Source organism: Demequina oxidasica (assembly GCF_000975115.1).
Lineage (GTDB): Bacteria > Actinomycetota > Actinomycetes > Actinomycetales > Demequinaceae > Demequina > Demequina oxidasica.
On sequence record NZ_BBRE01000002.1, the window covers coordinates 345,388 to 403,058 of the forward strand.

51 protein-coding genes and 4 tRNA genes (2 of these 55 only partly in view) are annotated in these 57,671 nt (G+C 63.4%); 37 read left to right on the top strand and 18 right to left on the bottom strand.

The features are described 5' to 3' along the window. Positions 1 to 480: the 5' portion of a LysM peptidoglycan-binding domain-containing protein gene (locus AOP77_RS08620; protein ID WP_152649838.1), read on the bottom strand. The gene continues 852 nt to the left of window position 1, outside the view; only the first 480 of its 1,332 coding nucleotides appear in the window; it begins with the start codon at positions 478 to 480; its stop codon lies beyond the left edge, outside the window. Between the two features lie 70 nt (positions 481 to 550). Here AOP77_RS08620 and AOP77_RS08625 point away from each other — a divergent pair, with 70 nt between their 5' ends. Continuing rightward, entirely contained in the window at positions 551 to 901 is a 351-nt protein-coding gene (locus AOP77_RS08625) for an Rv2175c family DNA-binding protein (RefSeq protein WP_062212414.1), read from the top strand. A 9-nt stretch (positions 902 to 910) separates the two neighbouring features. Here AOP77_RS08625 and AOP77_RS08630 read toward each other — a convergent pair whose 3' ends face one another. Beyond that, positions 911 to 1,987, bottom strand: a complete 1,077-nt coding sequence (locus AOP77_RS08630) for a polyprenyl synthetase family protein (protein ID WP_062212417.1) — start codon at positions 1,985 to 1,987, stop codon at positions 911 to 913. A 108-nt stretch (positions 1,988 to 2,095) separates the two neighbouring features. Here AOP77_RS08630 and AOP77_RS08635 point away from each other — a divergent pair, with 108 nt between their 5' ends. Both AOP77_RS08635 and AOP77_RS08640 read left to right on the top strand, forming a co-directional pair. After that, a complete protein-coding gene (locus AOP77_RS08635; RefSeq protein ID WP_062212420.1) occupies positions 2,096 to 3,157 on the top strand; it encodes a DUF4192 domain-containing protein in 1,062 nt (353 codons plus the stop codon). A gap of 323 nt (positions 3,158 to 3,480) precedes the next feature. Then, on the top strand, positions 3,481 to 4,872 hold the full coding sequence (locus AOP77_RS08640; protein ID WP_062212424.1) for an RNA polymerase sigma factor: 1,392 nt from the start codon (positions 3,481 to 3,483) through the stop codon (positions 4,870 to 4,872). Between the two features lie 103 nt (positions 4,873 to 4,975). Here AOP77_RS08640 and AOP77_RS08645 read toward each other — a convergent pair whose 3' ends face one another. Both AOP77_RS08645 and AOP77_RS08650 read right to left on the bottom strand, forming a co-directional pair. Further along, positions 4,976 to 5,830 carry a TspO-related membrane protein gene (locus tag AOP77_RS08645; RefSeq protein WP_062212652.1) on the bottom strand — a complete coding sequence of 285 codons (855 nt, stop codon included), beginning with the start codon at positions 5,828 to 5,830 and terminating at the stop codon, positions 4,976 to 4,978. 112 nt (positions 5,831 to 5,942) lie between these two features. Then, positions 5,943 to 6,953 carry an EamA family transporter gene (locus AOP77_RS08650; RefSeq protein ID WP_160300071.1) on the bottom strand — a complete coding sequence of 337 codons (1,011 nt, stop codon included), beginning with the start codon at positions 6,951 to 6,953 and terminating at the stop codon, positions 5,943 to 5,945. A 107-nt stretch (positions 6,954 to 7,060) separates the two neighbouring features. Here AOP77_RS08650 and AOP77_RS08655 point away from each other — a divergent pair, with 107 nt between their 5' ends. From AOP77_RS08655 to AOP77_RS08685, 7 genes are all read left to right on the top strand, one after another. Beyond that, positions 7,061 to 7,405 (top strand): hypothetical protein, encoded by a 345-nt coding sequence (locus AOP77_RS08655; protein ID WP_062212430.1) that lies wholly within the window; start codon positions 7,061 to 7,063, stop codon positions 7,403 to 7,405. 1 nt (position 7,406) lies between these two features. After that, positions 7,407 to 7,880, top strand: a complete 474-nt coding sequence (locus tag AOP77_RS08660) for a GNAT family N-acetyltransferase (RefSeq protein ID WP_062212433.1) — start codon at positions 7,407 to 7,409, stop codon at positions 7,878 to 7,880. Positions 7,881 to 7,948: 68 nt separating this feature from the next. After that, on the top strand, positions 7,949 to 10,048 hold the full coding sequence (locus AOP77_RS08665; protein WP_062212437.1) for a DNA gyrase/topoisomerase IV subunit B: 2,100 nt from the start codon (positions 7,949 to 7,951) through the stop codon (positions 10,046 to 10,048). 147 nt (positions 10,049 to 10,195) lie between these two features. Then, the gene (locus AOP77_RS08670; RefSeq protein ID WP_152649840.1) at positions 10,196 to 10,969 is read left to right on the top strand and encodes a hypothetical protein; all 774 of its coding nucleotides are present in this window, start codon (positions 10,196 to 10,198) and stop codon (positions 10,967 to 10,969) included. A 117-nt stretch (positions 10,970 to 11,086) separates the two neighbouring features. Continuing rightward, complete coding sequence (locus tag AOP77_RS08675) at positions 11,087 to 11,830, top strand: class F sortase (RefSeq protein WP_062212440.1); 744 nt, start codon at positions 11,087 to 11,089, stop codon at positions 11,828 to 11,830. Positions 11,831 to 11,866: 36 nt separating this feature from the next. Then, a complete protein-coding gene (locus AOP77_RS08680; protein WP_152649841.1) occupies positions 11,867 to 13,210 on the top strand; it encodes a threonine/serine exporter family protein in 1,344 nt (447 codons plus the stop codon). Continuing rightward, a complete protein-coding gene (locus AOP77_RS08685) occupies positions 13,183 to 13,542 on the top strand; it encodes a hypothetical protein (RefSeq protein WP_152649842.1) in 360 nt (119 codons plus the stop codon). The genes AOP77_RS08680 and AOP77_RS08685 overlap by 28 nt, the downstream gene beginning before the upstream one ends. A 17-nt stretch (positions 13,543 to 13,559) precedes the next feature. On the opposite strand, the gene AOP77_RS08690 is transcribed toward AOP77_RS08685, so the two are convergent. Further along, entirely contained in the window at positions 13,560 to 16,019 is a 2,460-nt protein-coding gene (locus AOP77_RS08690) for a DNA gyrase/topoisomerase IV subunit A (RefSeq protein ID WP_062212448.1), read from the bottom strand. Between the two features lie 142 nt (positions 16,020 to 16,161). On the opposite strand from AOP77_RS08690, the gene AOP77_RS08695 reads away from it, so the two are divergent. Together AOP77_RS08695 and AOP77_RS08700 are read left to right on the top strand one after the other, a co-directional pair. Next, positions 16,162 to 16,728: a DUF5998 family protein gene (locus AOP77_RS08695; RefSeq protein ID WP_062212450.1), complete on the top strand. Its 567-nt coding sequence runs from the start codon at positions 16,162 to 16,164 to the stop codon at positions 16,726 to 16,728. Further along, positions 16,725 to 17,894, top strand: coding sequence for an alkaline phosphatase family protein (locus AOP77_RS08700; protein WP_062212452.1), 1,170 nt, complete (start codon positions 16,725 to 16,727; stop codon positions 17,892 to 17,894). Before AOP77_RS08695 ends, AOP77_RS08700 begins: the two co-directional genes overlap by 4 nt. Positions 17,895 to 17,934: 40 nt before the next feature. Here the strand turns inward: AOP77_RS08700 and AOP77_RS08705 are convergent, their stop codons facing one another. Continuing rightward, entirely contained in the window at positions 17,935 to 18,738 is an 804-nt protein-coding gene (locus AOP77_RS08705; RefSeq protein WP_062212453.1) for an ABC transporter ATP-binding protein, read from the bottom strand. Between the two features lie 25 nt (positions 18,739 to 18,763). Continuing rightward, on the bottom strand, positions 18,764 to 19,897 hold the full coding sequence (sepH, locus tag AOP77_RS08710; protein ID WP_084622482.1) for a septation protein SepH: 1,134 nt from the start codon (positions 19,895 to 19,897) through the stop codon (positions 18,764 to 18,766). Positions 19,898 to 20,019: 122 nt separating this feature from the next. On the opposite strand from sepH, the gene AOP77_RS08715 reads away from it, so the two are divergent. The 5 genes from AOP77_RS08715 to AOP77_RS08735 all read left to right on the top strand — a co-directional run bounded on the left by AOP77_RS08715 (position 20,020) and on the right by AOP77_RS08735 (position 22,768). Continuing rightward, positions 20,020 to 20,847, top strand: a complete 828-nt coding sequence (locus tag AOP77_RS08715) for an inositol monophosphatase family protein (protein ID WP_152649843.1) — start codon at positions 20,020 to 20,022, stop codon at positions 20,845 to 20,847. Positions 20,848 to 20,968: 121 nt separating this feature from the next. Beyond that, positions 20,969 to 21,268: a DUF4193 domain-containing protein gene (locus tag AOP77_RS08720; RefSeq protein ID WP_061965573.1), complete on the top strand. Its 300-nt coding sequence runs from the start codon at positions 20,969 to 20,971 to the stop codon at positions 21,266 to 21,268. Positions 21,269 to 21,279: 11 nt separating this feature from the next. Further along, positions 21,280 to 21,768: a dUTP diphosphatase gene (gene dut, locus AOP77_RS08725; protein ID WP_062212462.1), complete on the top strand. Its 489-nt coding sequence runs from the start codon at positions 21,280 to 21,282 to the stop codon at positions 21,766 to 21,768. Positions 21,769 to 21,776: 8 nt separating this feature from the next. After that, entirely contained in the window at positions 21,777 to 22,067 is a 291-nt protein-coding gene (locus tag AOP77_RS12275; RefSeq protein ID WP_062212468.1) for an OB-fold nucleic acid binding domain-containing protein, read from the top strand. Beyond that, the gene (locus AOP77_RS08735; RefSeq protein WP_062212470.1) at positions 22,064 to 22,768 is read left to right on the top strand and encodes a DUF3159 domain-containing protein; all 705 of its coding nucleotides are present in this window, start codon (positions 22,064 to 22,066) and stop codon (positions 22,766 to 22,768) included. The genes AOP77_RS12275 and AOP77_RS08735 overlap by 4 nt, the downstream gene beginning before the upstream one ends. Here the strand turns inward: AOP77_RS08735 and AOP77_RS08740 are convergent. Together AOP77_RS08740 and AOP77_RS08745 are read right to left on the bottom strand one after the other, a co-directional pair. Beyond that, positions 22,689 to 23,375 carry a potassium channel family protein gene (locus AOP77_RS08740; protein ID WP_062212473.1) on the bottom strand — a complete coding sequence of 229 codons (687 nt, stop codon included), beginning with the start codon at positions 23,373 to 23,375 and terminating at the stop codon, positions 22,689 to 22,691. The two genes, AOP77_RS08735 and AOP77_RS08740, sit on opposite strands and share 80 nt — an antisense overlap. Further along, positions 23,372 to 24,037: a potassium channel family protein gene (locus AOP77_RS08745; protein WP_152649844.1), complete on the bottom strand. Its 666-nt coding sequence runs from the start codon at positions 24,035 to 24,037 to the stop codon at positions 23,372 to 23,374. The genes AOP77_RS08740 and AOP77_RS08745 overlap by 4 nt, the downstream gene beginning before the upstream one ends. 41 nt (positions 24,038 to 24,078) lie before the next feature. On the opposite strand from AOP77_RS08745, the gene AOP77_RS08750 reads away from it, so the two are divergent. From AOP77_RS08750 to dxs, 4 genes are all read left to right on the top strand, one after another. Further along, positions 24,079 to 25,956, top strand: a complete 1,878-nt coding sequence (locus AOP77_RS08750; RefSeq protein WP_062212479.1) for an APC family permease — start codon at positions 24,079 to 24,081, stop codon at positions 25,954 to 25,956. Positions 25,957 to 25,970: 14 nt separating this feature from the next. Continuing rightward, complete coding sequence (locus AOP77_RS08755) at positions 25,971 to 27,188, top strand: class I SAM-dependent RNA methyltransferase (protein WP_062212480.1); 1,218 nt, start codon at positions 25,971 to 25,973, stop codon at positions 27,186 to 27,188. Positions 27,189 to 27,264: 76 nt separating this feature from the next. Continuing rightward, complete coding sequence (locus tag AOP77_RS08760; protein WP_062212483.1) at positions 27,265 to 30,099, top strand: aconitate hydratase; 2,835 nt, start codon at positions 27,265 to 27,267, stop codon at positions 30,097 to 30,099. Positions 30,100 to 30,221: 122 nt separating this feature from the next. Beyond that, positions 30,222 to 32,099 carry a 1-deoxy-D-xylulose-5-phosphate synthase gene (dxs, locus tag AOP77_RS08765; RefSeq protein WP_062212486.1) on the top strand — a complete coding sequence of 626 codons (1,878 nt, stop codon included), beginning with the start codon at positions 30,222 to 30,224 and terminating at the stop codon, positions 32,097 to 32,099. A 146-nt stretch (positions 32,100 to 32,245) separates the two neighbouring features. Here dxs and AOP77_RS08770 read toward each other — a convergent pair whose 3' ends face one another. Beyond that, positions 32,246 to 33,553 carry an HRDC domain-containing protein gene (locus AOP77_RS08770; protein WP_062212488.1) on the bottom strand — a complete coding sequence of 436 codons (1,308 nt, stop codon included), beginning with the start codon at positions 33,551 to 33,553 and terminating at the stop codon, positions 32,246 to 32,248. Then, positions 33,550 to 34,110, bottom strand: a complete 561-nt coding sequence (locus tag AOP77_RS08775) for a DUF3000 domain-containing protein (protein WP_062212491.1) — start codon at positions 34,108 to 34,110, stop codon at positions 33,550 to 33,552. Before AOP77_RS08775 ends, AOP77_RS08770 begins: the two co-directional genes overlap by 4 nt. Before the next feature lie 104 nt (positions 34,111 to 34,214). On the opposite strand from AOP77_RS08775, the gene gnd reads away from it, so the two are divergent. Beyond that, positions 34,215 to 35,648 (top strand): NADP-dependent phosphogluconate dehydrogenase, encoded by a 1,434-nt coding sequence (gene gnd, locus AOP77_RS08780; protein WP_062212493.1) that lies wholly within the window; start codon positions 34,215 to 34,217, stop codon positions 35,646 to 35,648. 136 nt (positions 35,649 to 35,784) lie between these two features. Continuing rightward, positions 35,785 to 36,498, top strand: a complete 714-nt coding sequence (gene cuyB, locus AOP77_RS08785) for a cysteate racemase (protein WP_062212496.1) — start codon at positions 35,785 to 35,787, stop codon at positions 36,496 to 36,498. On the opposite strand, the gene AOP77_RS08790 is transcribed toward cuyB, so the two are convergent. Further along, positions 36,495 to 37,235, bottom strand: a complete 741-nt coding sequence (locus tag AOP77_RS08790; RefSeq protein ID WP_062212499.1) for a dihydrofolate reductase family protein — start codon at positions 37,233 to 37,235, stop codon at positions 36,495 to 36,497. The genes cuyB and AOP77_RS08790 overlap by 4 nt on opposite strands. A gap of 72 nt (positions 37,236 to 37,307) precedes the next feature. On the opposite strand from AOP77_RS08790, the gene zapE reads away from it, so the two are divergent. Next, on the top strand, positions 37,308 to 38,288 hold the full coding sequence (zapE, locus tag AOP77_RS08795; RefSeq protein ID WP_062212501.1) for a cell division protein ZapE: 981 nt from the start codon (positions 37,308 to 37,310) through the stop codon (positions 38,286 to 38,288). A 3-nt stretch (positions 38,289 to 38,291) separates the two neighbouring features. On the opposite strand, the gene AOP77_RS08800 is transcribed toward zapE, so the two are convergent. The 3 genes from AOP77_RS08800 to treY are packed head-to-tail and all read right to left on the bottom strand — an operon-like array spanning position 38,292 to position 43,484. Continuing rightward, on the bottom strand, positions 38,292 to 39,164 hold the full coding sequence (locus AOP77_RS08800; protein ID WP_062212504.1) for a PPK2 family polyphosphate kinase: 873 nt from the start codon (positions 39,162 to 39,164) through the stop codon (positions 38,292 to 38,294). Between the two features lie 25 nt (positions 39,165 to 39,189). Next, on the bottom strand, positions 39,190 to 40,971 hold the full coding sequence (gene treZ / locus AOP77_RS08805; protein ID WP_062212507.1) for a malto-oligosyltrehalose trehalohydrolase: 1,782 nt from the start codon (positions 40,969 to 40,971) through the stop codon (positions 39,190 to 39,192). Beyond that, positions 40,971 to 43,484: a malto-oligosyltrehalose synthase gene (treY, locus tag AOP77_RS08810; protein ID WP_062212509.1), complete on the bottom strand. Its 2,514-nt coding sequence runs from the start codon at positions 43,482 to 43,484 to the stop codon at positions 40,971 to 40,973. Before treY ends, treZ begins: the two co-directional genes overlap by 1 nt. A 149-nt stretch (positions 43,485 to 43,633) precedes the next feature. Here treY and AOP77_RS08815 point away from each other — a divergent pair, with 149 nt between their 5' ends. After that, entirely contained in the window at positions 43,634 to 44,233 is a 600-nt protein-coding gene (locus tag AOP77_RS08815; RefSeq protein WP_062212513.1) for a DUF1684 domain-containing protein, read from the top strand. Positions 44,234 to 44,402: 169 nt separating this feature from the next. Here the strand turns inward: AOP77_RS08815 and AOP77_RS08820 are convergent. From AOP77_RS08820 to AOP77_RS08830, 3 genes are all read right to left on the bottom strand, one after another. Next, positions 44,403 to 44,477: transfer RNA gene (locus AOP77_RS08820), tRNA-Val, on the bottom strand. Between the two features lie 6 nt (positions 44,478 to 44,483). Continuing rightward, positions 44,484 to 44,554 (bottom strand) — tRNA-Cys (locus tag AOP77_RS08825). 52 nt (positions 44,555 to 44,606) lie between these two features. After that, a tRNA-Gly gene (locus AOP77_RS08830) sits at positions 44,607 to 44,678 on the bottom strand. Positions 44,679 to 44,844: 166 nt separating this feature from the next. Here AOP77_RS08830 and AOP77_RS08835 point away from each other — a divergent pair. The 12 genes from AOP77_RS08835 to AOP77_RS08885 all read left to right on the top strand — a co-directional run. Next, on the top strand, positions 44,845 to 45,942 hold the full coding sequence (locus AOP77_RS08835) for a chorismate-binding protein (protein WP_062212518.1): 1,098 nt from the start codon (positions 44,845 to 44,847) through the stop codon (positions 45,940 to 45,942). Further along, on the top strand, positions 45,939 to 46,826 hold the full coding sequence (locus AOP77_RS08840) for an aminotransferase class IV (RefSeq protein WP_062212527.1): 888 nt from the start codon (positions 45,939 to 45,941) through the stop codon (positions 46,824 to 46,826). Before AOP77_RS08835 ends, AOP77_RS08840 begins: the two co-directional genes overlap by 4 nt. A 24-nt stretch (positions 46,827 to 46,850) precedes the next feature. Continuing rightward, a tRNA-Val gene (locus AOP77_RS08845) sits at positions 46,851 to 46,925 on the top strand. A 410-nt stretch (positions 46,926 to 47,335) separates the two neighbouring features. Next, a complete protein-coding gene (locus AOP77_RS08850; protein ID WP_062212529.1) occupies positions 47,336 to 49,777 on the top strand; it encodes a glycosyltransferase family 2 protein in 2,442 nt (813 codons plus the stop codon). A 76-nt stretch (positions 49,778 to 49,853) separates the two neighbouring features. Then, on the top strand, positions 49,854 to 51,434 hold the full coding sequence (locus AOP77_RS08855) for a glycosyl hydrolase family 18 protein (protein WP_084622483.1): 1,581 nt from the start codon (positions 49,854 to 49,856) through the stop codon (positions 51,432 to 51,434). A 97-nt stretch (positions 51,435 to 51,531) separates the two neighbouring features. Further along, positions 51,532 to 52,407, top strand: a complete 876-nt coding sequence (locus AOP77_RS08860) for a bile acid:sodium symporter family protein (RefSeq protein ID WP_062212535.1) — start codon at positions 51,532 to 51,534, stop codon at positions 52,405 to 52,407. Positions 52,408 to 52,494: 87 nt separating this feature from the next. After that, positions 52,495 to 52,656, top strand: coding sequence for a hypothetical protein (locus AOP77_RS12420; protein ID WP_169746472.1), 162 nt, complete (start codon positions 52,495 to 52,497; stop codon positions 52,654 to 52,656). A 127-nt stretch (positions 52,657 to 52,783) separates the two neighbouring features. Beyond that, on the top strand, positions 52,784 to 54,775 hold the full coding sequence (gene thrS, locus AOP77_RS08865) for a threonine--tRNA ligase (RefSeq protein ID WP_174435922.1): 1,992 nt from the start codon (positions 52,784 to 52,786) through the stop codon (positions 54,773 to 54,775). A 27-nt stretch (positions 54,776 to 54,802) separates the two neighbouring features. Beyond that, a complete protein-coding gene (locus tag AOP77_RS08870; RefSeq protein ID WP_062212662.1) occupies positions 54,803 to 55,330 on the top strand; it encodes an HIT family protein in 528 nt (175 codons plus the stop codon). 45 nt (positions 55,331 to 55,375) lie between these two features. Further along, complete coding sequence (pgsA, locus tag AOP77_RS08875; RefSeq protein ID WP_369345406.1) at positions 55,376 to 56,146, top strand: phosphatidylinositol phosphate synthase; 771 nt, start codon at positions 55,376 to 55,378, stop codon at positions 56,144 to 56,146. Then, positions 56,143 to 57,030 carry a phosphatidylinositol mannoside acyltransferase gene (locus AOP77_RS08880; protein ID WP_062212538.1) on the top strand — a complete coding sequence of 296 codons (888 nt, stop codon included), beginning with the start codon at positions 56,143 to 56,145 and terminating at the stop codon, positions 57,028 to 57,030. Before pgsA ends, AOP77_RS08880 begins: the two co-directional genes overlap by 4 nt. Continuing rightward, on the top strand, positions 57,027 to 57,671 hold the 5' portion of the coding sequence (locus tag AOP77_RS08885; RefSeq protein ID WP_084622485.1) for a glycosyltransferase family 4 protein. Its footprint extends 507 nt past the window's final position; 645 of the gene's 1,152 nt are visible here — the first part of the coding sequence; the start codon lies at positions 57,027 to 57,029; its stop codon lies off the right edge, out of view. Before AOP77_RS08880 ends, AOP77_RS08885 begins: the two co-directional genes overlap by 4 nt.

The window sequence follows — 57,671 nt, forward strand, 5'->3', positions numbered from 1 at the left end:
GCCGACGTGGATGATGGCTGACTTGTTGAGGCCGTTCGCGTTGATGATCGCGGTGATACTCGTGCCGTACTTGCGCGACAGGTCCCACACCGTGTCGCCGCTGAGGACCTTGTGAGTGCCGGCGGCAGTGCTCGTGGTCTTGGCGGCGGTCGTCGCCTTAGCTGGCGCCGATGCGGCGGTTGAAGTCCTGTGAGTGGGGATGGTAAGCGTGGTTCCCGTGTAAATCGTCGCGCGCGAGTTCAGGCGATTCGCCTCGATAATCGCGTTGATCGTGCTCCCGTAGCGGTGCGCAAGGGCGCCGACGGTGTCGCCGTTATGAACCTTGTGTTGTTCGTCTGCATTTGCAGCGGTAGCGCCAAAGGCGGTGAAGGCGATGGCCGCGGCAGTGCCGAGTGCGGCAATTCGCGTCGCTGGACGTGACGGACCAAGATTTCCCACGATGACCTCCTTGATGATGCGCATGTGTTGGATGTTACTCATGTTACAAAAGTGAATCTAACTCACTCCGTAGGTGTGCGCAAGGGGGTCAACGTGTTTGTACGCTTGCGCTATGACTCAATCGACGCAGTGGCTCACCATTCCCGAATTCGCAGCGGAACTGGGCCTGGAAGCAGGCGACGTCCGCGACAAAATCCGCGAAGGCAAGATCGTGGCGGTGCGCCGGGGGGAAAACAACACGTGGCAGTTGCCCGCGGGCTTCATCATTCCGGGCGCTGTGAGCCCGCACATCATCCCCACGCTGCGCGGCACGTTGACGCTACTCTCGGATGTCGGCCTGTCGGACGAGGAAGCTGTCGAGTGGCTATTGGAGCCCGCCAAGGAACTCGGAATGTCGCCGTTAGACGCGCTCCGTGAGGGACAGCGCGCCCCTGTGCGCAGGCTTGCGCAGGCCCTGCTCTAGAGAGCAGCGCTACGCGGCTCTGTCCGTCGCCGCGTTGAAGAGCCTCGTCAACAACTCCACTCCGCGTGGATCGAGTTCGAGAGCCGCGAGTTGAGTCGCGGCGTTGCTGGCGAGACTCGCAATTTCCTGCTCGACGAGGTCCACGGCATCGGTTGCGGCGATGATCGCGACGGTCTGGGCCACCTCTTCATCGCTCGCGTCTCGCCGCCCAAGTGTCGCCTTAAGTCGGGCCCGGCCCGATGCATCGGTGACTTGCCAGGCCCGCCATACCAGCATCGTCCGCTTGCCTTCGCGGATATCGTCGCCGGCGGGCTTGCCGGTGACGGCGGGGGAGCCCGTGAGGCCGAGCACGTCGTCTCTCAGCTGGAACGCGATTCCCAGCGGAACGCCGATGGCTCGTATCGCGGTGATCGATTCGGCAGAGGCGCCGGCACAGGCGGCGCCGAGGGCCAGAGGAAACTCGGCGGAGTACGACGCGGTCTTGGCGCGCATGACGTCGCGGATAGCGGACTCCTGGTCGCCGAGTGTTGCCAGTGGCTGGGCCGCCACCCGCATGTCAAGGTATTGCCCGACGGTGACGAGTTCGGCCATGTCCGCAAACAGGGCGGTCGCAGCAACTGACTCCCTGGAGCTGAGGGGCTGTACGGCGTCGAAGAGCGCACGGTGCGCGGCCATCAGGGTGAGGTCGCCCGCCAATATTCCGGCGGCCGCTCCAAAGTCATCTGCAGATCCGAGCCAGTCCTGGCGGCGATGCAGATCGGCGAGGACCCGGTGGGCGGCTGGCCGTCCGCGCCGGGTATCCGAGTCGTCAAGCACGTCGTCGTGTAGGAGTGCCGCGGTTTGAAAGAGTTCTACGGCGGCACCGACGCCGATGGCCGCCTCCAGCTGGTTGCCACGGTGGGCGTCGTGCGACGCTGCGATGAGTTGTGCGCGCAGGCGCTTGCCTCCGGTAGATGATGCGGAAATTTGGTCGGTGATCTCACTGGCTGCCACGCCCGCCGGGACTATCGCACCGGAGGTCTTGGCAAGGATGGCGGTGACTCGATCGTCGACGGCGCGGGCGCGTTCGGTTAGCAGGTTGTCCACGCGTCCAGCGTAGAGCGCTTATGTCCACAGGCCGACGCGGCGCGATGGTCATCCACATAACTCGCTCGCGCCTCGACGTGGGCGGCCGGCGGCGCCCACGGTTGACTCATGACTATTCCTACGCTTCGTGGTCCCGGCGAGCTTCTCGCCACTCTGCCTTCTATTATTGGCTTCACGCCTGTCGAGTCGGTCGTGATCGTTGGCATCCGCGATGGTGGTGAGATTGGCGCAATCATGCGCGTAGACCGCGAGGATTGCCTAGTACCTGAGGTGCTCGAGCCGATGTCGCGTGCAGTCGCCGCACATCTGGCCAGGGATGCTGCGATTGCTGCGATCCTGGTGTCCTATACCGAAGGTCCCGTGCGGCTCTGCTGCGAGGCGGCCGACGCGCTGCGGATGGCGGTGGCGGATGCGGTACCGAGGGTCGACACCTGGGCGGTCGCACGTGGCCGCTACTTCGCGCCAGGGTGCGCAGACGTGACGTGTTGCCCCCTCGACGGAACTGTCGTGCCGGAACAGCCCGCCTCCCCACTGCCGATGTCCGGCCTCGGTGCCATGCGCGCGACTGTGACCCACTCCAGGCCCCGCAGCCCATGGGGAACTGCGGGCGCCCTGGAGCGGCGCAGGTGCGCGCGGGCAGCCGTTCGCTGGGCGTCGAAGCGCGAGAGCGACGAGCGCGAATGGCGACGTCGGAGTCTAGGGCTATGGCAGCAGCACCTGACGAGCGGCGCGGACCCCGAGTTCACTCCTCGAGAGGCCGACCTCGGCAAGTTGGTGGCGGCCATGGCGGACGTGCGTGTCAGGGATGCCGTCATCGTGTGGCTGGTGCCAGGCTCGGATGAAGCAATCGACGACGTCCTCGCGGGGGTCCCGTCGGAGGCAGTATCGAGGGCACTGGACGCGCTGCTCGACCCCCGTGAGGCACTGATGCTCGGTGAGGTTCGGGCGGCGGTTCTCAGGCGCGTGACGGCCGCGTGTGTCGCTCATGGTCGGCGCAAGGATGCCGCCCCTCTCCTCGCGGTGCAGGCCCTCGTGGAGTGGTGGGTGGGAGAGCCGACTGTGGCGGTGTCTCTATGCGACGCCGCGACGGCGAGTTCACCCGGGTACCGGCTCGCCGAGCTTATCCGGGCTACCATTCGTGCGGGTATTGCGCCGGGCTGGCAAGCATAAGGCGGACATTTGGGGCACTCGGGTGCCACAGGCGAGAATGTTTCCTCGAAAGTGCCCCAAAACGCCGTTGCGGGGAACCATTCGGTTGACAGTCGCGTTACACTTTAATGGATTTGCGCGACGCGGCGAAGAGCCTTCTGAGCGTAGTTTCGCTACTAGTTCTACGTAGCACTGCTGCCGTCAGAGAGGATCCTCGTGTCGCCCCACAGCACTGACCTTTCCGGTCGTTGTGTTGCGGGGGCTCCTCGTGTCACCGCCGTTCGTTTTGCAAGTCCAGCCGTGCGAACCCCTTACCTGACGCCTCATGCGTCGCAAGCCCGTTAGTGTCCAAGTCCTCCGCCGCATCGGCGAAGGCAATGAAGAAGGAGAAGGCCACGACTACCGCAGCCTCGCCCAAGACCACCGCAACTAAGGCAAGCGCCAAGAGCGCCACCAAGAAGACGGCCGCTAAGAGCGCGCCAGAAGCAGTGGAGACCGAGAAGGACGCGAAGCCGGTAACGCGCAAGAAGGCCGCCGCGCCCAAGAAGGCGGCAGCTCCTAAGAAGGCAGCCGCGCCCAAGGCTTCGGCTGCTGCCGCAAAGAAGGCCGCAGCGCCCACTGCTGCAGCCAAGCGAGCTGCGGCTAAGCGTGCCAAGGAGGACGCGGAGGCCCAGGCCCGCAGCGTCGAGAACCAGGACGCACCCGTCGCTCAAATCGAGGATGAGCCCGTCGAGGCCAAGCCTAAGGTCGAGGATTCTGAAGAGCGGGGTTACGTCCTGCGTAGCGCCGACGACGACGCCCCCGTGCAGCAGGTCTTCACGGCAGGCGCCACCGCTGACCCCGTCAAGGACTACCTGAAGCAGATCGGTAAGGTCGCGCTGCTGAACGCCGAGCAGGAAGTTGACCTCGCCAAGCGCATTGAGGCCGGCCTGTTCGCGGAAGAGAAGCTTGGTTCCGGGGAGAAGATCGCCCCCAAGCTGCGCCGTCAGCTCGAGTGGATCGCAAACGACGGACGCCACGCCAAGAACCACCTGCTCGAAGCCAACTTGCGACTGGTGGTATCGCTGGCAAAGCGCTACACAGGCCGCGGCATGCTGTTCCTGGACTTGATCCAGGAGGGCAACCTCGGTCTGATCCGAGCCGTCGAGAAGTTCGACTACACCAAGGGCTACAAGTTCTCGACCTACGCCACGTGGTGGATCCGTCAGGCCATCACGCGCGCCATGGCCGACCAGGCCCGCACCATCCGTATCCCCGTCCACATGGTCGAGGTCATCAACAAGCTCGCGCGAGTCCAGCGCCAGATGCTTCAGGACCTGGGCCGCGAGCCCACTCCCGAGGAGCTTGCCGCCGAACTCGACATGACCCCCGAGAAGGTGGTCGAGGTTCAGAAGTACGGCCGCGAGCCCATTTCGCTCCACACCCCATTGGGCGAGGACGGCGACAGCGAGTTCGGTGACCTCATCGAGGACTCCGAGGCAGTCGTCCCGGCCGATGCCGTGGGCTTCACGCTGCTTCAGGAGGAGCTCAGCAAGGTCATGGACACGCTTAGCGAGCGCGAGGCTGGCGTGGTCGGCATGCGCTTTGGTCTCACCGATGGCCAGCCCAAGACGCTAGACGAGATTGGTCGGGTGTTCGGCGTGACCCGCGAGCGCATTCGCCAGATCGAGTCCAAGACCATGTCGAAGCTGCGCCACCCCAGTCGTTCACAGGTGCTGCGCGACTACCTGGACTAAGCCAAGACCTGAACGCCTCAACGCCCCCACACTCAGAGCGTGGGGGCGTTGTGGCGTGAACAATGGCCAGCCGTGACGCGAACGAGCACGGTACGCGAGCCGGCTATTGCGGCGCGAGGGGGTCCTTGCGGCCGATGTACGACCAGTCGCGAACCGCGAACGGAGTGGCCAGGGCGATGATGGCGGCAAGGCCCGCGGCCCAGCCCACTGCCACGCTCTCGGGGGAGTCGGTCAACCGGCCGCTGGCAATCCACCACAGTCCCCAGGCAATGGCGACCCCGGTGGCAATGCTCAGTGCTGCGGAGGCCCGCAGCCCCCGTACGATCGCGACCGCAAGCGCCGCTGCCACGACCAAGACGGCGATGGCGATGCCCACGCCGTCTCCCGGAGCGAACCCGTCGATTCCGCTCGCGATCGTGGCGGTGATGTCTGCGAGGGTCGCGACTACGACCCATCCGAGGTAGAGGCCCACCGGCACGTCGGTGGTCAGGCGCTCCGCCCAGGATGACGGGGGAGTCGTTGCCAGGCGCTTAGCCGCCACCGCGAGCACCGCGGCCAGCACAGCAATGACCACCACGGATGCCCACAGCCAGCCCGCCTGAATCACGCCGATCCATACGGCGTTCAGCAACATCGAGGCGAGGACCCACCATGACGTGGCGCGCAAACGAGGATCAGTCGCGTGGCTTGGTAGGAACTGGAAGATCGCGAAGACTACTAGCCCTAAGTAGATGACCGACCAGATGGAGAATGCTGTCGATGCTGGTGCGAGCAGCGTCGCATCGGCAGCGAGTGCGCCCCCTGCCGCGTCCTGGATGGGGGTGCCGCCAAAGGCGCCGGATCCCCATGCTGCGCCGGCGATCGCGACGATGGCGCCAATCAGTACAGTCCAGCGGCGCGCCGTGTCCGCACTGGTAAGTGTCGCTTCTGTGGAGCGTGTCGATGAGGTGGTGTTCATGTTGTCCATTATTTTTCCTCCTGCAAGGTCAAACCTTTGCCGCACGAAAAATCTTCCCAGCATCGGCCGATGGGGTGGCTGAGACATCGACTCCCGTCACCGTGGGGAACGGCTAAGGAACGGCCGGAGGAACCTCGACGATTGCCTCTTCGGCATCCGGCACAGTGTCATCGCCAGGGCGTGTGCGCGCTGTTTGAGCAATCACGATTCCTACCAGCACAAGTGTCGCGCCACCCACCTGGAGGGTCGACAGCGTCTCGCCCAACCACAACCACGCCACGACGAACGCGAAAAGCACTTCAGACGATGCAAGGATCCCTACGGCGGTGGCCGACAGGTGACCGAGGGCGGAGAAGATCAACACGAAAGGCGCGAAGGCACCAAGGGTGACCACAAAGAGCAAGGGAACCCAAACGGGGACGACGACCGATTCGAGCGCACCCGACAGCGACACATTGGCGGTCAGCGTCGCCGGATCGAGCGTCCACCACGAGGAGAACAGGCCCCAGAACGCGCTCGCAAACACGGAGGCCCAGAACGCGACCGCCATGGGTGCCATGGCGGCGACCACCCGCTCGCCCATGATGAAGTAGAAGGCGTACGTGATGGCGGCACCGAAAGCCGCGAGCACTCCTAGAAGCGCAAGGCTGCTGTCCCACACCTGGGCGACTATCGCGAGTCCCACCAGCACGGCGCCTATAGCGAACCAGAGCCGTGGTTGAACACGTTCGTTGAAAATGAGCCAAGCGGCGAGGGCAACAAATACCACCGCCGTGTACTCGATCAGCAGCGCGACTCCCACGGGCAGGATCGAGATGGCTATGGCGTACAGCCACTGGATCATCGCGAGACCGCCAATTCCGAGCGCGGCCAGGTTCAGAAGCTGACGCTTGGTGGGGCGGAATTGAGCGCGATCCGTGACCAGCAGGACCGCGCCGGCGATGATTACTGTTGACAGCACCCGGAAGAACGTCAACTGGGAGGGGCTGACGCCAGCGCCGATGACAACCTTCGCGACCGAGCCGTTAATGCCGAACAGTGCGGCTCCGGTGATCACGTACATCGCTCCACGCGCGGTGGACGTGAGCCGCCGGGCTGGAGCGTCGGGGGTCGGCACTGTCACGAGCGCCATCGTACGCCGCCACGACGGCCCGGCACCGCGTGTACTCGTGAAGTTCGGCGGGTAGCCGCGATAGCATCGGGCCAACGACTTCCTAAGGAAAGAACCACATGGACGCCCTGCGCTATATCCTCCTCATCCTGCACCTCATCGGCATGGCCGCAATCCTGGGGCCGTTCCTCGGCCAGTGGACCGCCAAGACCAAGAGCATCACCAAGACGATGGTGTGGGGAGCGCGCGCGCAGCTCATTACCGGTCTCGGCCTGGTCGGCGTCGCCTATGCCAGCGACCACGAACCTGACCACGTCAAGATTGCCGTGAAGCTGATCATTGCACTCGCAATCGTCGCGATTTGCGAGGCCACGAGTAAGAAGTCAGGGTCCGTCAAGACTGCATGGTGGCTGGTAGGCGGCCTCACCGTCGCCAACATCGTTGTCGCGGTGGTGTGGAACTAGCATGACGCTCGTGCGTGCCGCGACGTCGAGCGACGCTGCGGAGATCGTCCACCTCGGAGCCCTGATGTACAAGGCGGTCGGTGCCGCGCCCACCCCCATGTGGGCCGTTGACTCGACCAAACTTGTGGCCGAGCGTATTGGGGGCGACCTCATCGGCATGGTGATCGACGCTCCGGAGGGTGGCCTCGCGTGCTGTGGGCTCGTCAATGTCGCGCCGCGACTGCCGCGTCCGGGCATGCTTGCGCACCACATGGGTTATGTGCAGTGGGTCTCGACGTCCGCACAGCACCAGTACAAGGGCTATGCGCGCGCCGTCATGGATGCACTGCTTGAGGAGACAGACAAGCGCGGCATCGAGGTGGTCGAACTGCATGCCAGCCCGCAGGGTCGCCGGATGTACGAGGACCTGGGTTTCTTCGTCAAGGACGACAACATCGCGATGACCCAGTTGCGCAAGCGTAAGGGCCCTCAGTAGCGAGTCACAGCGGCCCAGTGCGGCGCGGCATGAAGGCGATGTCGCCCGTACAAACTACGCTGTAGTCCGTGGCTCAATCAGACTATTCAGCGCGTCATCTTTCCGTTCTCGAGGGACTCGAGGCGGTCCGCAAGCGTCCCGGCATGTACATCGGCACCACCGACTCGCGTGGGCTCATGCACTGCCTTTGGGAAATCATCGACAACTCTGTCGACGAGGCGCTCGGCGGCTTCGGCAATGAGATCGAGATCATCCTTCACCCGGATGACTCGGTGGAAGTGCGCGATAACGGGCGCGGCATTCCCGTCGACATCGAACCCAAGACCGGGCTAACCGGTCTCGAGGTCGTGATGACCAAGCTGCACGCGGGGGGAAAGTTTGGCGGTGGCTCGTACGCCGCGTCCGGTGGTCTGCACGGTGTGGGAGCCTCGGTCGTGAATGCGCTCAGCGAGCGCCTGGACGTGTGGGTGGACCGTGGGGGCAAGACGCACCACATGGGCTTCCGCCGCGGCGAGCCTGGCTACTTTCAGGATCCCGCTAGCGGTCCTACCCCCGATGCTGACTTCGAGCCGTTTGTTACGGGTTCCGAACTGCAAACCACGGGCAAAGTCGCCAAGGCAAAGACCGGGACTCGCATTCGTTACTGGTCTGACCGTCAAATTTTCAACAAGTCCGCGAGTTTCACTTACGAGGACCTCATTGTGCGAGCACGCCAAACGGCGTTCCTGGTCCCAGGGCTCACGCTCAGCGTGCGCGATCAGCGCAATCCCCTCGAGCCCAACGAGGAGAGCTTTCGCTACGAAGGTGGCCCGCGCGACTTTGTCGACTTCATCGCGCACGATGCCCCGGTCACCGACACCTGGGAGCTCACCGGAACCGGCACCTACGTGGAAACCGTGCCAGTCCTCAAGGCCAACGGACAGCTGATCTCCGAGGAGGTGCAACGCGACTGCCAGGTGGACGTCGCATTGCGATGGGGAAACGGCTATGAGACCGAGGTACGTTCCTTTGTCAACATCATCGCGACGCCCAAGGGCGGCACGCACCAGGCAGGCTTCGACGCCGGCCTCACCAAGGTACTTCGTTCCGCCATCTCCACCAACGCTCGTCGCCTCAAGCTGACTGGCAAGGATGGCGCGGAGAAGATCGAGAAGGACGACATCATGGCCGGTTTAACGGCAGTGGTGACCGTTCGGATCGCTGAACCTCAGTTCGAGGGTCAGACCAAGGAGGTCCTGGGTACGGGCCCCGTGCGGGGCATCGTTGCCAAGGTCGTGGAGAAGGAGTTGCACGCGCTGCTCACGTCTCCCAAGCGCGACCTCAAGACTCAATCGACGAACGTGATGGAAAAGATCATCTCCGAGATGCGTGCCCGCGTCGCCGCGCGTAAGCAGAAGGAGATATCACGCCGCAAGAACGCGCTCGAGACCTCATCGCTGCCCTCCAAGCTCGCGGACTGCCGCAGTAACGACGTGGAGACCAGCGAATTGTTCATCGTCGAGGGGGACTCCGCACTCGGCACGGCCAAGCTCGCGCGCCAGTCCGACTTCCAGGCGCTATTGCCCATCCGCGGCAAGATCCTCAACGTGCAGAAGGCTTCCGTCACCGACATGCTGCACAACGCTGAGTGTGCGTCGATCATCCAGGTCATTGGCGCTGGTTCGGGACGCACGTTCGACATCCCGGCGGCTCGCTACGGCAAGATCATCCTCATGACGGACGCCGACGTGGACGGTGCGCACATTCGGACGTTGCTGCTGACACTGTTCTTCCGCTACATGCGCCCCATGGTGGACGCCGGCCGCGTGTACGCCGCCGTGCCGCCGCTGCACCGCATTGAGGTCATGGGTAGCGCGCGGCGCGAGAAGGAGTACATCTACACGTATTCGGAGAAAGAACTCGTTGAGACTTTGAGCGATCTGCGCCGCAAGGGTCGCAAATTCAAGGAAGACATTCAGCGATACAAGGGTCTGGGTGAGATGGATGCGGACCAGCTGGCCGAGACCACTATGGACCCCCAGCACCGCATGCTGCGCAAGATCACGGCGCATGATGCTGAGGGCGCAGAACGGGTATTTGAGTTGCTCATGGGCAACGACGTCGCGCCTCGTAAGGACTTCATTGTTGCTGGGGCCGCGAACCTAGATACCAACCGCATCGACATGTAGTCCACAGTTCGACCAATCCAAACGTCTCTTCCGGGCGAACTCCTGGTGGAACCGCTTCACGGTGAATGCAGATCGCATTCGCGGGGAAGCAGTTCCGTGGCAGGACCGACAACGGTCATCCACCAGTAGTGCAACGGAAAGGCAATCATGAAGATTCTCCGCACCTCAATGCTCCTCGCCGCCACCGGTCTGCTCGTTGCAGGCCCGGCTTCGATGGCGATGGCAGCTGACGGAACATACGATGGCAGCATGTCCGAACTGAACGGCTCGGGCGCCTCCGGAACCGCGCAAGTCAAGGTTGAAGGCACGGAAGTGACCGTCAACATCTCGGGCACTGGCTTTACACCCAATGCCCCCCACGCCCAGCACCTCCACGGTGACGTGTCGGGTAAGGATTTTGTGTGCCCGACTGACGCCGACGTGAAGGAGCTAGACAAGGACGGCGACGGGCTGCTGAACACGCTCGAGGCAGCACCGCTCTACGGCGGCGTGCTTATCGCGCTGACCACGGAAGGCGACACCACCCCCGACTCGGCTCTTGCCGTGGATAGGTTCCCCACGGCGGATGCCGACGGCAACCTTGAGTACAACCGCACCTTTACGGTGACTCAAGATGTCGCGGACCAGATGGCCAACCTGCACATCGTTGACCACGGCATCGACCTCGATGGCTCGGGTACCTACGACGGTGACGTCAAGAGCTCGCTGTCCGAGGATCTTCCGCTCGAGGCAACCATCCCGGCCGCTTGTGGCGCACTCGGCGACGCACAGACCGAGGCTATGCCTGCCGGCGGTGTCGAGACCGGAAACGCCATGGGTGACACCTCGACGGCAGTGATCTACGGATCGGTCGCTCTCGCTTCGCTCGCGGCAGCCGGAGGACTTGTCCTCACCAACCGTCGCCGCGCGGCCACCAAGTAGCACCAGCGCAACGGGGAGGGCCACTCGTCTTCCTACACGCTCGCTAGCGCAGGGCCGGGCCGAGAAGTCGGTCCGGCCCTGCGCCAGTCTCACCACCAAGGAAGCGAGGCAGCACTCATGTCGAACACGAACGCCACTCCCATCAAGAACCACCTCCTGCAGAACGGTCGCACGTGGTGGATAGTCGCCGCATTCGTGGTGGTCGCACTAGTGTTCGGGCTTCTCGCGTGGAACTCCATGCGCCCCGTGGTGCCCGCATCGCTGGCGCAGGCAAGCTCTCAACCGACGCCCCCTACAAGCCAACCTGCCAGCACCCCATCAACGAGCGCTTCGGACCCTGCGTCAGCTACTTCACCAACGGCGACGCCCGTGCCTGTCGACCTCACCGGACGTGTCGAGCCCGCGATGACGCGGCCTCCTCAAGCACAGCCAGCAGAATTGACAGTGTCCTCAGTAGGAATCTCCACTGACCTGGAAACGCTGGGCCTGCTGGACGACGGTTCGTTGGCTACGCCGGTCGACACCGACCTAGCGGGTTGGTACAACGGCGGCCCCAAGCCAGGTGCAGTTGGTCCAGCGGTCATTGCAGGGCACGTCAGTTACGGAGGCGGCCCGTCGGTGTTCTTTCACCTGAGCGAGATCGTCGCAGGCGACAAGATCACCGTCACCCAAGAGGATGGGTCCGAAGTGAACTTTCGGGTGACGCGCGTCGAGCAGCATGCCAAGGATGACTTCCCAACACTTGAGGTCTACGGCAACACCGCCACACCAGAGTTGCGCTTGATCACGTGTGGTGGAGACGTCAACGAGTCGTCGGGCCACTTCTACGACAATGTGATCGTGTTCGCTCAGATGGAATAGCGGCAATGTTGCCGTGTGGTGCGACACAATGGGGGAGTGAGCGAACCAGGCGATGTCCCCAATGAAGAATCAGTCCGTCCGGTGAGCGCTGATGAGGAGGCCATGGAGCCAGTCCAGCTCATCGAGCAGTCAGGTGCAATCATGCGTACCGGCAGGCTCATGCTTGGGGCTGGCACCGCGAGCTATAGGGTCGCGCAGGCGATGCACGCCGTAGCACGTTCGTTGGGCGTGGATGCCCACAGTGCGCAGGTATCCCTCACTGACATCACCGCGACCTCCCGGCGCGGCCGCATCTTCCGCACCGAGATCGTCACCAACAGTGTCTTTTCCGTCAACACGGACCGCATTGTGGCACTTGACCGGATGCGCAGGACGATGCCGGAGCACACCACCCCGGAGGAAGTACACCGGACGCTAGATCAGATTGAGGCGAAGCGTCCGCGCTACCCACCGTTCGCCAACGCAGCCTTTGCAGGCGCAGCCTGTGGCGGCTTTGCCCTACTGAACCACGCTCTTTTACTCGAGATCGTCGCCGTGTTTCTTGCCGCCGGGGTCGGACAGTACGTGCGTCGACTCTTGATGATCCGCCACTTCAACATCTTTGGTGTGACGATGGTCGCCGCGGCCGTCGCGACAAGCATTTACATGGCGGGCATGGCGATCCTCAACGTGACGGGAGTGCAGGTTGCGACACATGCGGCGGGCTATATCTCTGCAGTCCTGTTTCTTTTGCCGGGATTCGCACTCATTACGGGCGCCCTCGACATGGCGAAGATGGACATCACCGCGGGGCTATCTCGGGTGGCGTTTGGCACCATGATCACGCTGGGCGCAACGGTGAGCGTCTTTGCTGTCTCGCTGCTCGGAACGCTACAGATTAGCGAGCGGGCGGTGAATGAGTTGCCAGTCGCGGCAGATATCGGAATGTGGGCCGGTGGTACAGCGGTAGGTGTCTTGGGGTTTGCTCTCATGTTCAATAGCCCCTGGCGGTTGGCATTCTCAGCCGCTGCGATTGGCATGGTCGCCAATGCCGGCCGCATGTATGCGATTGATCAGGGCATCGCCATTCAGACGGCAACGGCGGTCGCATGCATTGTGGTGGGCGTTCTAGCCGCCTTTGCGGCCCGTGGCGGGCGCTATCCGGTGATTACGCTCTCAGTCCCCGCCGTGCTCGTCATGGTGCCAGGAGTGACCGCCCACGAGGCAGTGGTAAGCCTCAATCGCGGAGACTACGCGACCTCAGTGGCTGGAATATTGTTGGTGAGCCTTGTCGTTCTTTCAATCATGGTGGGATTAGTCGTAGCCAAGTTGCTCACCGACCCCGAATGGGCATTTTCTAGAACGGAGCAGTCATGGCATCGCATCGATACCGCGAGATAGACCCCAGCCTTCCCGACGTTGGCAAGAGTTCGGGTGGACCGAAGGAGATGTCTCTCGACGATGCTCGAGTGATCATGGCCGCGACTGACCTTTTGGCGTTGGGGCTCATGCATGGGTACCTGCGTTCCTATGCTGCGACCGCAGGTGCGATTATGTTCGCGCCTGCCATCGCGGCGATCGCGTTGATCCTTGGCTGGACCGGCGTTGCAATCGTCTTCTTCGCGCTGTTCGGCATGGCAGCGTGGGTCGTCATGGAGGCCCGGCGCCGTGCGCGCAAATGGGAGTCCGTAGTCTTCACACGCATCGCGCAGTTGACCACCGCTCAATCTTGAGGCGACGAAGGCCAGGTTCAGCCGATGCCGTGAACCGGCGCGCTAATCCGGGTACCGGATCCATCGCGACGCCCAAACTCCTCGGGTAGGTCGATCGACTGGCCAGCGCCGGAACTCGCGCGAGCGGGGCCCGTTCCTACCCAGGCGGACAGCAACGCGTCCTCGCCGCGGACAAAGCGGTGCGCACGCACCCCGCCGGTGGCCCGTCCCTTAGAGGGGTACTCGGCAAACGGAGTGACCTTGGCCGTGCCAGGGGTGGTTCCAGGGAGGGCGGTGGATGGCCCGGCGATAGTAACGACCACTGGCGCCGTCGGATCGTCACCCTGGGCGGCATCGGCGGTAACGACCCCAAAGTAAGTGACCTTGGCTCCTGCACTCAGCTTGATGCCGGCCACGCCACCACCGGCACGCCCCTGTGGACGCACGAGCGAGGCAGCGAAGTGCAGGAGTTGAGCGTCATCAGTCACGAACACGAGCGAGTCGGCATCGGCCGCGAGTACCGCGCCCACGACCGTGTCTCCCTCCTTAAGCGAGATGACCTCCCATGAATCCTTGTGGGGAGCATCCCCTGGGGCGACGCGTTTGACGACACCCTGCGCGGTGCCAAGCGTGAGCGGCCGGTCGCCGGTCAGCGGAACGATGGACAGCGGTTCCTCTCCACGCTCTAGGGTGACAAGTTCCGCGAGCGGTACCCCTCCGCCCAGCGAAGGTGGCTCGGACGACGGCGCGAGTGCGGGCACATCGAGCAACGACAGGCGGACGATGCGACCCAGTGTGGTCACGACGCCCACATCGGCACGTGCCGAGGCGGGAATCATGGCTCGAATCACGTCGTGCGAGCTGCGTCTTCCCTCGGTGGGGACGGGGGAGTCGTCTGCAGTGCGTGCCACGAGGCCGGTGACGGAGAGCAGCGCAAAGCATGCCGTGTCCTCGATCTCCATCGGGATGGCGGCGCTACGCGAAGAGGTGCCCGTACCGACTGCGCCGAGTGACGCCGGTGCGCCAGCATCGGCCAGCAGAATGGTCCGGCGCGGGGTGCCGTACTCGGCAGCGGCAACGTCCATCTCGGCGCCGACCACAGCGCGCAGGGTGGTGGGGGAGGACAGGATCTCCTCGAGCTCGGCGATCTCGGCGAGCAGCTTGGCCTTCTCCTCTTCCAATTCGAGTTTGGAGAACTTGGTCAAGCGGCGCAGGCGCAGTTCCAGAATGTACTCGGCCTGGATCTCCGACAGATCGAACGCCGTCATGAGGCGCGTGCGTGCCTCAGCGACCTCCTCCGAGGACCGAATGATCTGAATGACGTCGTCGATGTCGAGGATCGCGACCAACAGGCCGTCGACAAGATGCAGGCGATCGAGTCGTGCCTGCAGGCGGTGCTTGGAGCGGCGCGTGACCACATTGATCCGGTGACCCACCCACACGGCAAGCATTTCCTTGAGGCCCATAGTGCGGGGCTCGCCGTCGACCAGTGCGACGTTGTTGATGGAGAAGGACTCCTCGAGCGGGGTATACCGGTACAGCTTCTCCAGCACTGCCTCGGGATTGAAGCCGTTCTTGATTTCGATTACCAGACGTAGGCCGTGGTGGCGATCGGTGAGGTCTGTGACTGCGCTGATGCCGTCCAACTTCTTGTTGGAGACGCCATCCTTGATCTTCTCGATGACTTTCTCGGGGCCCACGAGGTACGGCAGCTCGGTGACGACGATTCCCTGGCGCTTGGCCGTGACCTTCTCGATCCGGGTGGTGGCGCGGGTCTTAAACGCACCCTTACCGGTCTCGTAGGCCTGACGCACTCCCTCCAAGCCCACGATCTTGCCGCCGGACGGCAGGTCCGGGCCAGGCACAAAGCGCATCAGTTCGTCGAGGTCGGCCTTGGGGTTGGCGAGCAGGTGGCGCGCGGCGGCGATGACTTCGATCAGGTTGTGCGGGGCCATGTTCGTGGCCATACCCACGGCGATTCCCGATGCGCCGTTGACCAGCAAGTTGGGGATGGCTGCGGGCAGCACTTCAGGCTGCTGCAACTTGTTGTCGTAATTGGGGACAAAGTCGACAACGTCCTCACCCAGGTCCGCGGTGAGTGCCATTGAGGCCTTTGCCAGGCGTGCCTCGGTGTATCGAGCAGCAGCGGGGCCGTCGTCGAGTGAACCGAAGTTGCCGTGACCGTCAACGAGCGGCAGGCGCAAGGAAAAGTTCTGGGCCATGCGCACCAGGGCGTCGTAGATGGCCGAGTCGCCGTGGGGGTGGAGCTTTCCCATGACCTCGCCAACCACACGCGCGGACTTCACATAACTGCGCTCGGGGCGCAGTCCCATGTCCTGCATCATGTAGACGATCCGTCGCTGCACGGGCTTGAGGCCGTCACGCGCATCGGGAAGCGCGCGCGAGTAGATCACCGAGTAGGCGTACTCCAGAAACGAAGCCTCCATCTCGGCGCTGACATCAATATCGACGATCTGCGAGTCCGACGCGTCGGTCATCTCACTCCTCAGGAACTGCTTGGGTCTAATGAACTGCACGTATTGTCTCGCGCCTGGGCGGGGTCGCGGTGCCGCCACGCGGCGAGCGAGCCTCACTGCAGTGCAGTCCCCACGGCGAGTCGGAAGGTGGAACACTAGTGGCATGTCTCAGACGCTTGACCAAGCAGTTGCCGTTGCCGGGTACTACCCAGCCCTCGCATCGTCCGTTCTCAAGAGTGCCATCGGTGCAGAATCCGTGCGAGCTCACTTTGTGCACGCGGAGACGACGTTTGACGACCGCGAGGTGCGTCGGCACATGACGGTACTGGTCATCACCGACACGCGCCTGCTGCGCGTTCACATGGACGATGGCGCGGGGCACTCGGGCGAGGGCGCACACGAGGCGTCGGCGACAGTCGAAACCGCATTCCTGTCAAGGATCTCGAACATGGCGATGACACATGTGGTGCACCACCCGGAAAACTTCCGTGAGGGCGACGGCCCTTCAGAGTTGGTGCTCGCAGTGGGATGGGGCATCCACTCGCGCATCGAGCTCGAGCCCGCCACGTGTGGCGACGAGAACTGCGATGCCGACCATGGTTATACGGGCGGCATCACAGGCGACGACACGTTGGTGCGCGTCAGCGCCATTGCAGACGGGGTCGACACGGTTCACGCACTCGAACGATTTGCCTCGACCCTTCAGCAGGCCATCGGGGCGCCTGCGTGACGCTCGCCCAGCACCTCGGTGCTGCCGGGCTCAGCCTTCCCCATTACGGACGCAAGGACTTGGGGGCGGTCCTCCCCGCGGCGCTCGCCGCGGTGGGCGCAGGTCACGTGGTTAATTGGCGCAATGCGGAGTCCGACAGGCAACGGCTGGGCCTGCCACGCGTACGCCACGTCGTGGTGGTGCTGCTCGACGGGCTGGGGCACCTCCAGCTCGATGCGCGTCGCGGGCATGCACCGTTTTTGCGTTCTATCGAATCCGGCGTCGTGACAGCGGGGTATCCGACCACGACAGCTGCCTCGCTGGCGATGTTCGGCACCGGACAGCCGTCAGGGCGCACCGGGATGACGGGCTACACCGCCATGAACCCCGGCACCGGCAAGGTCGCGAATCTTATCTCCTGGGAGAACGCCGAGGCACCCGAGGAATGGCAGCGTCAGCCTTCGCTGCTCGAGCAGGCCGCTGCGGACGGCTTCACCATCACGACGCTTGGCAAGCGCCGCTTCGCGGGATCAGGATTGACTCAGGCCGTGTTGCGCGGTGGGCAGTTCGTGGGCGCCGAGAGTCTCGCCGAGCGCATAGATGTCGCGCTTGGTGCGGCCCGCCAGTCCGGGGTGTCGTACTGCTACTGGGGAGAGATAGATGCCGCGGGTCACCGCTACGGCTGGGAGAGCCAGGAATGGGTGGCCGCGCTGGAGGACGCCGACCGAGAACTGCGCCGGCTCGCCTCCCAACTTCCTCGCGGCACGGCCATGGTCGTGACGGCCGACCATGGCATGATCGATGTCACCGGCGCACCGCGGTGGGATGCCGGAGAGCACCCCGGGCTCCTCGAGGGCGTACGCCTTACGGCGGGGGAGCCCCGCGCCCTGCATCTTCATCTTGACGAGAGTGTGAACGCGGAAGAAGTCGTAGAGCGCTGGCGGAACGTCTTGGGTAAGCATGCTGCCGTTGTCACCAAAGCAGACGCCGATGCCGGTGGCCTCTTTGGAGAGATCCTTCCCGAGGTTTCGGGCCGCATCGGCGACGTCGTCGTGGCCATGGCAGGACGAGCAACCGTGGTCGATTCGCGTTCTCAGTCCGAGCGGTCAATGGCACTAATTGGGGTGCATGGTTCGCTGACACCCGAGGAACTCCAGGTTCCTCTGCTCGCCGCGGTAGGCGGGTAGAGCCAGCTCCGACGCTTCGAGGTCGGAAAGCGCACGCGAACTACGTGGAACGCGCCGTCCAACGACCGCCGCTGCGCGAGACCTGGATAGGGTGATCAAAACAGCGACTCACGTTGTCAGTAGTGAGGACTGTCTCCACGTCGCCCTGCACAAGGAGGCACCCCTCGCGAAGCAGCGCTGCGTGGGTAGTGGACGCCGGTAGCTCCTCGAAGTGGTGGGTGACGGTGACCGTCGCCATGTGAGGATGCGTCGCCGCCAAGTCGCTGAGCGTCGCCAGCAGTTGCTCGCGCGCTGCCACGTCGAGCCCGGTCGTTGCCTCGTCCAGCAGTAGCAACGCGGGGTCGTTCATCAGCGCCCGAGCAATCAGGACACGACCTCGTTCACCCTGCGACATTGTGGCCCAGCGCAGCACGCGTGCCTGCGTGATTCCGACCAGGTTGAGCAACTCGTCTGCCCGGACTTGCTGAGCCGGTGTGGGTTCCCAACGGGGGATGAGCTCTATTGAGCCGGTAACCCCGGTGAGCACCACATCGCGCGCTGGCAAATCACGCGACAGTGGGTGACGAGCCACCACGAGTCCGATGTGGCTACGGAGTTCTCGCATGTCAACTCGGCCGAGGCGGTAACCCAGGACGCTGACTGACCCACGGCTTGGATGACTGACCGCGGCCAGTAGTGAAATCAGGGTCGACTTTCCTGCGCCGTTGGGGCCAATCAGCGCCCATCGCTCTCCACGGTGCACGGTGAGATCGACGGAGTCGAGGATGGTGCGGCTGCCACGGAAAAAACTGACGTCCTCCGCGCGCAGGACGGAGTCGTCGACACCGTGATGGTTCAGGGGCATGGGGAGAGGTTGAGGTGCAGGACTACTAGTCGCGTGGCGGCTCGTCGTTCTTGGCGCCAAAGACAATCTCGTCCCAACTGGGAACCGATGCGCGGCCCTTCTTAGGGGGACGCCTCTCGCCCGTTTCGGGGTTCACGTTGCGCTCGATGGCAGGCGACTTGCCCACCTGTGAGGAAGCGTCGTCGCGGCGTGCTGACCCAGCCGGGTGCGGCATCGTCTGGCCGGCGGAACTGAATCCCACGTCGGCGCTACGTGCCTTGGCCGCCGGGCCAAAACCCTCGAAGCCACCATCCTCGTCGTGCTCGTCAACATCGTCCTCGTCGACAGTCTCACGGGTGCCGCGTTTGCCTTGTAGGTCCTCGAGCAGCGCCTCTGTGGGGTTGACCTCGAAGTCGCGCTCGGCCTCGCCACCCGCGGCGGGCACTGGGGTGTCGTCATCGTCAAAATCGTCGTTGTCGAGGTGGAAGCCACCCTGAGTTTGGTCGGGCAGAGCGGTCACCGCAGGTGGACGGGTCTCATTGAGCGGTCCGGTCTCGGCTTCCTCGCCACGAACGGCGCTCAGGTGTCGCTTGGGGATGGGGACATCCAGGAGCTCGGTCTCGGTGAGCCAGCGGGCCTCATCATCCTCAGCGGTGACGGCGCGTGCGCTGTGATCGAAAGTCCACCGGGCGCGCACGTTGCGTCCACCAGCGACATAGTCTGCCGCCACCTGCCACGGCTCATCTATCTCACGCCATGCGTCCCACAAGATGCTCTCCGTGTCTACGCCTCGCGACGCCAGCCTGTCGGCAACCAGGTCGCCCAGCACGGGTGAGCCCACGTCGCGGCCGATGCGTGTGCCGCGAGCGAGGTCCGCGATGTAGGAGCGTTCTGCGATGACCGGTACTTCGTACTTCTCAAACGAGCGCACGTCCTCGCCGGTGATCTCCGCGAGTTCGGCGGCATTCAGTCCTGCACGGATGCGCTGTTGAATCTCCTTGGGACTCAGTCCTGACGAGGCAGGCGCGGGCGCGGCGTTGACTGGGGTAGTCGCCCTCGCATGCCGAATGGCGCGACGAAGTTCGTCCGAGATCGGCAACGTGTACCGTTCCCCGGATTCGGAAGTAACGATGAGGTTTTCACCATCATCGGCTGGGCCCACCAAAGACAAGCGTGTCATGTGCCCAGCGTGCCACGCCGGGCCGCTTATCGCGCGTCACGCCACGCTGAAGCAGCACCTGAGTGGCGCCCACGTCTCCTCTGAACCCACCATCGGGCGCAAATTGGGGCACCATGGGTGCCATGATGGCGATTTCAACGCACGACATCGATGCGCTACTCGACATCGCGCGCGTCCTGGCGCGTGAGACCGGGGAGCAGGTGGTCGCGTCTCTGCGCGACGCCAGGGTCGCGGCTACGAAGTCCAGCGCTGAGGACGTGGTGACTCAGAACGACATCGCCGCCGAGCAGCATCTCCGTTCAAGGATTGCGGAACTTCGCCCCCAGGACGGGATTCTGGGCGAGGAGGGTGACGACGTAGTGGGGACGTCGGGCGTGACGTGGGTGCTCGATCCGATCGATGGCACTGTTAACTATCTCTACGGCCTCCCGCACTACGGCGTGTCCGTTGCGGCCGTCGCGGGTCCACCACGCACTGGTGAGTGGACCCCGCTGGTTGGCGCCGTGTACGACGGTTCCGGCGTGCTGTGGTCCGCTGCCCGGGACAGGGGAGCCACCCGTGACGATGAGCTACTGGTGCGCACCACCGGACCTGATTTGGGGGGCACACTTCTGGCTACGGGTTTTCAGTACGTAGCGGAGCGACGCGTGCGGCAGGGACAGATCGCTACCCAGATGCTCGCTCGGGTGCGGGACATTCGCCGCCTTGGCGCGGCGTCGGTGGATCTTTGCCTCGCGGCTGCCGGTCAGGTTGATGCCTATTACGAGCATGGACTCAACGCTTGGGACTTTGCTGCCGGTGCTTTGATTGCCACGGAGGCTGGTCTAAGAGTGTCTGGAATCGATGGTGGGCCCGCCAGCGAGCGGTTGCTGATCGCGGCGGTTCCTGGCACTTGGGGGGCTCTTCGGGATGCTCTAATTGAGGCCGGCGCGGAGGACTCATGGCCGTGATAGCGCGCGTCGAGTCGCATTCCGCCGATTTTTCAGGCACAATGCGTGCGCCTGGGGAACAAATTTAACCGCAGGCGCATTGAGTACTCACCAGTACTTTTCGTGAAGGGAAGACCGCCGCATGGCAACGGACTATGACGCACCACGTAAGACGGACGACGAGATCTCCGCAGACTCGATCGAGGAGTTGAAGGCACGCCGTGCCGACAAGTCATCTGGAGTGGTGGATGAAGACGAGGCGGAAGCCGCTGAGGGATTCGAACTCCCGGGTGCAGACCTGTCGGGCGAGGAGCTGAGCGTTCGCGTTCTCCCGCCCCAGCAGGATGAATTTACGTGCATGTCTTGCTTCCTCGTTCACCACCGCAGTCAGCTTGCTGAGTTTAAGAATGACCAGCCCATCTGCTCGGAGTGCGCCGCCTAAGGGCGAACGTGATGACGACGCTTGACGTGCTGATCAGCACGACATCTCCTGACGTGCCGCTGCCCGCGTACGCCCATCCCGGCGACGCGGGCGCGGACATTACGACGCGGATCGACGTGACACTCGCGCCGGGAGAACGGGCGACGGTGCCCACAGGCATCAAGATCGCTCTTCCCGACGGATACGTGGCACTTGTCCATCCCCGATCGGGACTCGCCGCAAAGCACGGCATCACCGTGGTGAATGCGCCGGGAACGGTCGACGCTGCCTATCGGGGTGAGATTGCGGTCACGCTTCTCAATACCGACGCGACCGAGACGATGACATTTGCCAAGGGGGATCGGATTGCGCAACTAGTGATCCAACGCGTGGAGCGAGCCGCCTTCGTGGAAGTTGAGCGACTGCCAGGCACTCACCGGGGTGAGGGTGGATTCGGTTCGACAGGCGGTACCACCGATCCTCAACACAGTGGCGCGGCCAGCGACGCCTCCGCGTCTTAGGTCCTGCGATGACACAGATACCCACCGCGCTTTCGCCTATTTCTGAGGCGCAACCCCGCACGTACGCCAGGGTTGCCGGTCGGATTGTGTGGGTTCAGGTAGAGCCCTCCGACGCTGCGCCTCGACTCACCGCCCGCATCGAGGATCAGTCGGGACGTCTCGACGCGATTTTCCAGGGTCGCCGCGCGATTGCGGGCATTGAGCCAGGTCGCCGCGTCGTTCTTGAGGGCCGGATTTGCGAGGCGATTGCGGTTCCCCTCATGTACAACCCCCGCTACGAATTGGTGGCCAGCGCGTGAGCGATCAGACCGAAGCGAGTGAACCCTCTGAGACTGGCGGTGCGGCGGCGACTGCCGCACGCGGTGCGCAATTGCTTGGCGGCGAGGACTTTTCCTTCGCCGCGGCCATCGGCGGCCCACGCGGCTTCGTCGAGTCAATTCTTCCTGGCCTCGTCTTCGTGGTGGCCTACATCACCGTGGGCGGCTTCCAGGTGCCCGTCATCGCCTCAGTCGTCGTCGTGGTGGCAATGGTCGCGGCGCGCCTCATTCAGCGCACCCCTGTCACCCAGGCGCTCTCTGGGGTTCTCGGTGTAGCACTGGGCGCCATCTGGGCGTGGCGTGCCGGTGATGCGGGGGAGTACTTTCTGCCAGGACTGTGGATCAACGCCGCGTATCTTGCCGCTGTGCTGATCACGATGGTGGTGGGCTGGCCCGTCGTGGGAATCGCAGTGGGTTTGCTACGCGGCCTGGGCATGTCGTGGCGGAAGGACCGCGCGTTGCGTCGACGAATGCAATTCGCGACCGCCGTGCTCGCCGCGACTTTCTTGCTTCGCTTAGTGGTGCAGGTGCCTCTCTACATGTCCGACAACGTCGCCGCTCTTGGAACCGCCAAGTTGGCGATGGGAGTGCCGCTATTCGCCCTTAGTCTGTGGGTGATGTGGCTCCTGGTGGGGTCCGTAGGACGGCCGCAAGAAGTTCAGGATCCGCCTCAGCAGACATGACGAATAGCAGCTCGTCGCGAGCCTCGAGGGTGTCCTCCGGGCTGGGCGAGATTGTGCGGTCGGAACGCATGATGCACGAGAGCACAATTTCACCGGGCCACTGAATCTCGCGGACAAGCGCGCCTACTACGGGCGACGTCGGGGGCAGCGTGACCTCGACGATTGATGCACCCGACTGGTGGAACGTGAAGACCTTGACCAGGTCGCCCACTGCCACTGCCTCTTCGACCATGGCGGTCATAATGCGTGGAGTTGAGACCGCGACATCGACGCCCCATTGGGTGTCATACATCCACTCATTGCGCGGGTTGTTGACGCGCGCAACCGTGCGCGGCACCCCGAATTCGGTCTTAGCGAGGAACGAGATGACTAGATTCGCCTTGTCGTCGCCTGTCGCTGCCACAACAACGTCCATGGTTTCCACGGCTGCCTCACGGAGCGCTGTGAGCTCACACGCATCTGCGAGCATCCAATCCGCCTCCGCCACTTGGGCGACTCGCATGGCGCTGGGTGAGTGGTCCATAAGGAGAACCTCGTGTCCGTGCTCCAGGAGATCGCGTGCGATCGAGCGGCCAACGGAGCCTGCTCCAGCGATGAGAACCTTCACGCCTTCACCGTCCTAGGACGTGCCAAGACGCGCTCGGCGTCCTTGGTCACAGCGTCCGGAACGATGAAGTACACCTCATCGCCGGATTGCAGGAGCGATTCGACGTCTGGAAGGGTTGCTTCGCCAAACCGCACGACGTAAGCGACTCGACAACCGGAAGCCTCCTCGACCGAGGTGAGCGAGTGGCCCACCCAGCTCTGATGCGGCGCGAGGCGGCGCAGTGACACTCCAGCGGCAGGGTCGACAAACTCAGCGTCGGTGACTCCCGGGAGCAGGCGGGACACGATCTGAGACGTCGTCCACGGCACTGGTGCGACGGTCGGAATTCCCAGGCGGCGGTACACATCGGCGCGTCCGGAGTCCGAAATTCGCGCGACCACGTTCTCCACCCCGTAGGTCTCGCGGACTACCCGCGCGGCGAGGATGTTCGAGTTGTCACCATCGGAAACCGCGGCAAACGCGTACGCATCCTCGACCCCCGCGGAGACGAGCGTCTCGCGGTCAAAGCCGATACCGGTGATCTTCTGACCTTGGAAAGATGAGGGGAGTCGGCGGAAAGCGTCACCCGTGCGGTCAATGACGGCGACGGAGTGACCCCGTGCCTCAAATTCTTCCGCTAACGAGGACCCTGTTCGGCCGCAACCCATAATGACTATATGCACGAGAACCCACGCTATACCCGTTACGCCTAGGATTGTGCGACGTGCGACAGTTTCTCGAAAGGCTCAAGGCTCTCGTCTTCGGACGACCCATCGCGACTGACCGCGCGCGCCCAATTATTTTGCGGACGCGACTGGCACTTCCAGTGTTCGGCGCGGGCATCGTTTCCGCCGTGGCCTATGCGCCCGATGCGGTTCTCGATGCGCTCCGACGAGGCAGTCAGCAGAGTGCGATGCTCGCCATGGCAATCGGCGTGTTGGCGATCCTGTTGCTCCTGGGATTTGCCTATCGCTCCAACGTTCACCAGCGCCCCGACGAATTGGGCGATTACGGCCTGGTTCGCGACAAACTGGGCGCGCAGGCCGGCGTCATTACCGGATCCGCGCTGCTCATTGACTATCTATTCACCGTAGCTGTCTCTGTCGCAGCGCTCGCGCACTTCCTGCGCTACCTGGTGCCGTGGGCAAACGACTGGCACACCGTGATCGCCGTGGGCGCCATCGGATTGATGACCCTCGCGGCGTTGAGAGGGATCCGTGACCGTGCCCGCATCCTGCTGCTCGTGTTCTTTGGTTTCCTTGCCATCATCGCACTCGTGGTGACGTTCGGGATTGTGCGCCACACGGACTCCATCCTCGCCCCCATCGAGGCTGCAGCACCCACCACCATGACCGTACTTTTCGCGTACGCCGGCGCCATCGCCTCCGGTGCGGTGATGGTGACTGGAATCGAGCACCTCGCCTCGGCGGGGCCGTATCACGCCGAGCCCCGCGGCAAGCGAGCCGGCAGGACTTTGCTGATTGCTGTGGCGGCGGCGGGAGCCGCCTTCTTTGGTGTCTCATGGCTGGTGTGGTCGTACCGCGTAACCGGCTGGACCGATGGTCCGGTGCTGCTGCAAGCCGCCGAACGTGCCTTCGGCTCAACGTGGGTGCTGTGGATCGTCGCCCTTGCTGCCGTGGCAATCCTGTACGCCGCGGCATCGGCCGTCTTCAAACGTTTCGCTAATCTGACCTCACTGTTGGCGCGCGACTCTTACCTTCCCCGCCAGCTCGCGACGCGCAATGACCGGCTGGTCTTCCGTGGCAGCGTGTTGCTGGTCGGCGTGCTATCCGCGATCCTGGTGATTGCCGTCGACGCTCGCCTCGATCAACTCATTCACATGTATGTGATCGGCGTTTTCACCTCGATTGTGCTGAGCCAGCTCGCCATGGTGAAGCTATTCGACGGCAAGCTCGCGCTGGAACCGGCTGGCAAGGCGCGCACGCGGATGGCGTTCACTCGTGTCCTTCACTGGGTGGCGACAGTCGTAGCGGCGACCGTGCTCGCAGTGGTCGCGATCTTTAACTTCCTCAACGGCGCCTGGGTGGCGTTGCTGCTGATCGTGGTCCTCGTCGTCATGATGCGGGCTATCAAGAGTCACTACAGCCATGTCGCTGCCGACCTCAAGATCGTGCCAGGCGACCACACCTCGGCGCTTCCGAGTGCTACCCACGGGATCGTGCTCGTGACCCAACTGAATCGGCCCGTCCTGCGCACGCTCGCCTACGCGAAGGCCGCGCGCCACTCGTCGCTCGAGGCAGTCTCTGTCCGCGTGGAGGCGAACGCCGCGACGGAACTGCAGAATTCGTGGGGCAAGCTCACCGCCGGAGTTCCGCTGGTGATCCTCGATTCCCCGTACCGCGACGTAGTGGGGCCAGTCATGGAATACGTCCGTTCCATTCACCGCGACAGCCCTCGCGATGTGGTGGTGGTGTACGTGCCTGAGTTCATCGTGGGACGCTGGTGGGAGCGATTCCTGCACAACCGGTCGACGGTACGCCTGCGGTCGCTGCTCTTGCACATGCCGGGTGTGGTGGTTGCCGCCGTGCCCTGGCACCTTGAATCAGCGCAAAGTGCGCGCGAAGACGCCCAACGCGGCTAGGAACGAGACACTACGTGAGCACCATTCGACTGACCATTGGCAGCCCCGCGCACGGAGGCCACTGTGTCGCCCGGCACGATGGCCGGGTCATCTTTGTGCGCCACACGTTGCCGGGCGAGGTGGTCGAGGCGGAACTCACCGAGTCCGCTGACGATGCCACGTTCTGGCGAGCCGATGCTGTGGAGATTTTGGAGGCGTCGCCCGATCGCGTTGCCTCCGTCTGGGCAGAGGCGGGGCCTGGTGGTGTCGGTGGGGGAGAGCTGGCACACGTCTCGCTTGAGGGCCAGCGCGCCTGGAAGTTTGCTGTCGTGAAGGAATCCTTCGAGCGTTTCGCGAACCAAGATTTCCCCGGGGTCGTGAGCGCCGCACCCAGCGACGCCGAGCGCGGCGGACTCGGGTGGCGCACCCGGGTGGGCGCCATCGGTGACGTTGAGGGACGCGCTGCGATGCACCCGTTCCGCTCCAAGTCGATCGCCACACTGACCGCAATGCCGCTCGCAGTACCCGCCGCCGAAGAGGCACTGCTGAACCAACGCTTCCCGGGTGGAAGCAAGATTCAGGTAGTGGTGCCGGCCGACGGCGAGGCTCGCACCCTCGTAGACGGCGTGCGCTGGAACGGCGGCCGGCGCGACAAGCGAGACAACGCACCCGCGAGCGTGAACGAGCGAGTCACCGTTGACGGACAGACGTACGAGTACCGCGTGGCGACCGGTGGCTTCTGGCAGGTACACACGGACGCCCCCGAAACCATGATTCGCGAAGTGCTGCGCCGGGTGGGTGACGCCCCCGCAGCGTGGGATCTATACGCCGGTGCCGGACTATTCTCGCTTGCGCTCGCGACGGCGGGCAAGCGTGTCATCTCGGTCGAGGAGGACGAGACCGCGTCCAAGAACGCGCGCCGGAACCTGCACAGTTTTGAGGGTGCGACGGTGCTCAACGGAGATGTGCGCAAGACGTTGTCCGCGTCCCTGACCGATCCTGCTCTCGCGCTCGGTGACGACGCAGCCGTCGTGCTGGACCCGCCGCGATCGGGAGCCGGCAAGGCGACTATTGAGCGCATCGTCGACCTGAACGCCGCCCGAATTGTGTACGTGGCTTGCGACCCCGTCGCGTTGGCCCGCGACACGGCGTTGCTTGCGGAGCGCGGCTACGTATTGGCCGGTGCTGAGGCATTTGATCTGTTCCCCATGACTCACCACATCGAGGCGATTGCGACGTTTGAACGGTCGTAGCCGGGCATAGTTGGCCGCAAAAAACGCTGCCTTCATCCAGATAGGATGGATGGCAGCGAACTAAACGGAGGAAGACATGAGCGAGAACACACTCGGAGCTAAGGCCACGCTGGACGTGGAAGGTAAGGAATACGAGATTTACCGGCTGAATGCGGTGCCGGGGCTCGAGAAGTTGCCCTACTCGCTCAAGGTTCTCGCTGAGGCACTCCTGCGCACCGAGGACGGTGCGAACATCACAGCCGAGCACGTCCAGGCGCTTGCCGAGTGGGACCCCAAGGCCAACCCAGATACCGAAATACAGTTCACCCCCGCACGTGTGGTCATGCAGGACTTCACTGGCGTTCCTTGTGTCGTCGACCTAGCAACCATGCGCGAGGCCGTCGCGGAACTTGGCGGCGACCCCACCATCATCAACCCGCTCGCGCCGGCAGAGATGGTCATCGACCACTCCGTGGTTATTGACGTCTTTGGCCGTAGCGACGCGCTTCAGCGCAACACCGACAAGGAATACGAGCGCAACCGTGAGCGCTACCAGTTCCTGCGTTGGGGTCAGACCGCGTTCGACAATTTCAAGGTGGTCCCCCCGGGAACCGGAATCGTCCACCAGGTCAACCTGGAGCACCTCGCGCGCGGCGTGATGACGGCTGACGTTGACGGCGTGACCAGGGCCTACCCTGACTCCTGCGTCGGTACCGACTCGCACACCACCATGATCAACGGCCTGGGCGTCCTGGGTTGGGGTGTGGGTGGCATCGAGGCCGAGGCTGCAATGCTCGGCCAGCCCGTCTCCATGCTGATTCCCAAGGTTGTCGGCTTCAAGCTCAGCGGAAAGATTCCCGCGACGGCCACTGCCACCGACGTGGTGCTGACCATCACGCAGATGCTCCGCGAGCACGGCGTAGTCGGTAAGTTCGTCGAATTCTACGGGGAGGGCGTGGGGGCTGTCCCGCTCGCCAACCGCGCCACCATCGGCAACATGTCTCCCGAGTTCGGCTCGACCGCCGCAATGTTCCCCATCGACGGCGTCACGATCGACTACCTGAAGCTCACCGGTCGGTCCGATGACCAGGTCGCGCTCGTCGAGGCGTACGCCAAGGAACAGGGCATGTGGCACGACCCGTCCGCGGACGGCTACGTCGAGCCAGTGTTCTCCGAGTACCTCGAACTGGATCTTGGCACCGTTGTGCCGTCCATCGCCGGACCCAAGCGCCCGCAGGACCGCATCGAACTCACCGACGCGAAGAACTCGTTCGGCCACGCGGTGCTGAACTACGCCAAGCACGAGGCTCAGGAGACCCGCGGCCTCGATGAGTCGGTAGAGGAGACGTTCCCCGCATCGGACCCGATCGCAGCAGAGGCTCACGCGGGCGACGAGCCGGAACCGCGCGATCCCCGCGAGGGTGTCCCGGCTGGCCGTCCGAGCAAGCGCACCGCGCTGACCATGGCGGACGGCACCAAGACGGAACTTGACCACGGCGCCGTGGTGATCGCCTCGATCACGTCCTGCACCAACACGTCAAACCCATCCGTGATGCTGGCCGCCGGGCTGCTCGCTCGCAACGCCAACGCCAAGGGTCTGAACGTCAAGCCTTGGGTGAAGACGTCGATGGCGCCCGGCTCTAAGGTCGTCACCGACTACTACGAGAAGGCCGGGCTGTGGCCTGACCTCGAGGCACTCGGCTACCACCTGGTGGGTTACGGCTGCACCACGTGCATCGGTAACTCGGGTCCGCTGCCTGCGGAGGTCTCCGCGGCCGTCAACGAGGCAGACCTCGCGGTCGTCTCGGTGCTGTCAGGCAACCGCAATTTCGAGGGTCGTATCAACCCCGACGTGAAGATGAACTACCTGGCATCCCCGCCGCTCGTCATCGCCTACGCGCTGGCCGGCACCATGGACTTTGATTTCGAGACCGAGGCGCTTGGCCAGGACAACGAGGGCAACGACGTGTTCCTGCGCGACATCTGGCCTGACCAGTCCGAGGTGGACCAGATTGTTGGCTCGTCCATCACCGAGGCGATGTTCGAAAAGGGCTACTCCGACGTCTTTGCAGGCGACGAGCGTTGGCAGACGCTTCCCACCCCCGACGGCAAGACTTTCGAGTGGGAGGACGACAGCACCTACGTGCGTAAGCCCCCATACTTCGAGGGCATGTCGATGGAGCCCGCGCGCGTCAAGGACATCACCGGGGCACGCGTGCTTGCGTTGCTTGGCGACTCCGTGACGACCGATCACATCTCGCCTGCAGGCGCGATTAAGGTCGACAGCCCCGCCGGCAAGTACCTCGACGACAACGGCGTGGAGCGCAAGGACTTCAACTCGTATGGCTCGCGTCGCGGCAACCACGAGGTCATGATCCGCGGCACGTTCGCGAACATCCGCTTGCGCAACCTGCTGCTCGCCGACAAGAACGACGGTGCCGGCGTTGAGGGTGGCTTCACCTTCAACTTCCTCAGCCAGGAGCAGGACACCATTTACGACGCCGCACAGGCCTACGCGGCTGCGGAGGTTCCATTGGTGGTGCTCGCCGGCAAGGAGTACGGCTCCGGTTCGTCGCGCGACTGGGCGGCCAAGGGTACTTCCCTGTTGGGCGTTCGCGCCGTCATCACGGAGAGCTTTGAGCGCATTCACCGCTCGAACTTGATCGGTATGGGCGTCCTCCCGCTTCAGTTCCCGGAGGGACAGTCTGCTGCGTCGCTCGGGCTCGACGGCTCCGAGACCTTTGACATCGATGGTGTCAGCGCAATCAGCGACGGCGCACACCCGCGTGCAATGACGGTAAGGGCGACCAAGGCCGACGGCTCGGTTGTCGACTTCGAGGCCGTGGTGCGTATCGACACCCCCGGCGAGGCGGACTATTTCCGCAACGGCGGTATCTTGCAGTACGTGCTGCGCTCGCTCGTTAAGCAGTAGTCGCACCGGTTTAGTTAGGCGACATACTTCGGTTCGCCGCCACCCGACCGGGTGGCGGCGAACGTTGTCTTTAATGCGAACCACACGTCGTACAGTGGAAAGACGCCAGGTAAGGAGGCACGGTGCTCGAGCGAATCAGTTCGCCCCGCGACTTGCGTGACTTCACGCCAGAGCAGCTCGCGGAGCTTGCCGCGGAGATTCGGGACTACTTGGTTGACTCCGTGTCTCGCACTGGGGGCCACTTGGGACCCAACCTCGGCGTCGTCGAACTCACTATCGGCATTCATCGAGTATTTGAGTCGCCGCGTGATCCGGTCGTGTTCGACACGGGACACCAGTCGTATGTCCATAAGTTGCTCACGGGGCGGGGAGACTTCTCCAACCTTCGCAAGCGCGACGGGTTGTCAGGCTATCCCTCTCGCGCGGAGAGCGAGCACGACATCGTCGAGAATTCTCACGCCTCCACGGCGCTGTCTTGGGCGGCCGGGATTGGCCGCGGGCACACCATCAAGGGTGAGAAGGACCGGACCACGGTCGCGGTGATCGGCGACGGCGCACTCACTGGGGGAATGGCCTGGGAGGCGCTCAACTCGCTCGGCGCCTCAAGTGACCGAGTAGTCGTCATTGTGAACGACAACGGCCGCTCCTATGCGCCGACCATCGGGGGCCTTGCCCGCAAGCTTGACGGGATTCGCACCGACCGTCGTTACGAGGAGTTCCTCGGCTGGGGTAAGCGCACGTTCCAGGATCGTGGACCGTGGCGCAACTTCGCCTACCGCTCGGTGATGCATGGCAAGTTGGCGCTCAAGGGCCTCATCCAGGAACCCAGCATGTTCGACGACCTCGGTCTCAAATATGTGGGTCCCATTGACGGTCATAACCTGGAACACGTCGAAGCAGCCCTCACCCACGCGCGCGATTTTGGTGGTCCGGTGTTGGTCCACGTTCTCACCGAAAAGGGTCGCGGATACTCGCCGGCCGAGGAGGACGTCGCGGATCGCTTCCATGCCGTGGGCAAGATTCACCCTGAGACGGGACTGCCCATTGAGCCGTCCCGCTTCGGGTGGACCAAGATCTTTGCCGAGGAGGTACTTGATGCGGGGCGGCAGCGCGAGGACATCGTTGCACTGACGGCAGCCATGCTTGCGCCGGTGGGCCTGCAACCCTTCGCGGATGAGTTCCCTGACCGCGTGATTGACGTGGGCATTGCTGAGCAGCATGCCGTCACCTCTGCTGCGGGGCTCGCGTTCGCCGGTTTGCACCCCGTGTTTGCGGTCTATGCGACATTCCTGAACCGCGCGTTCGACCAGGTACTGATGGACGTCGCCCTTCACAAGGCCGGTGTCACGTTCATGCTGGATCGCGCGGGCATTACGGGCGACGACGGTGCGAGCCACAACGGCATGTGGGATATGGCGTTGCTTCGTCACGTCCCCGGGCTGCGGCTCGCCGCACCCCGCGACGAGCCCACCATGCGCCAGGCATTCCGCCAGGCCATTGAAGTGGACGATGCGCCCACGGTCGTGCGCTACCCCAAGGGCGCTGTGGGCGACGACCTACCCGCGTTGCGTTCCGAAGGTGGCATCGACGTACTCGCCGAGCACGGCACGGGTAAGCCAGAAGTCGTCGTCTTCGGCATCGGCTCGATGGCAGCGACCGCAGTGGAGGTCGCGGGCAAACTCTCGGCTGATGGCCGCAACGTCATCGCCGCCTCGGCGACCTGGGTGCGTCCAGTTCCCGATGGTTTGGCTGAGTTTGTCGCCGGCGCGCAGCTGGTGATTACCATCGAGGATGGCTTGCGCGACGGGGGAGTCGGTGAGGAATGGGCCGATGCCGTGAGCTCCGCTGGCAATTCCGGCATACCCCGCGTCACTTGGGAACACCATGGCGTCCCCACCCAGTTCCTGGATCACGCGACGCGCGCGCAGATTATCGAGGCGATCGGCCTTGACTCATCCGCCATCGCGGACGATGCTCGGGTGGCCTTGACACGCGACTAGTAGTTGCGAGGTCGGCGCGCGGTATTGGTTGAGGCACTAGTGAGCGCTCTAGCGTGCAAAATTGGCCCAACCGGGTGCTCTGGAGCCCAGAAGCGTGCGCAAACAGACCAATAGCGGGCTGGGTAGGTAAAGCGCAGCGAGGGTGGTTAAGCGTCGGTTTCCAATGCGGCTACGGCCTCGGACTCTGCGGCGGCTGATTCGAAGGCAGCCGCCAGTACCGGTGCGGTCAAGTCAATCTGCCATTGGCGGGCACCTCGACTCGCCTGGAACTCTCGAATCCACGCCTCGGTGTCGACATTCGCGCTGGGCCGGAACTCCCAACACGTGCGGCGCATGGCATCCGGCTGAAGCAGATTCTCGGCGGGGATGCTGTGCTCGTCTACTAGAGTTTGGATGGCCTCGCGTGCGTGCGTCAGACGTATGGCCGCGTCGGGGCGCTTATCCTTCCACATGCGCGGTTGAGGAGGGCCGTCTCCGGACGGTCCACGGCGCGGCGGTAGCTTCTTCTCTGGAAGCGCCATGGCTTCCTCGACGGCGGCGTACCACTCACGTGCACGTCGGCGAGTGCCCTTTGACTGCCACTCACGGATCGCGACTAGCTCGTCAAACGAGGTGGGCTTGGCCTGGCCCGCGGCGGTGATCGCAGCATCGCGCAGCACGCGGCCAGGGGATGTATCGCGGCGCTGGGCCTCACGATCGCGCGCCTCCCACAGTGACTTGACGATCGCGAGGCCACGTGGATCGCGAATCTGGTGCGACCCAGATGTGCGTCGCCACGGATCCACACGTGGCGCTGCGGGCGGTGCTAGGCGTACTGCCTCGAACTCCTGCTCGGCCCATTCGAGCTTGCCCGCGTCGACTAGGTGTTGGTGAATTCCATTGCGTAGTTCAATCAGAATCTCGACGTCCAACGCGGCGTACACCAGCCAGGAGTGAGGGAGTGGACGCGTCGACCAATCCTGCGCAGAGTGTTCCTTTGCTAGGGCGAGGCCCAGTTCGCGCTCGACGACGGCAGCCAGGCCCACCTTTGGCCAACCCAGCAGTCGCGCTGCGAGTTCGGTGTCGAAGATCGAGGAGGGGTACATGCCTAGGTCGTGCATGCCGGGAAGGTCCTGACTCGCGGCATGGAAGATCCATTCCGCGTCGCCGAGCGCCTCCCCGAACGTCGACAGGTCAGTGAGCACGCCGGCGTCGATGAGGATCAGACCGGCGCCCTCGCGCTTGAACTGCACCAGATAGGTCGCCTGGCCGTACCGGAATCCGGAAGCTCGCTCAGCGTCCGCGGCGACAGGGCCGGTGCCCTGGGCAAAGCGCGCCGCGGCCTCAGCGAGTGCCTCCGGGGTATCGATCACGGGCGGGACACCATCGGCTGGCATCGTGAGCGGCGTCGCCGGCTCGGCGTCGGGCTCGAGTGTCGACTCGGCGTCGGGGGCGTCGTTCTGGTTCTCGCTCACGCGGTCCTTCCTGGGAGCATCGTGACGCCATCCGGTACGGGAGGAATGCCGGCACACGATGCGAGTAGTTCTGTCCACGCCACGATGTGTGGCGCAATGTCTGATGAATCGGGGGTCCAGGACACACGCAACTCCACGTTGACCTCGGACGGGCGTTCGGAGAGTTCGCCGAATGACCTCGACACGACCTTAGTGACCGTACCGCCTCGTGCGTGATGAGGGATGCCATCGAGGGCGTCACCGAGCCATGACCAGGCAACGTCGGCCCACATGTCGTCTTCGCCCACCTCGGCCTCAACTACTGCCTTGACGAGCGCGACCACGCGGAACGTTCCCTGCCACGCATCCTGACCGTCGGGATCGTGAAGTAGTACAAAACGTCCGCTAGCCTCCGCGTTGTCTGCGACGACTTCGCCGTTGATGGCAATGGCAAACGGAGCAATCCGGCTAGGGGCGGGAGTCTCGGTCAAGGTGACTTCTGGTCGCGTGGGTGCACCCTGGAGGGACCGCAATGCCTCTTGAAAGGACTGCGGGGCGGCACCGATGTCCTGACCCATAACCTGAGCGTAGGCGGCGCACGGCACCGAGTGGCGTACGCCACGCTGTCGCCGACCCTCTAGGCTGGATGACGTACCCCAACACAGCACTTTAAGGACGTGACATGGCGCTTGCACACATTGGCGTAACCGGAATGGCGGTCATGGGCCGCAATCTCGCCCGTAACTTTGCCCGCAACGGCTTCACGGTGGCGGTGCACAACCGCTCCGTCGAGAAGATGAATTCGCTCATCGAGGACCACGGCGATGAGGGCGACTTCATCGGCTGCGAGTCGCTCGAGGACTTCGTCGCAGCGCTGGCAAAGCCGCGCACCGTCGTCATCATGGTTCAGGCCGGCAAGGCAACCGACGCCGTCATCGACTCGCTCACGGAGCTACTCGAAGAAGGCGACATCATCGTGGATGCTGGCAACGCTCACTACCCGGACACGGTCCGTCGCGAAGCGGCGCTCAAGGCCAAGGGCCTGCACTTTGTTGGCGCGGGCGTTTCCGGCGGCGAGGAAGGCGCGCTCCTGGGCCCGTCCATCATGCCCGGTGGCCCCGCTGAGTCCTACAAGACGCTCGGACCTATCCTCGAGAAGATCTCTGCCAAGGTTGATGGCGAGCCGTGCTGCGTGCACGTGGGCCCCGACGGTGCTGGGCACTTCGTCAAGATGGTGCACAACGGCATCGAGTACGCGGACATGCAGCTCATTGCAGAGGCGTACCAGTTGCTTCGCGAGGGCCTTGACCTTTCACCTAAGGAGATCGGCAAGATCTTCGAAGAATGGAACAAGGGCGACCTTGAGTCGTTCCTCATCGAGATCACCGCAGAGGTGCTCGCTCAGGTAGATGCGAAGACGGGAAAGCCGCTCGTCGACGTCATCCTGGATCAGGCGGGTCAGAAGGGCACTGGTCGCTGGACCGTGCAGTCTGCCCTCGACCTTGGTGTGCCCGTCACCGGCATCGCCGAGGCGACCTTCGCACGCGCGATTTCATCGCAGACTACGCAGCGCGTCGCCGCACAGGGTGTACTCGCAGCCAACGCATCGGACTTCCACATCAAGAACAAGGAAGGCTTCATCGAGGACGTGCGCCTCGCACTGTACGCCTCCAAGGTGGTCGCCTACGCGCAGGGCTTCGACCAGATTCAGAGGGCTTCCGAGGAGTTCGGCTGGGACATCGACCGCGGCGCCATGGCTCGCATCTGGCGCGGTGGCTGCATCATCCGTGCCCGTTTCCTCAACCGCATCTCCGAGGCCTATGGCCGTAACCCCGAGCTCGAGTCACTCCTAGTCGACCCGTACTTCGTGGACGAGGTTGCCTCTGGAGTGTCCGCTTGGCGCCGGGTCGTGTCGCAGGCCGCACTGGCCGGCGTTCCGTCGCCCGCCTTCGGCTCGTCACTGTCCTACTACGACTCGCTGCGCGCTGAGCGCCTTCCCGCAGCCCTGATCCAGGGTCAGCGCGACTTCTTTGGCGCCCACACCTACAAGCGTGTTGACGTTGAGGGAACGTTCCACACCGTGTGGACCGGCGAGCGCAACGAGGTCGAGGCCTAGCCCGACCACTCACCAACGTGATGCCGATGTCCCCCCCGATTCCGGTCGGTGGGGACATCGGCATTTCTACGCCCAAAATGACCGGTCACCGCAAGTGCGGACGGCTTTTTCTCCTCAGTGCGCGAGAATCATCACCATGACACGCAAAGAGATCGGCGTAATTGGCGGGGTAGGGCCGGCAGCGACCGTTGAGTTTCTGCGCCGAATCGTGGATATGACCAAATCAGATACGGATCAGGGGCACGCTGACCTCGTGGTGCTCCAGCACAGTTCCATCCCTGACCGCACCGCCTACGTGCTCGACCCCTCGCGCGAGAACCCGGGACCAGTACTCGCCGCGGATGCTCGCCGCCTGGAGGCCATGGGGGTAGCGGCCATCGTGATCCCGTGCAATACGGCGCGAGTCTTCATCGCCGAGATCGACGCGGCTGTGCACACGCCGGTGGTGGACATCGTCCAGCGTGGCGCAGAGGAAGCGAGCAAGCTCTCGAAGCCTGGCGCGCGTGTGGGGGTGCTCGCCACGGACGGAACCTTGGCTTCAGGGACGTATGCACACGCACTCGAGGACCTCGGACACGAGATCGTGATCCCTCGCCCGGACCTGCAGGCTCGTGTCACGGAACTCATCTATGACGAGGTGAAGGCCGGGCGTGCGCCATCCAGGGACAAACTCGACGACGCAATCTACTATCTACGCGGGCTGGGGGCCGAGGTGGTGATCTTGGGCTGCACGGAACTCTCTGTGGCTGCCGTTGCCTGGGACCTCGACGACAAGGTCGTTGACGCGCTCGATGCCCTGGCGGAGACTACGATCGAGCTCGCCGGATGCGCGGTGCAAAGTCGCGCCTAGCGCAACCAGCGACGAATGGTGAAACCTCCACCTACGAGTTCGTGTGTCAGCGCGAAGCCGGCCGGCACAGGTGGCGTCGGGGCTGCCGATGCTCCTCCCGGCTTGGGTGAGGTCGTTAAGCAGTAGTCGGTGACGAGGCTGCGCTTCAGCAGCTCCTGTGCGAGCGAAGGACCGCCCTCGCACAGCACACGCGATAAGCCGCGCGCAGCCAGCTCGTTGATCATGGTGCGGGGGGAGGCCTGATCTGCGCCAGCAAGGATAAGGCGTGATTGCCATTGCGGACCCAACCGATGCGTTGCCGGCGATCCGGCGGTGGTGATGATCCACGTTGTTGCCGGGTCTAGTCCGTGCGGAAGGTTGCCGCTGCGCGTGACAATGGCGAGTTGTACCTGCGCGCTGAGTCCGGCGCCGCGGCGGTGTGCGCTCATAGCATCGGGAAGCTTGATGGTGTCGTAGCGTTCGCGGCGCGCGGTCTGGGCGCCCACCACGACTACGTCGGCCTGACTGCGCAGCGTACGTAGAAGCCGCAAGTCCTCGGGACCGTTGAGAGAACGAGAGGACCCGTCCGCGCCCGCACACTTGCCGTCTACGCTCTCGATCATGCCCAGACGGACAGTTTGTGACCGCTGACGATAGAGCGTGGCTAATGCTGACTCGGAGGTCTCGGGGGGAAATGTCGCAATGGTCGGCTGGGTCTGCGTCAGCGTGGCGTCGCTCGCCTCCGGTGCTTCGTTCATCGGTGTTCGTGCCGCCCTCGTCTGGTATCAAGAAAGTGATTGTGGCTCTCCTCAGCACTCTAGGCTAGAGCTGTGAGTATCACCTTGCTTGGACGCCGTCCGCACTTGTCCCCGTCCGAACTGGTGGAGGCGCTCGTTCCGCCCCCTCACTTTCGCACCGCCTCATTCGACACGTACCGGCCCGACCCAGATCACCAAAGCCAAGCCCTCGCACTTAAGGCGGCGAGTAAATTCGCCGCTCGCGCTGCAAAGTCTGCTCGCAAGGGACGGAGGAGGTCCCGCGCCGAGGGGCTCTACCTCGATGGCGGATTTGGGGTGGGCAAGACGCACCTTTTAGTCTCGATCGCTCGAGAGGCCGGCGACGCAGCGGCATTCGGGACCTTCGTCGAGTACACGAACCTGGTAGGGGCGCTCGGTTTCGCCGCAGCTCGGGAGGCTTTGTCCGGTTTCGCGGTGCTATGCGTCGATGAATTCGAACTGGACGACCCGGGGGACACGCTCCTGATGGCGAGGCTCATGCGGGAGCTTGTCGAGGCTGGCGTCGCGATCGCCGCCTCATCGAACACCCCTCCCGGCGCGCTCGGCGACGGCCGGTTCGCCGCCGAGGACTTCCAACGTGAGATTCAGTCGCTAGCTGGCGTCTTTGACGTGGTGCGGATCGACGGTCCTGACTATCGCCACCGCCACACCGACGAGTACCCAGCCCCAGCATCGGCCGATGCTGTGGCCGCCGTGGCGGACAGCGAGGACGGCGCGGTGGTGGGCTTCGCGGACCTCGTCGACGATATCGCGAAGGTGCACCCGAGTCGCTACGGCGCCTACCTCGACGGAGTGGCCGAGTTAGGCATTTCCAATGTCACCACGTTGACAGATCAGTCGCAGGCGCTGCGCCTGGTGACGCTGGTGGATCGGCTATACGACCGCGACGCGAGCATCGTCGCGTCGGGTGTGAGGTTAGACGAGGTGTTCTCGCAGGACATGCTCCGTGGCGGATATCGCAAGAAGTATCTGCGTGCGCAATCAAGACTTGTCGCGATGACCACGGGGGAGTGAACGCTAGTCTCCCGCTTCCCGCAGCTTCTCAATGCGAACTCGTTCCGCATCCACATCAAAGGCAGCCGAAGGCCACTCTAGATTCATTCCTTCCAGCGCTTCGCAGAGCAGTTCCGTGATCGCCAGGCGTGCGAACCATTTGTGATCCGCCGGGATGACGTGCCAGGGCGCGGCGTCCGTGGATGTCCGGTCAAACATTGCCTCGTAAGCGTCCCGGAACTCTGTCCAGCGCGCGCGGTCGTCAAGATCACTGACGCTGTACTTCCAGTATTTGTCCGGGCGGTGGAGGCGGCTTTCGAGGCGGTCGAGTTGTTCATCCAGCGAGACGAGCAGGGTGGCCTTCACGATGGTGATGCCTTGATCTATCAAGCGCCGCTCCCAATCGTTGATCTCCCCATAGCGATCTTCGATTTCCTCGGCGGGCGCGAACTCGCGCACTTTCGCCACCAGCACGTCCTCGTAGTGACTACGGTCAAACACGCCGATGCTGCCTGCGCTAGGCAACTTACGCTCAATGCGCCACAGGAAGTGGTGCCCGAGTTCCTCCTTGGTGGGCGCGGCAAAACTTGCGTGGTCAACTCCCTGCGGGTCCACCATGCCGATCACATGACGGACTATCCCGCCTTTGCCGGCGGTGTCCATGCCCTGTAGAACAAGGAGCAAAGACCGATGTCCGCCCGAGCGGCCCTCCGCAAAGAGTTGCTCCTGCAATACCGCAAGGTCGCGGCCACGTGATTCCATGCGCCGTTCGCCGGCCTTCTTGTCGCCGTCGAACCCCGGTGTGGAGTGCTTGTCGTAGTCGGCGATGCTGAATCCAGGTGGCACCCGCAGTGCCGCTGACGGGTGGTCGCCCAGGTCAGGGTGCTTCGTGTTCATTCCCTCTCCTTCGAGGTATCTGGCGTCACGCAATCAGTGATGTTGCCTCTACGTGTGCTGCTGATGGACGGATGACGGCCACCGAGTCGGGAGCGAGCGACAGTTCACCTGTTGGCGCGGGGATGACTTCGCCAAAGGTCGCAACAACCTCGCCTCCGGACACGGTGGTGGGGGAGTCGCTTAGATTCGCGTGAACTGTTAGCGGCCCGTGCATGCTCACGACACGCGGTGCCGACTCGGTCACCCCGGCGCCATGCTTCGCCCACGCCTCTCGAGATTGCACCTCGTGCCTCATCGCCATGAGCTGGCGCACCCACTCGCGTAGTGCGTCGTGAACCGAACCTTCGGCGGCAACGCCGTCGCCGAGCTTTGAGCGCAGGAAGGTAGTGCGATCCTGGGGATCAGGAATGTGGACTTCGTGTCCGTAAAGCTGTTCCCAGCCGTGGCCGCCAAATTCGGCTAGACGTCCTTCTGAGACTGCGCTTCCCAGCGGTTCATCGTGCTCGGTGAAAAACATGAAGGGCCGGGTTTCGCCGTACTCTTCGCCCATGAAGAGCATCGGAGTGAACGGAGACAGCAGAATGAACGCGAGCGATGTGGCCTGCGCTCCGGGGGAAAGACTGTTGGAAGGGCGATCGCCGATCGACCGGTTGCCTACCTGGTCGTGGTTTGACGCGCAGACCACAAAGCGGCGGCGGTCGATGCTGGGGTTCACCGGCTTCCCCCAGTTCGTTCCTCGGAATGGTGAGAAGGTGCCCTGGTGCCAGAAGACTTCGCGATACACCTTGTCCAGAGTCTCGAGGGAGCCAAAGTCGGTGTAATACCCGTGGCGCTCTCCGGTGAGATACGCGTGTAGCGCGTGGTGGACGTCGTCGTTCCACTGCGCAGTCATCCCGTAGCCGCCGTCCGCGGTGGGCGTGACCATGATGTCGTCATTCAGGTCGGACTCAGCCACTAACGCCAACGGCCGGCCGATGCGCGCGCTGAGCTCGGCGGTCTCATCGGCCAGTTGCGCCAACACATGCCGGTCGGAGTCGTCCTTGAGCTCGTGGACGGCGTCCAGGCGCAAGCAGTCAATGTGGAAGTCGCGGAACCACCGCAGAGCGTTATCGCAAATAAAGCGGCGCATCCCGTCGGCATTCGGCTGGTCGAGGTTGACTGCCCAGCCCCACGGGGTGTGGTGCGCATCCGTAAAGTACGGGCCGAACTTCGATAGGTAGTTGCCGTCGGGCCCCAGGTGGTTGTAGACCACGTCGAGGCACACGCCAATTCCGGCCTTGTGCGCCGCATCCACGAATCGCTGGAGCGCAGCGGGGCCGCCGTAGGCCTCATGCACGCCGTACAGCGAGACGCCGTCGTAGCCCCAGCCATGGCGCCCGGGGAAGGGTGCCAAGGGCATGAGCTCCACGATGTCCACGCCAATGGATCTGAGGGCGGTCATCTGCGCTGCCGCAGCGTCCAACGTGCCCTGCGGCGTAAAGGTACCTACATGGAGCTCGTAGAAGACCGCACCGAGAGCGTCTACCCCCCTCCACGCGCCGTCGCTCCAGCGGTGTACTTCCGCGTCAAACGCTCTCGACGCGCCGTGCACGCCGTGTGGCTGCTGTGCGCTACGCGGGTCGGGCCACGGGCCTTCGCCGTCGATCTCGTAGGCGTAGTCAGTGCCGTGGGCGAGTTCCGGACCCGTCCACCAACCGGTGCTGTCGGGGCCGTCGGCGGGCCGCATCGGCTCGCGGGTGGGCGAGTCCTGGTCGCCCACCACGCACACCACGGACTTTGCGTCCGGTGCCCAGACTTGTGCCAGCATCAGGCTCGCACCAACAGGGCAACCGGAGAGGTCTTGAGAAGGTCGGCAAGCGGGACCGGACCACCCTCGAAAGTCTGGCGACCTATGCTGTCGTGCCACGTGCCCGGAGGCAACTGGACGGTGTGATCGCCCCAACCTCCCAGCCGCTCCAGGTCGAGCGCCACACGCGTCGCGACGGTGATGACGTGCGGCTCATCCGCCACGGTCCTGGCAAATACCACCGCGTGACCGGACGACGACGGGAGCGGGTGGTACCCGGCATCGGGACCAGTGAAGGCGTCCTCGTGGTCACGGCGTGCGTGCAGGGCGCGGGCTGTCACCTGTAACTTCTCCTCGCCAAGCGAGCGTGGCTTCGAGCGCCCTAGCACTCGACCGAGCACCGACGCGTAGGCGTCGAAGTCAATCGCGCGGCGGTTGTCGGGGTCTACGAGTGTGGGGTTGACCGACTCGGTGCCTTGATAAATATCAGGTACGCCTGGCATGGTGAGCTGGATCAGCTTCATGGCCAGCGTCGCAGCTCGCACGCCGTGGGCGGTGCTGTGGTGCCACTGCGTGACGAGTTCACGCAGAGCGTCGTCCTTGCGCGACTTCTTGGCGAACTTAAGTACAGCAGTCTCGTACGTGTCGTTCACCGATGTCCACGTCGTATGAGTCTTAGCCTCGCGCATCGCCTTGATTAGGTAGCCCTCGAGCCGGTGCCATTCCATGAGACCAAACTCATCGGACGTGCCGACCAGGATCTGCCACCACAGGTTCTCCATGCGACCGTCAAGTTCGCTTGGGCGGTACTTTTCAGTGGTCGCCTGGAAGTGGCGCACCAGCTCGTCCCAGGCCTCGGCGTCCTCGCTGAGAACTCCGAGCCGTGCCCGAACGTCCTCGGAGCGCTTGGTGTCGTGAGTTGACAGGCACGTCATCGCGTGCGGGTACGTCTGCTGCTGTTCGCTAGCCCATGCGTGGAACGACGCAGGCGGCATGGCGAACCGTGACGCAGGGGAGCCCACCTCGCACAGGGGAAGCAAGTGTGTCCAGCGGTAGTAGGCGGTGTCCTCGATGCCCTTGGCCATCACCGCACCGCAGGCCTGTTGGAACCGGGTGATGAGTTCGCGCCGGCTAGCCTCCTGAGTGCGCCCAGCGCTGCCTACCTCGGCGCCGCGGAGCAGGTCCGCGACCACCTCAAGAGTTTCGTGACGCTCGGGGTCCAAAGACTCGCGAGCCAGGGCCTCAGCGTGAGCGATCGCTTCGAGCGACATTGCTTTGGGAGGCACGCCCGAGACCACATAGGCGCGGTAGCGGTCGAAGGCAACCAGCATGGTGCGCAGGCAGTCGTAGATGGAGCGCCAGGTGTGGTCGCGTAGTCGCACGTCCGAGTCGCAAATTCCGTGCGCGATGGTGGCGAGGCGGTGCACCTCGCTCGACAGTGTCTCCTTCACGATTTCGCGCTTGGCCTCATCGATGATGGCAGGCAGCGAGCCCATCGCGTCACCAGTCACCCGGTGCAAGGTGCCCGCGAGGGGAGACGAGCCAGCGGGGTCGCGAAGCAACGCGCCGATGCGCCACGAGGCGTCGTAGCCGGTAGTGCCGGCAGTCTTCCACGAGGTAGGCAGGCGCTCCTCGTCCTCGAGGATCTTCTCGACTACGATCCAGGCACCATTCGTGGCGTCTGAGAGACGCGAGATGTAGCCGGCGGGATCCGCGAGGCCATCGGGGTGATCAATGCGCAGGCCGTCGAGAGTGCCGTCATTGATGAGGTCGACAATGACCTGGTGCGTGGCATCAAACACGTCTGGGTCTTCGACACGCACGGCTACTAGGGAGCCGACGTCAAAAAAGCGTCGGTAGTTCAGCTCCTCATTCGCCACGCGCCAATATGCAAGGCGATAGTGCTGCTGCTCAACCAGCGATGCCATGGGGAGGTTTTCGGTGCCAGCGCGAACGGGAAACACGTGCTCGTAGTAGCGCAATACGGGGATGTCGCCCTGGTCCTCAAAGCCCGGGACAACCATCGTGTCGAGGGTCAGCTCGCCGCTCGCGAGAACCGTGCCTATGCGCTCCCCGAGCACCGGCATCAGTACGGGGTCACCGCCGGACCAATCTACGTCGAACCAGTGCGAGAAGTCGCTTTCCTCGCCGTGCTGGAGTACCGACCACAGCGCCTTGTTGAAGTACGCGGGAGTGGGAACCGCCATGTGATTGGGAACTAGGTCGGCGATGAGCCCAATGTCGCGTTCGCCCGCAGCCCAGGACAACTCGCGCAGGCCGTCCTGGCCGCCCAGGACGGGGGAGATGCGGGAGTGGTCGACGACGTCATAGAAGTGCGTCGAGCCAGGCGCGGCGTCCAGGATGGGGGATAAGTAGAGATGAGAAACGCCCAGCGCCTGGAAATAGTCCAACTGCGCAGCGGCGTCGGCAAAAGTAAAGTCCGCATTGAGCTGCAGGCGGTAGGTGGATAGGGGAACCGGGGCGCCGGGCCTGTGTCCAAGTCGCCTGCTACGTTCGTGAGTCACGTCTGTCATGTAGGTAACCACTCCTTCGCATTCATTCTGTCAGACCTGCGCCACGGCGAGGTTTCTCCACGCTCGCCCCGTATTGGTCCCTTTTTGCACATTCAGACATCCGGTGGCGACCTGTTGGTCCATTTTGCCCCGCTCTGTACGGTGACACTATGAGTGCATTCGATGTTGCCCACTGGCGCCGGTCCACGTTCGACATCTACCGGCAAGTACGTGCCGCGTCCGATCCCTCCCAGGCACATGCCCTGTGGATCGCCGCGCGCCGCGAGATGTTGCTCAACCATCCCGCCTCCCCCGTGAAGCCCGAGGACCGCGGCAACCCGGGCATCGGCCGCGTGGCGGATTACGATCCGGCATTTAGATTTGTGGCGGCGCTCGACACCGACGTGCCTGTACTCACTCGCGACGTGCAGACCGGAACCGATGGCGTGGTGCCTTTTGAGCGACTGGGAATTGTGCGCCTCCAGGGGGTGGGCGAGCTAGATGTGTGGCGCCTTAAGACATACGGCGGCGGAATCTTTGTCCCGATGCGCGACACCACCGCTGGCAAGTCGACCTATGGAGCGGGACGCTACTTGCTCGACACCATCAAGGGCGCGGATCTAGGTGGCGATGATGACGGTCTTGTGATGGACCTCAACTTCGCCTACAACCCGTCCTGCGCGTACGACGAGGCATGGGCGTGCCCGCTGCCAGGGCCAGGCAACCGGCTCGCTATTGATGCGCCGGTGGGGGAGCAGTACGCGGGCTAGGGCGAGGCCGTGTGAAATCTGACCAACAGAGTGTTCTAGACGCCAAAAGGCGTGCGCTATCGGAACGATAGGGCGCGCGGTGGCAGTCTGATGGCCAGGCAAGTGAGCGCTTCAGAAAAACAAAAAACCGGCCCCAGCCCCGAGGGGCCGAGCCGGTTTTTGTACTGCATGGTGGGCCGTACTGGGATCGAACCAGTGACCTCTTCCGTGTCAGGGAAGCGCGCTACCGCTGCGCCAACGGCCCCATGCGAGGTGGAGATGGGATTCGAACCCACGTATACGGCTTTGCAGGCCGCTGCCTCGCCTCTCGGCCACTCCACCGCGAAGGAACTTATGAATCTGTACCAGGTACAAAGCCATAAATCTTTCTCCGAGCGGACGACGGGATTTGAACCCGCGACCCTCACCTTGGCAAGGTGATGCTCTACCACTGAGCTACGTCCGCATGTTCTCGGGGATTCCCTCGAACAGGAGATGACAATATCCGAAACTTCGCCGCTTTACCAATCCGTCCCGCGCGCGTGTCGGTGCCGCGAGTGATCGGCCTGACGTGCATGGCAAAATTGGGGCGTACAGCCAATGACCTCGCCTTTGACCGCTAGCGTTAGGGCGTGGACTGGAGCAAAGACCCTCGCCGCGCAGGAAGCGCTGAGTTTCGTGGCGTGCGCGCGAGTCATCCAGTTGAGCGCATAGACGTCGCGACTCATGGCAGCCGCCTTGCAGAGGGCGGCTTCTGGGTTCTGGTCGCGGAATTTGACGGCGCCATGAGCGCGTGGCGGTTCGCTAACGTTGAACGGAGCGAGAATCCTCCCGCGCACGATTCCACGCGCCACTGGGACGGACCCGCCGCCGAGGCTTGGGGCACTTCGATGAGCCGTGCCGCCTACGTGCAGGGGGTAAGGAACATTCGGCACGCGATCAGCGAGGGTGATGTCTACCAGGTGAATCTCTGCCGAGTGATGTCGGCTCCGCTGCCTTCGGAGGGCCCCGGGCCAGATGCGGTGGCTCTATCGCAAACGCTGACCAGTGGCAATCCGGCACGATTCGCCTCCCGGATTGTGGTCCCGAGCATTGACGGTTCGCCAGGAGTCTGGGTGGTGTCAGCCTCGCCTGAGCTCTATCTAGGAATCAACGGCGACTCGATCACGTCGTCGCCCATCAAGGGCACCGCCGCGCCAGGGGAATCGATGCTTCCCAAGGACGAGGCCGAGAACGTCATGATCACCGACCTCATCCGCAACGACCTCTCGCACGTCGCGTTGCCTGGATCGGTGCGAGTGCCCGAGTTCCTCGCCGAGCACGAGCACCCCGGCCTGTCTCACCTGCAAAGTACGGTGAAAGCAACCTTGGCGCCAGAATTCGACTGGACGCCAGAGCTGTGGCCAACGCTTCTTGACGGCACCTTCCCGCCAGGCTCTGTCTCCGGTGCGCCCAAGTCCAGCGCCCTCGAGATCATCGGACGTGAGGAGCAGGCTGAGCGGGGTCCGTACTGCGGTGGCATCGGCTGGATTGATGCGGACGCTCAGTGCGCGGAACTGGCCGTAGGCATACGCACGTTCTGGTGGACACCCGCTCACGGGGGCACATTGCATTTTGGAACGGGCGCTGGAATCACGTGGGGATCCGATCCCGATGGCGAGTGGCGCGAGACGGAACTCAAGGCGAGACGCTTGATTGCCCTGGCAAGTAGCGAGAGGATGACCGAATGAACATCGTCGTATGGGTGAACGGCGCCATCGTGAATGCCGATGCGCCCATCTTGACTGCCACGGATCACGGTCTCACGGTAGGCGACGGCGTGTTTGAAACCATGGCCGTGGTTGACGGAAGGCCGTTTGCCCTCACGCGACACATCGCGCGATTGGCGTATTCGGCGCAGCGCATGGGAATAGACGTGGCGGATGCGGAATATATTCGCGAGGGCGTATCGGCGGTTCGAGACGCTGCGGCCACAGGAGCCCGACCCTTCGATGTCACGCGAATGCGGCTCACTCTGGTTTCCGGACCTGGGCCTATGAGTTCGTTGCGCGGTGAGGGTCCGGGGTCGCTCATCGTCATCGGGACGGACGCCCCTGCCGCTAAGCGATGCCGTGCGGTGCGGGCCCCCTGGGTGCGAAACGAGCGCTCAGCTATCGCTGGAGTGAAGTCGACGTCATATGCCGAGAACGTGGTGATGGCCCACTTCGCTGCGGGTAAGGGCGCCGACGAGGCGATCATTGCGAACACTCATGGACACTTGTGCGAGGGGACCGCGACCAATATCTTCATCGAAGTCGACGAGGAGATTCTGACCCCTCCTCTAGCGTCAGGGTGTCTACCAGGGATTACTCGCGGGCTCGCGCTCGAATGGGGAGCGCGCGCGGGTCTGCCCATTCGCGCGGCCGAGGTGGGCGAGCTCGACATGTCAGTGCTGGAGCGAGTCCGGGAGGGGACGGCTTTTGCGGCGGTGTCTTCGTCGACCCGTAGAGTCCAGGTGCTCGACACGCTTGATGGGGTCGCCTTAGGGCGCGGGCCGCTACTCACGCGACTATCGCGCATATTTGACGAGTTCGCGAGTGACAACCCGGATCCGGTCCCGCCACGTCAGAAATAGCGGCTAGTATGGTGTCTGCTTTCAGGGCGATTGGCGCAGGGGTAGCGCGCTTCCTTCACACGGAAGAGGTCACTGGTTCGATCCCAGTATCGCCCACCACCTAATTTGGCCACATTCGCGAACCGGATTGCTCGTTCACCTAATGTTCATGGCGGCTCCGCGTTTTTTGTGGCAACGTTCTGAGCCTCTGAACCGTTTCCATTACGGCGAGGTTCGCCGCGATAGAAAAGTCTCCAGCCACGGTCGGGCCTTTCAGCCATACTGACGCGTGGAGTGCCGATGTCTGGCGCAACGTACGACGCCGCCTGATCGGTGGCGCAAGGTGAGCCATGGCCACCTCCCCGACCTTCAACGATGAACTTTGATACGAACGGCGTCTCTGCTCTCCACAATCTGATGTGACATATGTCACTTACTTGTATGGTTACACTGGCAGAGGCAGCGTTAAATTCAACGTACGCACATGGCAGGGCCCCTCGGGGTACCTGTTGACTGAGGGAGATTTACCAGTGAGTTTGAACGCAGCTAGCGGCGCCGCAGCGCGCCCTGACGTGGAAGTGACGCCTGGGGGCGTCTCCGACGAGGCAAACGTGGATGATGCACCTAACGGTGAAACTCAACGTGGCAAGGGGTATGCCAAGGGCGCCAAGGCGCCCAAACGGCGTCGTCGCCAATGGGGCTCAGAACGCCCGCGGCCCCCTCTAGACATCCAAGAGAAGCCCGCAAGTACCGCAGCAACTTGGCTAGGTGGGCTCGGAATCGTCTTTACGGTGATCGCCCTATGCGTCTACCTGGCGCAGACGGTCATCTCGAGGGTCATTGACTACGGCATTCAGGACAGCCACTTCTGGTTCCAGACCATTCTTTACGTCGGCATCATGGCCATGCTGATCTTCTCGGCCTACTGCTACCTGCTCGCGCGTCAGGGCGCGCTCTACCGATCTCGCACCCACGTGCGAGTGCCGCGTGCGGAGATCGATGCAGCGATGGGTGCCTCACGTCCTTCTTTAACTGTGTTGGTGCCGTCGTACGCCGAGGAGCCCTCCGTAGTGCGCGCGACGCTGCTGTCTGCCGCGTTGCAGGAATACCCAGGAACGCGCATCGTCCTATTGCTAGACGACCCGCCCACTCCCAAAGACGACGAGGCTCGCGTCAGTCTTGAGCAGTGCCGTGCACTGCCCACCGAGATCATGGATCTGCTGCGCGTGCCTTTCAAGCGCTTCTCGACCTCGCTCGATGTTTACGAGACTGCTACACGCATTGATGGCAAGAGCTCGCCTGACGAGGTACGCAATCTCGCACTCGACTATGTGTGGGGAGCGCAGTGGCTCCGTGAGCAGGCGGCGTCCTACACTCGCGAGAGCCACGCGGACGACTTCCTTGCCGAAGAGGTTTTTGGCGGCCTCGCCGGAGACTTCGAAGTCACGGCGCGTGCCCTCTTCCGGTCCCTCGACGAGCGTGCAAACCTACCCGCCGAACGGCTCAAGCAGTTGGGGCGCCGACTAGTGTGGACGTTCGATGCTGACTTGAGCTCCTTTGAGCGCAAGGCCTACGCGCACCTGCCTCACGACGCCAACAAGGCTATGAATCTGAATGCCTACATGGGTCTCATGGGCCGCCGAGTTCAGGCGGTGCAGACCAAGATTGGCGTAGTTCTGCGCGACACCACGGCGCCGGATGGCCCTGGGGTGATGGATATCCCCGACACCGAGTTCATTCTGACGCTCGACGCAGACAGCGTGCTGCTTCGCGAGTACTGCCTGCGACTCATCCACCACATGGAGACATCAGGCAATGAACGCGTCGGAGTCATCCAGACTCCGTACTCCGCTTTCCGCGGTGCCGAGACCCGACTTGAGCGTATTGCCGGTGCCACTACCGACATTCAGCACATCCTGCACCAGGGTCTTAGCTACTACGACGCGACCTTCTGGGTGGGCGCCAACGCAGTGATCCGCAAGAGTGCCTTGAACGACATCGTTGAGGTGTCGTACGTGGCGGGCCAGCCCGTATATCGCTACGTGCAGGACCGCACTGTGATTGAAGACACTGAGTCGAGCATCGACTTGATCGCGAAGGACTGGACTCTCTTCAATTACCCAGAGCGCCTCAGTTACAGCGCGACGCCCCCCGACTTCGGTTCGCTTGTGGTGCAACGTGCTCGCTGGGCCAACGGCGGATTGCTGATCTTGCCCAAGTTCCTTCGCTACGTGCGCCGTGAACGTAAGGCAGGCAGGCGAGTGCCCAGAGCGTCCGTCGCGCTTCGTTTCAACTACATGGCATCAATCTCATGGGCGAGCGTTGGTCTGGTATTGCTGCTGGCGTTCCCGTTCGACGACCGGCTACTCAGTCCCGTGATCGTCGCCGCGGCACTCCCGTACTTCCTGGCGATGTCTTCAGACTTTAAGCGCCTTGGATACAAGCGCACAGACATCTTCCGGGTCTATGCCTTTAACCTGCTCCTCTTGCCAGTGAATCTGGCGGGAACGCTGAAGTCGCTTCAGCAGGCCGCGGCAAAGTCAAAGATCGCGTTCGCGCGCACACCGAAGGTAGCCAACCGCACCGCCACACCGGCGCTGTATGTAGTGGCGGCGTACCTGATCGCCGCATGGTCGATTTACACCGTCGCCAACGGCGTACTTGCGGAGAACTGGAGCAACAGCGCATTCGCCTTGTTCAACGGCCTTCTGACCCTCTACGCGATCTTCGCGTTTATCGGCTTCCGCAACTCAATCATCGACGTCTTCGTCGGTGTGGCGCATTGGGTCAAGGTCCCCGCCAAGGTGCGCCCAGCGCCTGCAGACTCCGAGCAGCCTAACGAGATTGACTGGGAAGCAGTTCTCTACTTTGGCCCAGACTGCGACCACGCCCCCGGAGAACAGCGCGCGACCGCGGTGACATCCGTACCTTCTGAGCGACGTGGGGATACCCGCGCGCATCACCGAGGCTGACAGCTTCCCTCCTCCTTGATCACTATCCATCGGCGCGAGACAACCATGTGCGCCCCTCTCACACTTAGGTATTTCTATGAGTAAGACCAAAAAGGCAAAAGCACCTCGTTCCCGCATTTCGATTATTCGCGTGGGTCTTGTGCTCGCGTGTACAGGACTACTGGGTTGGGCTGGATACACGGCTGTGGCATCCGTCATGTCGCAAACAGAGAGGACGGGTCCGTCTACATTCGCCGGCTACGTCGATGCGACGCTGACGCCCACCTATTCGTACGGCACTCCTGCGGGACCGGCGCAGTCGAACGTCATCTTGTCGTTCGTGGTGGCCGACCCCACTAGTGAATGCACTCCACTATGGGGCGGTGCATACACCCTCGACGCGGCCGCGGACGAGCTAGAGATGGATCGTCGTATCTCCCAACTTCGCAGCACGGGTGGCGATGTTCGAGTCTCATTTGGTGGCCAGGCAGGCACCGAGCTGGCGGCGGCATGTTCCGATGCGAGCGCACTTGAGGATGCATACCAGTCGGTGATTGATCGATACAAGATCACCAGCATCGACCTAGACATTGAAGGAGCTTCACTCGCCGACTCCGACGGAGGAGCACGCCGAGCGACCGCGATTAAGGCCGTTCAGGACAAGGCAATTGCCGATGGCCAGAACCTGGCTGTATGGCTCACCCTCCCGGTGGCGACCAGTGGCTTGACCGCCGAGGGAATCGCAGTCGTTGACCAAATGCTCGACCAGGGAGTTGATTTGGCGGGCGTCAACGGCATGACCATGGACTTTAACTCCGGAGTGTCACCGACCGCGCCGTACTCCGATGCGGTGCTTGAGGCGGCACGATCCCTGCACGGTCAGGTGTCCGACGCGTACCGACGCATAGGTACCAAACTTGACGCTCCGCGCGCCTGGGAGAAGGTGGGCATCACGCCCATGATTGGGCAGAATGACGTCGCTGGCGAGGTTTTCACTATCGAAGACGCACAGGTCGTCAATGAATTCGCCCGCGAGCACGGCGTTGGACAACTGTCGATGTGGTCGCTCAACCGTGACGCCGAGTGCCAAAGCCCGTTGCCGAAGATTATTACGGTGGTGCAGAACAACTGCAGTGGTGTGGATCAGGGGTCGCAGTCATTCGCGGAGGTTTTGTCCGCGGACCTGCCCAACGTGATTCCTGCCACGGACGACGATTCTTCTGCGACTGCCTCACCCACGGCATCAACTTCACCGTCAGCTTCACCCACCTCCGGCAGCAGCGACGAAATTGACGATCCCGCGCACAGTCCATTCCCGATCTGGGACCCGCTGGGCACTTACCCGACCGGCACCAAGATTGTCTGGCACAAGAATGTCTACGAGGCCCGCTACTGGACCAGCGGAAGCGCGCCCGGAACCCCTGTGGCGAATCCGGACGACTCGCCATGGACCCTGGTAGGACCCGTATTGCCTGGCGATACGCCTGCACCGCTTCCCACGCTCGCACCAGGAAGCTACCCCCAGTGGGACAAGACGGAGCAGTACACCACTGGTACTAGAGTCCAGCTCGGCAACGTGCCCTACGAGGCCAAGTGGTGGAGTGAGGGGCAGGAACCTGGGGTCCCGGTGGCCGGCGGCTCTCCCTGGGTCCTCATTACCCCGGCCTCCGCGGACTAGGGCAGAGGACGCTGTGTCAACATTGCAGTAGAGCGACGAGATAGGCGACCTGAACCCTAGACTGTTGGCATTGTCTCTACCACCAACGGAGCCCCGCATGCCTGACGACGTTCTTCTCGGAATCACTAAGGTCGGCATGCTCGCCTTCGTGGTGGCAGGCATGTTTGCCATGGGGCTAAAGCTGACGGTAGCGAGCATTGTTGAGCCACTCAAGAATGCGCGCTTGGTGATCTTGCTATTGATCGCGAATTTTGTGGTCGTGCCGGGAATCATGGTGCTCGTTACCAAGGCGCTGCCCATGGACGATTCCACCGCCCCGGCACTCATCCTGGTTGCTTGCTGCGCCGGTGCGCCGTTCCTGCCCACCTTGGCCAAACTCTCCAAGAGCGATCCCGCCTTCGCGGTCGGCGGCATGGTGCTGCTGATGGTCGTCACGGTGGTTTATGCGCCCATCGTTGTGCCTCTGCTCGTGTCGGGTGCCGAGGTCTCCGCAGGAGACATCGCGTCGTCGCTGGTGGTGCTCATGCTGATCCCGCTTGCGGTCGGCCTCTTCATTCGCGCGCGCTATGCCGGCTCGGCAGCCAACATGGCTAAGCCGGTGAACCAAATTTCGACGGTCGGCCTTGCGCTCGGCATCGTTGCCGGAATCATCGTGAACTGGAGCGAGATCATTAGCTCCGCCGGCTCGTGGATCTTTATCGGAACCTTAGTTCTGCTCGCCGTCGGTTACGGAGCGGGCTACCTCGCCGGATTCGGGATGTCCGCCTCGGACCGACGCGTCACGAGTTTCGCGACCGCCCAGCGCAATATTTCCGCGGCGCTTGTGATCGCGGTCTCGCTCGACAGCGAAGTGATCGTCCGCACGTTGGTAGCGGCGCTGGTGATTCCGATCGTGCTGATCTGGCTCGCGGCCGAACTCGGCAAGCGCGCGGGCGGTAAGTCTGAGGCGACTACCGAGGCAGTCGAGGCCTAAGCCGCCCAGTGGCACGCCTCCAAGGGGCGTAGCGTCAAAGGAACGCATCCTGCGTGAGATTACTCAGCACTCGAAGAGGAGGTCGCCATGGGAATGGACGACATGATCAACAAGGCCAAGAGCGCCGCCAGCAACATGTCCGACGAGCAGATTGATGACGCCGCGGAGAAGATCAAGGACAAGACTCCCGATAGCGTCGACGACAAGGTTGACATGCTCGCCGAGCAGGCGAAGAAGTTGAACGACTAGAAGCAACACCGCACATCACCCGGGCGCGTGATTGCCTGGCGCGGACGCGAACCTCGGTAGCATTGACGGGTGTGCGCCTATTGGTGCGCGCTCCGACGACACCAAAAGGGGTTTCTCTGTGGCCAGCATGACCGTGACCATCGACGGCGACGAACGTTCGATCGATACCGGCACGACGGGCCTCGACCTGTTCCGCGACCGCCGTGAGGTGGTGGTGATGCGAGTCGGCGGAGAACTGGTCGACCTTGCACGCGAGTTGGCGGACGGAGAGACAGTCGAGGCCGTCTCCGTGAACGAGCCCGACGGACTCATGGTGCTTCGCCACTCAACCGCGCACGTGCTGGCGCAAGCGGTTCAGCAGATCAACCCCAGTGCCAAGCTCGGCATCGGGCCGCCCATCGAGAACGGCTTTTACTACGACTTTGACGTCGAGGAGCCCTTCACTCCCGAGGACCTGAAGAAGCTCGAAAAGACCATGCAGCGCATCGTCAAGGAGGGGCAGACCTTCTCTCGGCGCGAGATCAGTGACGCGGACGCACTCGCCGAGCTGGCAAACGAGCCCTACAAGTGCGAACTAGTCGGGCTCAAGTCCAATGCGGCCGATGCTGCTGAGGGCGCTTCCGCGGAAGTAGGCGAGGGCGGCCTCACCATTTACGACAACCTCAACCGCCAGGGCGAGGTCAAGTGGAAGGACCTGTGCCGCGGTCCTCACGTCCCGAACACCAAGGTGCTGGCCAACGGCTGGTCACTCATGCGTTCGGCCGCCGCCTACTGGCGCGGTAACGAGAACAACCCGCAGCTCCAGCGCGTGTACGGCACCGCTTGGCCCACCAAGGAAGAGCTCACCGAATACAAAGAGCGCCTGGCTGAGGCCGAGCGCCGCGATCACCGCCGCCTCGGCGCGGAGATGGACCTGTTCTCCTTCCCCGACGCGATCGGCTCCGGCCTGGCGGTCTTCCACCCCAAGGGCGGCGTCATTCGCATGGAGATGGAGGAGTACTCGCGCAAGCGTCACGTCGAGGAAGGCTACGAGTTCGTCTACACCCCTCACGCGACCAAGAAGCAGCTGTTCGAGACCTCCGGTCACCTGGACTGGTACGCCGACGGCATGTACCCGCCCATGCACATGGACGAGGAGCGCGACGCCGAGGGCAACATCACCAAGCAGGGCCAGGACTACTACCTGAAGCCCATGAACTGCCCCATGCACAACCTGGTCTTCGACTCCCGTGGCCGTTCGTATCGCGAGCTGCCACTGCGCATGTTCGAGTTCGGCACCGTGTATCGCAACGAGAAGTCCGGCGTAGTTCACGGCCTCACTCGCGCGCGTGGCTTTACACAGGACGACGCCCACATTTACTGCACTCGCGAGCAGATGAAGGACGAGCTCACCACGACGCTGAACTTTGTGCTGGGTCTGCTCAAGGATTACGGCCTCACGGACTTCTACCTCGAGCTATCCACTCGCAACCCGGAGAAGTCCGTGGGCGAGGACGACGTCTGGGAGGAGGCCACCGAGACGCTACGCGAGGTAGGCATCGCATCGGGCCTCGAACTGGTTCCGGACCCCGAGGGTGCGGCGTTCTACGGACCCAAGATCTCGGTTCAGACCCGCGACGCGATCGGCCGCTCATGGCAGATGTCCACCATCCAGCTGGACTTCAACCTGCCCGAGCGGTTTGAGCTTGAGTACACGGCCGCAGACAACTCTCGCCAGCGGCCGGTCATGATCCACCGTGCGCTGTTCGGCTCCATCGAGCGCTTCTTCGCCATCCTTACGGAGCACTACGCGGGCCAATTCCCCGTGTGGTTGGCGCCCGTTCAAGTGCGCGCCATCCCAGTTGCTGAGCCCTTTAACGAGTACCTGGGCGACGTCGTGGCGGAACTCAAGCGCCAAGGTGTGCGTGCGGAGATTGACGATTCCGACGAGCGCTTTCCCAAGAAGATCCGCAATGCGTCCAAGGAGAAGGTCCCGTTCGTGCTGATTGCGGGTGGCGACGACCAGGAGGCGAACGCAGTGAGCTTCCGTCTGCGAGACGGCAGCCAGGACAACCAGGTTCCTATCGCCGATGCTGTGGCGCGCATCGTCGCCGCGATCGCGGACAAGGTGCAGGTATAGAGCGTGGCAGACATCGTTGATGGAGAGATGATGGGCGGCGAGGCTGACGGCTTTGAGCGCCTGTGGACGCCCCATCGCATGGCCTACGTGAGCCACTCGTCTGATCGGCCCGAGTACCAGGGCGAACACGAGTGTCCGCTGTGTCAGAAGATTGGTGGCGACGACCGGGAGTCTCTGGTAGTGCACCGTGGCGAGCACAATTACGTGGTGCTAAACCTGTACCCCTACAACCCCGGTCACCTGATGGTTTGCCCGTACCGCCACATTGGCTGGTACACCGATGCGACCGACGCCGAGCGCAACGAGATGGGCGACCTGACGCAGCAAGCGATGCGAGTGCTCGCGCGCGTGAGCGGAACTAAGGGTTTCAACATCGGCATGAACCAGGGGGCTGTGGGAGGCGCGGGCATTTCTGAGCACCTTCACCAGCACGTCGTGCCACGATGGACGGGAGACTCCAACTTCCTGCCGATCATCGCCAAGACCAAGGCGCTACCGGAACTGCTGGACGACACTTGGCAGCGGCTGAGCGACGCTTGGACAAAAGAGGGCTAACGCCCGGAGCAGAGGTTTTTGATGTTTGGCAAGTTGCGGCCGCTCATGGCAGCAGTCTGGGAGGCGCCCGCGCGCGGTCTCCTCAAGATGGGGCTGCACCCCAACGCCGTGACTATCATCGGCACCATCGGCGTGGTCTTTGGTGCGCTCTTCTTCTACCCCAAGGGCGGCACGATGCTGCTCTGGGGAACGCTTTTCATCGCGTTCTTCGTGGTGACGGACATGCTCGACGGGACGATGGCGCGGCTGGGTGGGTTGTCGTCTCGCCTCGGCGCATTCCTGGATTCAACGCTCGACAGGGTTGCTGACGCAGCGATTTTTGGCGCGTTGGTATGGACGTTCCTCGATGTGGATCGCAACACCGCGATGGCGGCGATGCTGTGCCTGACCATCGGCTCCTTTGTGCCCTACGCCCGTGCTCGGGCGGAGTCGCTCGGAATTGACGCGGCAGTCGGTATCGCAGAACGCTCGGACCGACTTGTCATTGGATTGCTTGCCACCGGGCTCGTGGGTATGGGACTGCCGTTGTGGATCCTCACATGGGCGCTCTACGCGCTCGCCGCGGCGGCCCTCATCACCGTGGTCCAGCGCGCGATGGCCGTCAAGCGGGCATCGGACTTGTCGCCGTTGTTGCCAGGGGAGAAGGCGCCGGGTGCTCACCCAGCAATCACCGTGGCCGACCTCAAGTTAGAACGCGAACGCGGCCGCGACGAGGAGCGGGCGCGCGCCCAGGGGGACGCCGCCCCTACCGAATCGAGTGGCGAAGCGGTGGGCAACGAGGCCGGTCACGATGCGGAGCGCGACGCCTCCGAATGAACGCCTTCTTGATCGCGTGGCGTGCGTCACGCTACCTTCCCGTTTCCGTGGTGCGCGGCGTCGCCGGGCTCGGCGCTGCATCCGCGTGGTTTCTGCGTGGCAAATCCGTCACCCGGCTCGAATCCAACTTGCACAGAGTCACGGGATTGTCGGGAAAGCCACTGCGACGCCTTAGCCGGCAGGGCATGTCCTCGGTGGCGAGCTACTACGCCGAGGTCCTGGAACTGCCACGCATGTCAGGCGAGTCCATCGATGCGCGCGTGCGCATGGTCAACGAGCAGGCAGTTCAGGCAATCCTGAGAGACGAAGGTCGCGTGGTTCTGCCGCTAAGCCACTCAGGCAACTGGGACCTGATTGGCGCCTACGCGGGGCGCAACATCGCCCATGTGACTTCGGTCGCCGAGGTCCTGAAGCCGCCAGAGGTTTTCGAGGAGTTCATCAAGTTTCGTGCCGGTCTGGGAATGACCATCTTTGGGCACGAGGGGCAGTCGACCTTCCGCAAATTGATCACTCAAGCCAAGACTGAGGGCGGGGCGCTCGCCCTGGTTGCCGACCGAGATCTGTCCGGCAGCGGTATTCATGTCGATATGTGGGGCCACGATGTGCGTGTGGCGCCAGGCCCAGCCGCCCTCGCCGTCACCTCCGACTCCGCGTTAATCCCCGTGATGATCTACTCGGAGAAGCTCACCGGCGCGCGGCGTAAGGCCGCAAAGTCGCGGGTGGGCAAGGTGCTGAAGTTTGGACCGACTATCCGTGTACCGGAGGGGCGTAAGCCGGATCAGGTGCAGTCCATGACAGAGTCATGGGTGGCATTCATGAGCGCGGAGATTGCCGCCCACCCGGAGGATTGGCACATGCTGCAACGGTTTGGCTGGACTGAATGAGGATCGGCATCGTCTGCCCGTATTCTCTTGACCGTCCTGGCGGCGTGCAGCTTCACGTGACGGATCTGGCAGAGGCGCTCATCGCGCGTGGTCACGAGGTCTCGGTCTTGGCGCCGGCAGCGCCCAATACGCCCGTGCCCGACTACGTCCAGGCCAGCGGCCGTTCTTTCCCCGTCAGTTACAACGGGTCGACCGCGCGTCTCACCTTTGGACTCCTCACCGCGGCGCGGGTGCGGCGTTGGCTTCAGGATGGACACTTCGACGTAGTTCACCTGCATGAGCCGGGCACCATGTCGCTCAGCGTCATTGCGATGTGGGCGCGCCTCGGTCCCACGGTTGCGACCTTCCACACCTCGAACGACCACTCACGGCTGATGCGCATCGGCAAGCCTTTTGTGAAGCCAGGCATGGAGGAGCTGGACGCGCGTATTGCTGTGTCACCCTCCGCAGACAAGACCATCCAGCAACACCTGCGGCTCTCCGCGACACACATCATCCCCAATGGCGTGGACACCTCCGGGTATGTCGACGCAAAGCCCAAGCGCGAGTGGCAGGGGAGCAAGGCTGTGCCGACGGTCGGAATCTTGGGCCGCATGGACGAGACGCGCAAGGGACTCGACGATTTCCTTGCGATGATCCCT

Bases quoted from the DNA above. Each gene is read 5' to 3' on its own strand.
- AOP77_RS08625 (WP_062212414.1), top strand. From the start codon at position 551: ATGACTCAATCGACGCAGTGGCTCACCATTCCCGAATTCGCAGCGGAA.
- AOP77_RS08635 (WP_062212420.1), top strand. From the start codon at position 2,096: ATGACTATTCCTACGCTTCGTGGTCCCGGCGAGCTTCTCGCCACTCTG.
- AOP77_RS08645 (WP_062212652.1), bottom strand. From the start codon at position 5,830: ATGAACACCACCTCATCGACACGCTCCACAGAAGCGACACTTACCAGT.
- AOP77_RS08655 (WP_062212430.1), top strand. From the start codon at position 7,061: ATGGACGCCCTGCGCTATATCCTCCTCATCCTGCACCTCATCGGCATG.
- AOP77_RS08660 (WP_062212433.1), top strand. From the start codon at position 7,407: ATGACGCTCGTGCGTGCCGCGACGTCGAGCGACGCTGCGGAGATCGTC.
- AOP77_RS08670 (WP_152649840.1), top strand. From the start codon at position 10,196: ATGAAGATTCTCCGCACCTCAATGCTCCTCGCCGCCACCGGTCTGCTC.
- AOP77_RS08675 (WP_062212440.1), top strand. From the start codon at position 11,087: ATGTCGAACACGAACGCCACTCCCATCAAGAACCACCTCCTGCAGAAC.
- AOP77_RS08685 (WP_152649842.1), top strand. From the start codon at position 13,183: ATGGCATCGCATCGATACCGCGAGATAGACCCCAGCCTTCCCGACGTT.
- AOP77_RS08690 (WP_062212448.1), bottom strand. From the start codon at position 16,019: ATGACCGACGCGTCGGACTCGCAGATCGTCGATATTGATGTCAGCGCC.
- AOP77_RS08695 (WP_062212450.1), top strand. From the start codon at position 16,162: ATGTCTCAGACGCTTGACCAAGCAGTTGCCGTTGCCGGGTACTACCCA.
- AOP77_RS08705 (WP_062212453.1), bottom strand. From the start codon at position 18,738: ATGCCCCTGAACCATCACGGTGTCGACGACTCCGTCCTGCGCGCGGAG.
- sepH (WP_084622482.1), bottom strand. From the start codon at position 19,897: ATGACACGCTTGTCTTTGGTGGGCCCAGCCGATGATGGTGAAAACCTC.
- AOP77_RS08715 (WP_152649843.1), top strand. From the start codon at position 20,020: ATGATGGCGATTTCAACGCACGACATCGATGCGCTACTCGACATCGCG.
- AOP77_RS08720 (WP_061965573.1), top strand. From the start codon at position 20,969: ATGGCAACGGACTATGACGCACCACGTAAGACGGACGACGAGATCTCC.
- dut (WP_062212462.1), top strand. From the start codon at position 21,280: ATGACGACGCTTGACGTGCTGATCAGCACGACATCTCCTGACGTGCCG.
- AOP77_RS12275 (WP_062212468.1), top strand. From the start codon at position 21,777: ATGACACAGATACCCACCGCGCTTTCGCCTATTTCTGAGGCGCAACCC.
- AOP77_RS08760 (WP_062212483.1), top strand. From the start codon at position 27,265: ATGAGCGAGAACACACTCGGAGCTAAGGCCACGCTGGACGTGGAAGGT.
- AOP77_RS08775 (WP_062212491.1), bottom strand. From the start codon at position 34,110: ATGGGTCAGGACATCGGTGCCGCCCCGCAGTCCTTTCAAGAGGCATTG.
- gnd (WP_062212493.1), top strand. From the start codon at position 34,215: ATGGCGCTTGCACACATTGGCGTAACCGGAATGGCGGTCATGGGCCGC.
- cuyB (WP_062212496.1), top strand. From the start codon at position 35,785: ATGACACGCAAAGAGATCGGCGTAATTGGCGGGGTAGGGCCGGCAGCG.
- AOP77_RS08790 (WP_062212499.1), bottom strand. From the start codon at position 37,235: ATGAACGAAGCACCGGAGGCGAGCGACGCCACGCTGACGCAGACCCAG.
- AOP77_RS08800 (WP_062212504.1), bottom strand. From the start codon at position 39,164: ATGAACACGAAGCACCCTGACCTGGGCGACCACCCGTCAGCGGCACTG.
- treZ (WP_062212507.1), bottom strand. From the start codon at position 40,971: ATGCTGGCACAAGTCTGGGCACCGGACGCAAAGTCCGTGGTGTGCGTG.
- treY (WP_062212509.1), bottom strand. From the start codon at position 43,484: ATGACAGACGTGACTCACGAACGTAGCAGGCGACTTGGACACAGGCCC.
- AOP77_RS08815 (WP_062212513.1), top strand. From the start codon at position 43,634: ATGAGTGCATTCGATGTTGCCCACTGGCGCCGGTCCACGTTCGACATC.
- AOP77_RS08840 (WP_062212527.1), top strand. From the start codon at position 45,939: ATGAACATCGTCGTATGGGTGAACGGCGCCATCGTGAATGCCGATGCG.
- AOP77_RS08855 (WP_084622483.1), top strand. From the start codon at position 49,854: ATGAGTAAGACCAAAAAGGCAAAAGCACCTCGTTCCCGCATTTCGATT.
- AOP77_RS08860 (WP_062212535.1), top strand. From the start codon at position 51,532: ATGCCTGACGACGTTCTTCTCGGAATCACTAAGGTCGGCATGCTCGCC.
- AOP77_RS12420 (WP_169746472.1), top strand. From the start codon at position 52,495: ATGGGAATGGACGACATGATCAACAAGGCCAAGAGCGCCGCCAGCAAC.
- thrS (WP_174435922.1), top strand. From the start codon at position 52,784: ATGACCGTGACCATCGACGGCGACGAACGTTCGATCGATACCGGCACG.
- AOP77_RS08870 (WP_062212662.1), top strand. From the start codon at position 54,803: ATGATGGGCGGCGAGGCTGACGGCTTTGAGCGCCTGTGGACGCCCCAT.
- pgsA (WP_369345406.1), top strand. From the start codon at position 55,376: ATGGCAGCAGTCTGGGAGGCGCCCGCGCGCGGTCTCCTCAAGATGGGG.
- AOP77_RS08880 (WP_062212538.1), top strand. From the start codon at position 56,143: ATGAACGCCTTCTTGATCGCGTGGCGTGCGTCACGCTACCTTCCCGTT.